49 protein-coding genes and 7 tRNA genes (1 of these 56 only partly in view) are annotated in these 55348 nt (G+C 71.0%); 17 read left to right on the top strand and 39 right to left on the bottom strand.

Going from position 1 to position 55348, the window contains the following annotated elements:
• A protein-coding gene (pgsA, locus tag ACWBNA_RS15550; RefSeq protein WP_482704922.1) for a phosphatidylinositol phosphate synthase crosses the window boundary here: on the bottom strand, window positions 1-613 show its 5' portion. Its footprint begins 116 nt before the window's first position; 613 of the gene's 729 nt are visible here — the first part of the coding sequence; it begins with the start codon at window positions 611-613; its stop codon lies beyond the left edge, outside the window.
• Window positions 614-833: 220 nt separating this feature from the next.
• On the opposite strand from pgsA, the gene ACWBNA_RS15555 reads away from it, so the two are divergent.
• Window positions 834-3032: an elongation factor G-like protein EF-G2 gene (locus ACWBNA_RS15555; RefSeq protein WP_482704924.1), complete on the top strand. Its 2199-nt coding sequence runs from the start codon at window positions 834-836 to the stop codon at window positions 3030-3032.
• Window positions 3033-3284: 252 nt separating this feature from the next.
• Window positions 3285-4946 (top strand): hypothetical protein, encoded by a 1662-nt coding sequence (locus ACWBNA_RS15560; protein ID WP_482704925.1) that lies wholly within the window; start codon window positions 3285-3287, stop codon window positions 4944-4946.
• A 43-nt stretch (window positions 4947-4989) separates the two neighbouring features.
• Here the strand turns inward: ACWBNA_RS15560 and ACWBNA_RS15565 are convergent, their stop codons facing one another.
• Window positions 4990-5550 carry an HIT family protein gene (locus tag ACWBNA_RS15565; protein ID WP_482704926.1) on the bottom strand — a complete coding sequence of 187 codons (561 nt, stop codon included), beginning with the start codon at window positions 5548-5550 and terminating at the stop codon, window positions 4990-4992.
• Here ACWBNA_RS15565 and ACWBNA_RS15570 point away from each other — a divergent pair, their 5' ends adjacent.
• On the top strand, window positions 5551-6291 hold the full coding sequence (locus ACWBNA_RS15570) for a potassium channel family protein (protein WP_482704927.1): 741 nt from the start codon (window positions 5551-5553) through the stop codon (window positions 6289-6291).
• Between the two features lie 28 nt (window positions 6292-6319).
• Here the strand turns inward: ACWBNA_RS15570 and thrS are convergent, their stop codons facing one another.
• The 3 genes from thrS to ACWBNA_RS15585 form a co-directional block, all read right to left on the bottom strand.
• The gene (gene thrS / locus ACWBNA_RS15575) at window positions 6320-8296 is read right to left on the bottom strand and encodes a threonine--tRNA ligase (RefSeq protein WP_482704928.1); all 1977 of its coding nucleotides are present in this window, start codon (window positions 8294-8296) and stop codon (window positions 6320-6322) included.
• A gap of 90 nt (window positions 8297-8386) precedes the next feature.
• Window positions 8387-9619 (bottom strand): hypothetical protein, encoded by a 1233-nt coding sequence (locus tag ACWBNA_RS15580; RefSeq protein ID WP_482704929.1) that lies wholly within the window; start codon window positions 9617-9619, stop codon window positions 8387-8389.
• Complete coding sequence (locus ACWBNA_RS15585; protein WP_482704930.1) at window positions 9616-10182, bottom strand: DUF4365 domain-containing protein; 567 nt, start codon at window positions 10180-10182, stop codon at window positions 9616-9618. The genes ACWBNA_RS15580 and ACWBNA_RS15585 overlap by 4 nt, the downstream gene beginning before the upstream one ends.
• A 192-nt stretch (window positions 10183-10374) precedes the next feature.
• Between ACWBNA_RS15585 and ACWBNA_RS15590 the strand changes: the two genes are divergently transcribed.
• On the top strand, window positions 10375-11103 hold the full coding sequence (locus ACWBNA_RS15590; RefSeq protein WP_482704931.1) for an exonuclease domain-containing protein: 729 nt from the start codon (window positions 10375-10377) through the stop codon (window positions 11101-11103).
• A 48-nt stretch (window positions 11104-11151) separates the two neighbouring features.
• Here ACWBNA_RS15590 and ACWBNA_RS15595 read toward each other — a convergent pair.
• Both ACWBNA_RS15595 and ACWBNA_RS15600 read right to left on the bottom strand, forming a co-directional pair.
• Window positions 11152-11223 (bottom strand) — tRNA-Val (locus tag ACWBNA_RS15595).
• 39 nt (window positions 11224-11262) lie between these two features.
• Window positions 11263-11709 (bottom strand): SRPBCC family protein, encoded by a 447-nt coding sequence (locus ACWBNA_RS15600; protein ID WP_482704933.1) that lies wholly within the window; start codon window positions 11707-11709, stop codon window positions 11263-11265.
• Window positions 11710-11775: 66 nt separating this feature from the next.
• Between ACWBNA_RS15600 and ACWBNA_RS15605 the strand changes: the two genes are divergently transcribed.
• Complete coding sequence (locus tag ACWBNA_RS15605; RefSeq protein ID WP_482704934.1) at window positions 11776-14208, top strand: SCO7613 C-terminal domain-containing membrane protein; 2433 nt, start codon at window positions 11776-11778, stop codon at window positions 14206-14208.
• Between the two features lie 7 nt (window positions 14209-14215).
• Here the strand turns inward: ACWBNA_RS15605 and ACWBNA_RS15610 are convergent, their stop codons facing one another.
• From ACWBNA_RS15610 to ACWBNA_RS15640, 7 genes are all read right to left on the bottom strand, one after another.
• The gene (locus ACWBNA_RS15610; protein ID WP_482704935.1) at window positions 14216-16951 is read right to left on the bottom strand and encodes an exo-rhamnogalacturonan lyase family protein; all 2736 of its coding nucleotides are present in this window, start codon (window positions 16949-16951) and stop codon (window positions 14216-14218) included.
• A gap of 98 nt (window positions 16952-17049) precedes the next feature.
• Window positions 17050-17649 carry a hypothetical protein gene (locus tag ACWBNA_RS15615; RefSeq protein ID WP_482704936.1) on the bottom strand — a complete coding sequence of 200 codons (600 nt, stop codon included), beginning with the start codon at window positions 17647-17649 and terminating at the stop codon, window positions 17050-17052.
• A gap of 24 nt (window positions 17650-17673) precedes the next feature.
• Complete coding sequence (locus tag ACWBNA_RS15620) at window positions 17674-18546, bottom strand: carbohydrate ABC transporter permease (protein WP_482704937.1); 873 nt, start codon at window positions 18544-18546, stop codon at window positions 17674-17676.
• Window positions 18543-19499, bottom strand: a complete 957-nt coding sequence (locus ACWBNA_RS15625) for a carbohydrate ABC transporter permease (RefSeq protein WP_482704938.1) — start codon at window positions 19497-19499, stop codon at window positions 18543-18545. The genes ACWBNA_RS15620 and ACWBNA_RS15625 overlap by 4 nt, the downstream gene beginning before the upstream one ends.
• 14 nt (window positions 19500-19513) lie before the next feature.
• Window positions 19514-20803: an ABC transporter substrate-binding protein gene (locus tag ACWBNA_RS15630; RefSeq protein WP_482704939.1), complete on the bottom strand. Its 1290-nt coding sequence runs from the start codon at window positions 20801-20803 to the stop codon at window positions 19514-19516.
• 357 nt (window positions 20804-21160) lie between these two features.
• Window positions 21161-21232, bottom strand: a tRNA-Val gene (locus tag ACWBNA_RS15635).
• A gap of 78 nt (window positions 21233-21310) precedes the next feature.
• Window positions 21311-21763: a TIGR02611 family protein gene (locus ACWBNA_RS15640; protein WP_482704940.1), complete on the bottom strand. Its 453-nt coding sequence runs from the start codon at window positions 21761-21763 to the stop codon at window positions 21311-21313.
• A gap of 191 nt (window positions 21764-21954) precedes the next feature.
• On the opposite strand from ACWBNA_RS15640, the gene ACWBNA_RS15645 reads away from it, so the two are divergent.
• Both ACWBNA_RS15645 and ACWBNA_RS15650 read left to right on the top strand, forming a co-directional pair.
• Window positions 21955-22368: an SsgA family sporulation/cell division regulator gene (locus tag ACWBNA_RS15645; RefSeq protein WP_004002642.1), complete on the top strand. Its 414-nt coding sequence runs from the start codon at window positions 21955-21957 to the stop codon at window positions 22366-22368.
• A 218-nt stretch (window positions 22369-22586) separates the two neighbouring features.
• Window positions 22587-23147, top strand: a complete 561-nt coding sequence (locus ACWBNA_RS15650; protein WP_482704941.1) for a CGNR zinc finger domain-containing protein — start codon at window positions 22587-22589, stop codon at window positions 23145-23147.
• Window positions 23148-23212: 65 nt separating this feature from the next.
• Here the strand turns inward: ACWBNA_RS15650 and ACWBNA_RS15655 are convergent, their stop codons facing one another.
• Window positions 23213-23365, bottom strand: a complete 153-nt coding sequence (locus ACWBNA_RS15655) for a hypothetical protein (protein ID WP_482704942.1) — start codon at window positions 23363-23365, stop codon at window positions 23213-23215.
• Between the two features lie 199 nt (window positions 23366-23564).
• Complete coding sequence (locus ACWBNA_RS15660) at window positions 23565-24014, bottom strand: hypothetical protein (protein ID WP_482704943.1); 450 nt, start codon at window positions 24012-24014, stop codon at window positions 23565-23567.
• A 239-nt stretch (window positions 24015-24253) separates the two neighbouring features.
• On the opposite strand from ACWBNA_RS15660, the gene ACWBNA_RS15665 reads away from it, so the two are divergent.
• A complete protein-coding gene (locus ACWBNA_RS15665) occupies window positions 24254-24775 on the top strand; it encodes a DsbA family protein (protein WP_482704944.1) in 522 nt (173 codons plus the stop codon).
• A 20-nt stretch (window positions 24776-24795) separates the two neighbouring features.
• On the opposite strand, the gene ACWBNA_RS15670 is transcribed toward ACWBNA_RS15665, so the two are convergent.
• From ACWBNA_RS15670 to ACWBNA_RS15680, 3 genes are read right to left on the bottom strand one after another with little or no spacing between them, the layout of a single operon-like run.
• The gene (locus ACWBNA_RS15670) at window positions 24796-25620 is read right to left on the bottom strand and encodes a GNAT family N-acetyltransferase (protein ID WP_482704945.1); all 825 of its coding nucleotides are present in this window, start codon (window positions 25618-25620) and stop codon (window positions 24796-24798) included.
• A gap of 53 nt (window positions 25621-25673) precedes the next feature.
• On the bottom strand, window positions 25674-26495 hold the full coding sequence (locus ACWBNA_RS15675) for an aminotransferase class IV (protein WP_482704946.1): 822 nt from the start codon (window positions 26493-26495) through the stop codon (window positions 25674-25676).
• A complete protein-coding gene (locus ACWBNA_RS15680) occupies window positions 26492-27535 on the bottom strand; it encodes a chorismate-binding protein (RefSeq protein ID WP_482704947.1) in 1044 nt (347 codons plus the stop codon). The genes ACWBNA_RS15675 and ACWBNA_RS15680 overlap by 4 nt, the downstream gene beginning before the upstream one ends.
• A gap of 178 nt (window positions 27536-27713) precedes the next feature.
• On the opposite strand from ACWBNA_RS15680, the gene ACWBNA_RS15685 reads away from it, so the two are divergent.
• From ACWBNA_RS15685 to ACWBNA_RS15705, 5 genes are all read left to right on the top strand, one after another.
• Window positions 27714-27786, top strand: a tRNA-Gly gene (locus ACWBNA_RS15685).
• A 37-nt stretch (window positions 27787-27823) separates the two neighbouring features.
• Window positions 27824-27897 (top strand) — tRNA-Cys (locus ACWBNA_RS15690).
• A 1-nt stretch (window position 27898) separates the two neighbouring features.
• Window positions 27899-27970 (top strand) — tRNA-Val (locus ACWBNA_RS15695).
• Window positions 27971-27994: 24 nt separating this feature from the next.
• Window positions 27995-28066: transfer RNA gene (locus ACWBNA_RS15700), tRNA-Val, on the top strand.
• A gap of 140 nt (window positions 28067-28206) precedes the next feature.
• Window positions 28207-28278 (top strand) — tRNA-Val (locus ACWBNA_RS15705).
• Window positions 28279-28333: 55 nt separating this feature from the next.
• Here ACWBNA_RS15705 and ACWBNA_RS15710 read toward each other — a convergent pair.
• The 4 genes from ACWBNA_RS15710 to ACWBNA_RS15725 all read right to left on the bottom strand — a co-directional run bounded on the left by ACWBNA_RS15710 (window position 28334) and on the right by ACWBNA_RS15725 (window position 31013).
• The gene (locus tag ACWBNA_RS15710; RefSeq protein WP_482704948.1) at window positions 28334-28639 is read right to left on the bottom strand and encodes a TFIIB-type zinc ribbon-containing protein; all 306 of its coding nucleotides are present in this window, start codon (window positions 28637-28639) and stop codon (window positions 28334-28336) included.
• A 79-nt stretch (window positions 28640-28718) separates the two neighbouring features.
• Window positions 28719-29654: a phosphotransferase gene (locus tag ACWBNA_RS15715; RefSeq protein WP_482704949.1), complete on the bottom strand. Its 936-nt coding sequence runs from the start codon at window positions 29652-29654 to the stop codon at window positions 28719-28721.
• A gap of 513 nt (window positions 29655-30167) precedes the next feature.
• Window positions 30168-30365, bottom strand: a complete 198-nt coding sequence (locus ACWBNA_RS15720; protein ID WP_053748661.1) for a hypothetical protein — start codon at window positions 30363-30365, stop codon at window positions 30168-30170.
• Window positions 30366-30737: 372 nt separating this feature from the next.
• On the bottom strand, window positions 30738-31013 hold the full coding sequence (locus ACWBNA_RS15725) for a hypothetical protein (RefSeq protein ID WP_383864750.1): 276 nt from the start codon (window positions 31011-31013) through the stop codon (window positions 30738-30740).
• A gap of 196 nt (window positions 31014-31209) precedes the next feature.
• On the opposite strand from ACWBNA_RS15725, the gene ACWBNA_RS15730 reads away from it, so the two are divergent.
• Window positions 31210-32646 (top strand): serine/threonine-protein kinase, encoded by a 1437-nt coding sequence (locus tag ACWBNA_RS15730; RefSeq protein ID WP_482704975.1) that lies wholly within the window; start codon window positions 31210-31212, stop codon window positions 32644-32646.
• A 261-nt stretch (window positions 32647-32907) separates the two neighbouring features.
• Here the strand turns inward: ACWBNA_RS15730 and ACWBNA_RS15735 are convergent, their stop codons facing one another.
• The 9 genes from ACWBNA_RS15735 to ACWBNA_RS15775 form a co-directional block, all read right to left on the bottom strand.
• Window positions 32908-33726: a TrmH family RNA methyltransferase gene (locus tag ACWBNA_RS15735; protein WP_482704950.1), complete on the bottom strand. Its 819-nt coding sequence runs from the start codon at window positions 33724-33726 to the stop codon at window positions 32908-32910.
• A 63-nt stretch (window positions 33727-33789) separates the two neighbouring features.
• The gene (gene cobA / locus ACWBNA_RS15740; RefSeq protein WP_482704951.1) at window positions 33790-35022 is read right to left on the bottom strand and encodes a uroporphyrinogen-III C-methyltransferase; all 1233 of its coding nucleotides are present in this window, start codon (window positions 35020-35022) and stop codon (window positions 33790-33792) included.
• A gap of 167 nt (window positions 35023-35189) precedes the next feature.
• The gene (gene cobT, locus ACWBNA_RS15745) at window positions 35190-39566 is read right to left on the bottom strand and encodes a nicotinate-nucleotide--dimethylbenzimidazole phosphoribosyltransferase (RefSeq protein WP_482704952.1); all 4377 of its coding nucleotides are present in this window, start codon (window positions 39564-39566) and stop codon (window positions 35190-35192) included.
• A gap of 378 nt (window positions 39567-39944) precedes the next feature.
• Entirely contained in the window at window positions 39945-41165 is a 1221-nt protein-coding gene (cbiE, locus tag ACWBNA_RS15750; RefSeq protein ID WP_482704953.1) for a precorrin-6y C5,15-methyltransferase (decarboxylating) subunit CbiE, read from the bottom strand.
• A 98-nt stretch (window positions 41166-41263) separates the two neighbouring features.
• On the bottom strand, window positions 41264-41902 hold the full coding sequence (locus tag ACWBNA_RS15755) for a GNAT family N-acetyltransferase (RefSeq protein WP_482704954.1): 639 nt from the start codon (window positions 41900-41902) through the stop codon (window positions 41264-41266).
• Window positions 41903-42066: 164 nt separating this feature from the next.
• Window positions 42067-42894: a MetQ/NlpA family ABC transporter substrate-binding protein gene (locus ACWBNA_RS15760; protein WP_482704955.1), complete on the bottom strand. Its 828-nt coding sequence runs from the start codon at window positions 42892-42894 to the stop codon at window positions 42067-42069.
• Between the two features lie 66 nt (window positions 42895-42960).
• Entirely contained in the window at window positions 42961-43698 is a 738-nt protein-coding gene (locus ACWBNA_RS15765; RefSeq protein WP_482704956.1) for a methionine ABC transporter permease, read from the bottom strand.
• Complete coding sequence (locus tag ACWBNA_RS15770) at window positions 43695-44795, bottom strand: methionine ABC transporter ATP-binding protein (RefSeq protein ID WP_482704957.1); 1101 nt, start codon at window positions 44793-44795, stop codon at window positions 43695-43697. The genes ACWBNA_RS15765 and ACWBNA_RS15770 overlap by 4 nt, the downstream gene beginning before the upstream one ends.
• Before the next feature lie 344 nt (window positions 44796-45139).
• Window positions 45140-45790, bottom strand: a complete 651-nt coding sequence (locus ACWBNA_RS15775) for an HAD family hydrolase (RefSeq protein ID WP_482704958.1) — start codon at window positions 45788-45790, stop codon at window positions 45140-45142.
• 69 nt (window positions 45791-45859) lie between these two features.
• On the opposite strand from ACWBNA_RS15775, the gene ACWBNA_RS15780 reads away from it, so the two are divergent.
• Both ACWBNA_RS15780 and ACWBNA_RS15785 read left to right on the top strand, forming a co-directional pair.
• Window positions 45860-46219, top strand: coding sequence for a hypothetical protein (locus ACWBNA_RS15780; protein WP_482704959.1), 360 nt, complete (start codon window positions 45860-45862; stop codon window positions 46217-46219).
• Complete coding sequence (locus tag ACWBNA_RS15785) at window positions 46200-46637, top strand: hypothetical protein (protein ID WP_482704960.1); 438 nt, start codon at window positions 46200-46202, stop codon at window positions 46635-46637. The genes ACWBNA_RS15780 and ACWBNA_RS15785 overlap by 20 nt, the downstream gene beginning before the upstream one ends.
• Window positions 46638-46651: 14 nt before the next feature.
• Here the strand turns inward: ACWBNA_RS15785 and ACWBNA_RS15790 are convergent, their stop codons facing one another.
• The 3 genes from ACWBNA_RS15790 to ACWBNA_RS15800 all read right to left on the bottom strand — a co-directional run bounded on the left by ACWBNA_RS15790 (window position 46652) and on the right by ACWBNA_RS15800 (window position 48966).
• Window positions 46652-47149 (bottom strand): GNAT family N-acetyltransferase, encoded by a 498-nt coding sequence (locus tag ACWBNA_RS15790; protein ID WP_482704961.1) that lies wholly within the window; start codon window positions 47147-47149, stop codon window positions 46652-46654.
• Window positions 47150-47194: 45 nt separating this feature from the next.
• The gene (locus tag ACWBNA_RS15795) at window positions 47195-47701 is read right to left on the bottom strand and encodes a sigma-70 family RNA polymerase sigma factor (RefSeq protein WP_482704962.1); all 507 of its coding nucleotides are present in this window, start codon (window positions 47699-47701) and stop codon (window positions 47195-47197) included.
• 74 nt (window positions 47702-47775) lie between these two features.
• Window positions 47776-48966 carry a glycerophosphodiester phosphodiesterase gene (locus tag ACWBNA_RS15800; RefSeq protein WP_482704963.1) on the bottom strand — a complete coding sequence of 397 codons (1191 nt, stop codon included), beginning with the start codon at window positions 48964-48966 and terminating at the stop codon, window positions 47776-47778.
• Window positions 48967-49386: 420 nt separating this feature from the next.
• Here ACWBNA_RS15800 and ACWBNA_RS15805 point away from each other — a divergent pair, with 420 nt between their 5' ends.
• Window positions 49387-50007, top strand: a complete 621-nt coding sequence (locus ACWBNA_RS15805; RefSeq protein ID WP_482704964.1) for a lysophospholipid acyltransferase family protein — start codon at window positions 49387-49389, stop codon at window positions 50005-50007.
• 589 nt (window positions 50008-50596) lie between these two features.
• Here the strand turns inward: ACWBNA_RS15805 and ACWBNA_RS15810 are convergent.
• From ACWBNA_RS15810 to argH, 4 genes are all read right to left on the bottom strand, one after another.
• A complete protein-coding gene (locus ACWBNA_RS15810; protein ID WP_482704965.1) occupies window positions 50597-52120 on the bottom strand; it encodes an MFS transporter in 1524 nt (507 codons plus the stop codon).
• Window positions 52117-52668, bottom strand: coding sequence for a TetR/AcrR family transcriptional regulator (locus ACWBNA_RS15815; RefSeq protein ID WP_482704967.1), 552 nt, complete (start codon window positions 52666-52668; stop codon window positions 52117-52119). The genes ACWBNA_RS15810 and ACWBNA_RS15815 overlap by 4 nt, the downstream gene beginning before the upstream one ends.
• 83 nt (window positions 52669-52751) lie before the next feature.
• Complete coding sequence (locus ACWBNA_RS15820; protein ID WP_482704968.1) at window positions 52752-53723, bottom strand: aldo/keto reductase; 972 nt, start codon at window positions 53721-53723, stop codon at window positions 52752-52754.
• Window positions 53724-53887: 164 nt separating this feature from the next.
• Window positions 53888-55321: an argininosuccinate lyase gene (gene argH / locus ACWBNA_RS15825; protein ID WP_482704969.1), complete on the bottom strand. Its 1434-nt coding sequence runs from the start codon at window positions 55319-55321 to the stop codon at window positions 53888-53890.
• Window positions 55322-55348 lie beyond the last annotated feature (27 nt).

Consider the following 55348-nt stretch of genomic DNA (forward strand, 5'->3'; position numbering starts at 1 on the left):
CGACCCACAGGGCGATCGGCAGCAGGTACTGGATACCGGGTACCCCGAACTTGTGCAGGCCCGCGAGCCCGGCCAGGACCAGGGCGATCACCAGGCGCTCGGCACGCTCGACGAGTCCGTTGACGGCGACCGGCAGGCCGATCGACTCGCCACGGGCCTTCGTGTACGACACCACCTGGCCGCTCGCCAGGCAGAAGATGGAGACGGCGCACAGGGCGTTGTCGTCGCCGTGCCCGGCGTACCAGAGGGCGAAGCCGCCGAAGATCGCGCCGTCGGCGACCCGGTCCAGCGTGGAGTCCAGGAAGGCGCCCCAGCGGCTGGAGCGGCCGAGCTGGCGGGCCATGTTTCCGTCGACGAGGTCGGAGAACACGAACAGTGTGATCACGATCGTGCCCCAGAAGAACTCGCCCATGGGGTAGAAGACCAGCGCGCCCGCGACCACACCGGCGGTGCCGATGAGCGTCACCGTGTCCGGGCTGACGCCCAGCCGGATGAGAAACGCGGCGAACGGTGTGAGGACACGCGTGAAGAATGCACGCGCGTACTTGTTCAGCATGGCCTTCCCGAGGGTCGGTGTGGCCGAGCGGCCCCTGCTGGCCACCGGCTGGCCCATCGTAGCCACGCGCGCGCGTGGCCGACGGCCGGGCACCACGTCCTGTGATCCGGCGTACCGCCCGCGACCGACGGTGGACCGCGGGATCGCGTCCGTCGTATGGACGCACCGTGACGGGAGTGGAAAGCTCGAAGAACACCGCGGGCGTCGCCGGAGCCGCCATCACGCGGGCCGCATGTCCGCGCCCACAGTGACCTCACCGTGCACGGGAGGCAAGGCCATGGGTGACAAGGCGAACGCACACCCCGGAGCCGCCGGCAGGGCAACAGCGGCCGACCAACCCGCGTCCGTACGGAATGTGGTGCTGGTCGGCCACTCCGGATCGGGCAAGACGACATTGGTGGAAGCTCTCGCACTCACGACGGGAGCGGTGAACCGGGCGGGCCGCGTGGAGGACGGCGGCACCGTCTCCGACTACGACGAGATCGAACACCGGCAGCAGCGCTCGGTGCAGCTCTCCCTGGTCCCCGTCGAATGGGACGGGTACAAGATCAATCTTCTGGACACCCCCGGATACGCCGACTTCGTCGGGGAACTCAGGGCCGGTCTGCGAGCGGCGGACGCGGCCCTTTTCGTCGTCTCGGCCTCCGACGGGGTGGACGGCTCGACCCGCATGGTGTGGGAGGAGTGCGCGGCCGTCGGCATGCCGCGGGCGATCGTCGTCACGCACCTGGAGTCCGCCCGGGCGGACTTCGAGGACATGACGCGGATCTGCGCGGAGACCTTCGGCGGCGACGACCCCGACGCCGTACTGCCCCTGTACCTGCCGCTGCGCGGGCCGCAGGCCCCGGACGGGCACGCGCCCGTGACCGGGCTGATCGGGCTGCTGTCGCAGAAGCTGTTCGACTACTCGTCCGGGGAGCGCGAGGAGTCCGAGCCGGGCGAGGACCAGCTGCCGCTGATCGAGGAGGCCCGCAACCGGCTGATCGAGGGGATCATCGCGGAGAGCGAGGACGAGACCCTCATGGACCGCTATCTCGGCGGCGAGGAGGTCGACGTCAAGACGTTGATCGAGGACCTGGAGCGGGCCGTCGCACGCGGGGTCTTCTTCCCGGTCCTGGCCGCCGCTCCCGCGGCCGAGGGCGCCCGGCAGGGGCTCGGCACGGTCGAACTCCTGGAACTGGTCACCCGCGGCTTCCCGACGCCGCTGGAGCGCGAGGCACCGAGGGTCACCACCGTCGACGGCAAGCCGCGCGAGCTGAAGCTGTGCGACCCGGACGGGCCGCTGGTCGCGGAGGTCGTGAAGACGTCGTCCGACCCGTATGTGGGCCGGGTCTCGCTGGTGCGGGTCTTCTCGGGGACCCTGCACCCGGACGAGACCGTGCACGTCTCCGGCCACGGCCTGGCCGACCGGGGGCATGAGGACCACGACGTCGACGAGCGGATCGGCGCGCTGTCCGCCCCCTTCGGCAAACAGCAGCGGGTGCTCACCCACTGCATCGCCGGCGATCTCGCGTGCGTGGCCAAACTCGGCCGCGCCGAGACCGGGGACACCCTCTCGGCCAAGACCGACCCGCTGCTCATGGAGCCGTGGGAGATGCCCGACCCGCTGTTGCCGCTGGCCATCCAGGCGCACAGCAAGGCGGACGAGGACAAGCTCTCCCAGGGGCTGTCCCGGCTGGTCGCCGAGGACCCGACGATGCGCCTGGAGCAGAACCAGGACACCCACCAGGTGGTGCTGTGGTGTCTGGGCGAGGCACACGCCGACGTCGCGCTGGAACGGCTGCGCAACCGGTACGGCGTCCAGGTCGACGTCGTCCCGCACAAGGTCTCCCTGCGCGAGACGTTCGCGACCAGGTCGGCGGGCCGTGGCCGTCATGTGAAGCAGTCCGGCGGCCATGGGCAGTACGCCATCTGCGAGATCGAGGTGGAGCCGCTGCCCGGCGGCTCGGGCATCGAGTTCGTGGACAAGGTGGTCGGCGGGGCGGTGCCGCGCCAGTTCATCCCGTCCGTCGAGAAGGGCGTAAGGGCCCAGGCGGCCAAGGGAGTTGCGGCCGGCCATCCGCTCCTCGACATCCGGATCACCCTGCTGGACGGCAAGGCGCACTCCGTGGACTCCTCCGACGCCGCCTTCCAGACGGCCGGCGCGCTGGCGCTGCGGGAGGCCGCGGCCGACGCGAAGATCCATCTGCTGGAGCCGGTGGCCGAGGTGACCGTCCTGGTCGGCGACGACTACGTGGGCGCGGTGATGAGCGACCTGTCCGGCCGGCGCGGCCGGGTGCTCGGCACGGAACAGATCAGCGGCGGACGGACCTTGGTGCGGGCGGAGGTGCCCGAGATCGAGATCGGCCGGTACGCCGTCGACCTGCGCTCCCTGTCCCACGGCACGGCACGCTTCAGCCGCTCCTACGCGCGGCACGAGCCGATGCCGCCGCAGATCGCGGAAAGGGTACGTGAAGAGGTGGGCAGCACTTCCTAGTTGGCGTCCAGCGCCCCTCAAGTGGCGTTCACGGAACGCTCCCCTCCCAGTCGGCGGGCGGCTTCGGCCGTCCGCCGACTGGGATGTTGTCCGTCCGCCGACCGGATGTCGTACGTCCCTCGACGCGATGTTGGTACGTCCGCCGACGGATGTCCGTGCCTGCGGATACGCTGATCACCTGATCAACAGGTGTGCGAAGCAAGGAAGTCGGGAAGGCCGCATGAGCAGGAGTCGCGGCGATCGGGGGCGGGAATGACCGTTGACAGCGGTTACGCGGACATCTTTGGTCCGCAGGTGCCGCGCACGGGCGACGAGGGACAGACGGCGACGTTCGCGCTGGCCTCGGCGGCCTATCGGGACAATCCGGTCAGGGACATCCTCGCGGCCAACAGCGAGTGGCACCAGTCGACCGTCTCGGACGGGCGCAAGTGGGCGCGGATCTTCCGGCCCAACCTGGGCGAGGCCTTCTCCGCGGCCGTGGTCGCCCGCATGCTGGGGGCCGGCCGCAAGCCGCTCATCCAGTCCTTCGGTGCCGAGCCACAGGCCGTGGTCGAGCACTGCCTCGCGGCGAACAACATCCGCAGGGACCGCGACAACCTGCTGACCATCGTCATGGTGCTGTGCGGTGTGCTGTTCCTGCCCGGACTCCTCATCTGGCTGCTGGTCTTCCAGATCCGCACCACCGTGGCGAAGACGGAGAACAGGCAGGCCGGAGCGCTCGCCACCGCCCTGCTCGTCGGGGTCGGCGCCCTCGCCGTGATCTTCCTGGTGCGCACGCCGTTCGGCGGGTTCTGGGCGTGGTACGCACGAGCGGCGATCGTGATGCCGGTGGTCGGCTGGTTCTGGGCCAAGCAGATCTGCGAGCGCACGGCCAGGGACCTCAGGGAGCGCTGGGACAGCCTGCTCTCCGGCAGCAGCGTCGGGGCGAAGGTGCCCGAGGCCGTGCCGAGCAGCCCCCGCGAGACCGCGGCCGAGCAGTTGCGCCAGTCCCTCGCCCAGCTGAGCGCCGAGCAGCAGTCCAACTCCGTGTTCTACGCCGGGCCCAAGGGCATACTCGGCATGGGCACCCGCTGGGGCAGCTGGCAGCTCGCCGAGGACCTCGTCTCACGCCATCCGGACCGGGAGATCCACCCATTCCGCAGCTGGGACGTCATACGGTCCATCCACGACAAGCTGCGCATGCTGGAGCGGAACACGCTGAACACCGGCGGCTTCCCGAAGGCGTCCGTACGGCACTGGGTCGTCACCCCGGTCGGGGAGAACGCGAAGGCGGTCGCCCGGCCCGAGGGCACGGACGTGAGCGCGTACCAGGTGAAGCCGCACGCCATACAGGACATCTGCAACAAGCAGCAGTTCGGCGCGGGCGACCGGCACTACCTGGGCGTGCAGTGGACGCTGTGGGACGGGCAGCTGGTCATCACCATGATGATCACCGTGACCGTGCTGCACGAGACGCTGCGCATCGAGGTGACCGGGCACGCCCTGGGCCCGGTGCACTCCCTGTTCACCTCGAAGCCGGAGGCCAAGGAGAAGGAAGTCGCCAAGCAGGTCAAGTTCTGGGAGACCCGGAAGGTGAAGCTCCCGCTGGTCGACGCGGACGAGGTGGTACGCCTGGCCGCCCGGGCGCCCCTGACCTGGTATCCGCCGCTGCTGAACTGGCTCGGCGGCACGCTGACGCTCCCCGAGCCCTTCGGGCTGCGGCACGCCTGGGCGGACAAGCCGTGGCGGCACCGCTTCATGGCCGACGACGCGCTGCGCGCGGCCACGCCGGTGCTGCGGGTCGTGCACGCCGCGGCGATCCGGGTCCTGGAGGAGAACGGCGTGGACACGGAGAAGTTCGGCAACCGGTCGGCGTTCCTCAGCACGGCGGTGCAGGACGCGTCGCCGCGCAAGGCGGACGTGTACGACGCGTAGGTGGGGTGGGGGCCGCACCACGAACCCCCACTCCGCCCAAGGATCAGGCCGTCGGCCAGGACTCCGCCAGCATCTTCCGGGTGTCCGCGAGCAGCTGCGGCAGCACCCTGGTGTGGCCGACGACCGGCATGAAGTTCGTGTCGCCGCCCCAGCGCGGGACGATGTGCTGGTGCAGGTGGGCCGCGATACCGGCGCCGGCCACCGAGCCTTGGTTCATGCCGATGTTGAAGCCCTGCGCGCCGGACGCGGTGCGCAGCGCCGTCATGGCCTGCTTGGTCAGCGCACCCAGTTCGGCCGTCTCCGCGTCGGTGAGTTCCGTGTAGTCGGCGACGTGGCGGTAGGGCACGACCATCAGGTGCCCACCGTTGTACGGGTACAGGTTCAGCACCGCGTAGACCTGCTCACCGCGCCTGACGATCAGCCCGTCCTCGTCGGACTTGGCCGGGATCGAGCAGAAGGGACAGCCGTCGTCGGCGCCCGGGCCGGTCGGCTTGTTCTCACCCTGGATGTAGGCCATCCGATGGGGTGTCCACAGACGCTGGAACGCGTCCTGGGTCCCCACGCCCCACTGCTGCTCCGGCTCACTCGTCATGCAGTGCAGCATATGACTTCGCCCGTTCGCGCCGTGTCGCCGGGTTGTGGGAAAAGCGTCCCGGGCCAAGCTGGGCCGGTGGACGACGCGCATGCACGGGACGACGACAGCCGCACGGCTCGCTGGGAGCAGCACACCGAGATTCCGCTCGCCGTGGCGTCGCTGGTCTTCCTGGCCTCGTACGCCATCCGCGTGCTCGCCCACGGACTGCCCGACGGCCTGCTGGACCTCTGCCTCGCGCTGACCCTGGCCGCCTGGGGGCTGTTCGCCGTCGACTACGCGGTGCGCTGGCGGCTGAGCGGGCAGCGACTGCGCTTCGTACGGACGCACCTGTTGGACACCGTGGTGCTGGTCCTGCCGCTGCTGCGGCCGCTGCGCGTCGTCAAGGCGTACGAGGCGGTGCAGCGCCGGCACGGACGGCCCCGGCTGGCGCTGCACGCGCGCGTGATCGCCTACGCAGGGCTGTCGACCGTCCTCCTCGGCTTCACCGGCGCCCTCGGCGTCTACCAGCAGGAGCACGGAGCCCCGGACGCGACCATCCTGACCTTCGGGGACTCCGTGTGGTGGACCTGCTCCACCCTCGCCACCGTCGGCTACGGCGACGTCGTCCCCGTCACGCCGGTCGGACGCCTGATCGCGGTCGGGATCATGGCCATCGGTCTGGCCCTGCTCGGCGCCGTGACCGGGACCTTCGCCTCCTGGTTGCTCCAGACATTCTCCTATGAGGACGACGAGAGGCCCCCGACGCGATGAACTCGCCGGGGGCCTCACCTGCGCAGGATCAGACCTGCGCCCGCTCCTCGACGACCTTCCCGATCTTCGCGATGGCCTCGTCGAACGGGATGCCGTTCTCCTGCGAGCCGTCGCGGTAGCGGAAGGACACCGAGCCGGCCGACATGTCCTCGTCGCCCGCGATGACCATGAAGGGCACCTTCTGCTTCTGGGCGTTGCGGATCTTCTTCTGCATACGGTCGGAGGAGGAGTCGACCTCGACCCGCAGCCCCTTCTTCTTCGCCGCCGCGGCGAACTTCTCCAGGTACTCGACATGCGCGTCGCCGATCGGGATGCCGACCGCCTGGACCGGGGCCAGCCACGCCGGGAAGGCGCCCGCGTAGTGCTCCAGGAGCACCGCGAAGAACCGCTCGATGGAGCCGAAGAGCGCACGGTGGATCATGACCGGGCGCTGCTTGGAGCCGTCGGGGGACGTGTACTCCAGCTCGAACCGCTCCGGCAGGTTGAAGTCGAGCTGGATCGTCGACATCTGCCAGGTGCGGCCGATGGCGTCCTTGGTCTGGACGGAGATCTTCGGGCCGTAGAACGCGGCGCCACCCGGGTCCGGGACCAGGGGCAGCCCCTGCTTCTCGGCGACCTGGCGCAGCGTCTCCGTGGCCTCGTCCCAGGCCTCGTCGGAGCCGACGAACTTCTCCGGGTCCTTGGTCGACAGCTCCAGGTAGAAGTCGGTCAGGCCGTAGTCCCGCAGCAGGCCGAGGACGAAGGTGAGCGTCTTGTCGAGCTCCTCGGACATCTGCTCGCGGGTGCAGTAGATGTGCGCGTCGTCCTGGGTGAAGCCGCGGGCGCGGGTCAGGCCGTGCACGACGCCCGACTTCTCGTACCGGTACACGGTCCCGAACTCGAAGAGGCGCAGCGGCAGTTCACGGTAGGAGCGGCCGCGCGCGTCGAAGATCAGGTTGTGCATCGGGCAGTTCATGGGCTTGAGGTAGTAGTCCACGCCCTCGTCGAGCTGCATGGGCGGGTACATGCCGTCGGCGTACCAGTCCAGGTGGCCCGAGGTCTCGAAGAGCTTCCCCTTCGTCGCGTGCGGGGTGTAGACGAACTCGTAGCCCTCCTCCTCGTGGCGGCGGCGCGAGTAGTCCTCCATGACCCGGCGGATGATGCCGCCCTTGGGGTGAAAGACGGCGAGGCCGGAACCGATCTGCTCGGGGATGGAGAACAGGTCGAGCTCGGAGCCCAGCTTGCGGTGGTCGCGCTTCTCCGCCTCGGCGAGGAAGTCGAGGTGCGCCTTCAGCTCGTCCTTGGTGGGCCAGGCGGTGCCGTAGATGCGCTGGAGCATCGGGTTCTTCTCGCTGCCGCGCCAGTAGGCGGCCGCGTTGCGCATCAGCTTGAACGCCGGGATGTTCCGGGTGGTGGGCAGGTGCGGGCCGCGGCAGAGGTCCTTCCAGCACAGGTCGCCGGACTTGGCGTCCAGGTTGTCGTAGATCGTCAGCTCGCCGGCGCCGACCTCGACGTCCGCGCCGTCGTCCGTGGAGGCGGAGCCCTTGATGCCGATCAGCTCCAGCTTGTACGGCTCGGACGCCAGCTCCTCGCGAGCCGCCTCGTCGGTCACCACACGGCGGGAGAAACGCTGGCCGCGCTTCTGGATCTCCTGCATCTTCTTCTCGATGGCCTTGAGATCCTCGGGTGTGAACGGCTTCTCGACATCGAAGTCGTAGTAGAAGCCGTCCTTGACCGGCGGGCCGATGCCCAGCTTGGCCTCGGGGAAGAGCTCCTGCACGGCCTGCGCCATCACGTGCGCGGTGGAGTGGCGCAGGATGTTCAGGCCGTCCTCGGAGGAGATCTCGACGCCCTCGACCTCCTCGCCCTCGGACAGGACGTACGACAGGTCCTTCAGCTCGCCGCCCACGCGCGCGGCGATGATCGAACGCTCGCCGGGGAAGAGTTCGGCGGCCGTGGTGCCCGTCGTCACCACGCGCTCTTCCCGCTCGGAATCGCGTTGGATGATCACACGGACGTCTGACACCGGTCTCTCCTGACTGAAGGCGGATGCGGCGCCATACCGAGAGCGCGCGCAATAGGGGATCGTACCGACCCGGGACCGCCCTCCGCGAAATCAGTCCCCGCCGCAGGCCTCCTCGAAGAAGGCCGTGATCTCCGCGGTCTCCTGGAGCGACTTCATCAGCCGGTCCCGCTCGGCCTCGTCCACCTGCACCGGTTCGACCCCGGAGGCGTCCGTGAGGCGCCGGAAGCCGCCCCTGCTCTCCAGCCGCCCGTGCACCCGCACCGGCAGTCCGACCAGGTGCGCGTGCCCGGCGATCCGGTACGACTCCTCGTCCAGCGTCAGTCGTATGTGCGGGATCTCGGCGCCCGCGATCACCCGCAGCCGTACCGATCCCTCCCCGCGCGGCCCCGACCTGCGCATCCGGACCACCGCCCCGGTGATCCGGACCGGCATGGAGGGCTCCTCGCGCAGATAGCGGGCGCCGGCCTCCCGCAGCACGGGCAGGTCACCGGGCGAGAACTCGACGGCCTCGGCGGGCGCCGCGCATCCTTCGGGCACACCGGCGGCCGGTGCCCACTCCACGCCGATGCGCGCCCCCTCCGTACCGCGTACGAGCGCGATCAGAGCTTCGGTGAGCTCGCGGCTGACGCCCGCCGCGACGGCGCCGTCGAAGGCGTCCATGCCGCCGGTGGCCCGCTGGTAGTCGATGGCCTCGCGGGCGGCGTACAGGGCCTGGTGCAGGCGGACGGCGAGCGGGCGGCCGGTGCCGGCGGGCACGAAGGCGGTCAGGCGGCGGCCGCCTGCCGCGGAGCCGACGAGGACGTTCTCCAGGACCGCGGCGGCGGAGCGGCGGTAGCGGGCACCGTAATAGCCCGCACGCGCGCGGGTGGCGAGTGCTCCGGCGAGCAGGGTCTGGCGGGCGGCCGAACGCAGCTGTTCCTCGACCGTCCAGGGGACGGTTCCGGCCGGACCGGTCGGGACGTCGCGCCACCAGCGGATCTCGTCACTGGGCACGGCGAGGGAGACCAGCACCTCGCGTGCGGAGGGTGTGCCGCTGCGGGACAGCGCGAGCAGCGCCTCGGCGAGCAGGTCCTCGCTGTCGGGGAAGGCCCGGCTCTCGGGCACGAGCAGGCTGGTTCCGCCGGCGCCCGGCCCGGGCGGGGTCCAGCGGCCGTAGCGCCCCGCCGCTCCCCCGCGCCGCTGCCAGCCGTGCCGGCGCAGCAGGGCGCCGAGGACGACGGGGTCGACCTCGCCGGGCTCGGGGGGACGGTTCCAGGCAGCGGTCTGGTCGACGGGGTGGGGTCGTACGAGCCGCAGTGACTCTTCCGTCGGGCGGTGCGTCATGGTCTGCCTCCCGTCCCGACGCGCGTCATGATCTCGCAGAGCGCCCGGTCGTCGAAGATGCGCGAGGTCGGTATCCGCACGGTGGTCCGGTTCCGGCCGGTGATGGCGTGACCGGCGAGGTTGACCCAGTAGCAGCAGTGCCGGAGGTCCAGCCGGTCGTGGCTGGCGCGCAGCCAGTCGTCCGGGGATCTCGGCACGAGCATCACGACCAGGATCTTGTGGACCGAGACCGGGGTGCGGGCGAGCTTGCGCAGGTGGTCGTTGTCGAGCGTGAAGGAGAAGGTGCGGCCGGGGGGATTCGGCGGGATCTGGTAGGTGCATTTCAGCTGCACCTTGATGGTCACCTCGTCGTCGACGGTGTGCCCGGGTGAGCCGTGACTGACGTGCCAGTCGATGCCGTTGTCCGGAAAGGGCTGGGACAGTGAGCAGCCGGCGGCCGCCGCGACCGCGTGCAGGTAGCCCACCTGCAAGGTCTCCATGCAGGCGGTGGTGGCGAGTGTGCCGCGATGGGGGCTGGTGCGTTCGGGCAGCAGCCCGCCCCGCTCGGGCTGGGCTATCGCCATGACGAACAGCCTTCCAAGCCAAGTGATATGCCCAGACCTGGGCCGAGTGAATCCCGCGCCGGGTCGCTGAACTGCAAAGACCCGTACTCCTGTTGTGTCCTTCCGGCGTACGGCGCAAACAGCCCGGGTATCACCAAACGGGGCAGACGACGGGGCGTCAGCTGCCGTGGGTGAACGAGGGGTTGAGTAGGTATGACGTGCTGGTACGAAGGGCCCCTGGCCGCTTTCGACACGGAGACCACGGGTGTCGACGTCGAGACCGATCGGATCGTGTCGGCCGCCGTCGCCGTCCAGGACGCCCCGGGCACCCGGCCGCGGGTGACCCGGTGGCTGGTGAACCCGGGCGTGCCGGTGCCCGCCGGGGCGACGGAGGTGCATGGACTGACGCAGGAGCATCTGCAGCTCAACGGCCGCTGGCCGGCTCCGGTGATGTACGAGATAGCCGAGGCGCTCGCCGAGCAGGCCGCGGCGGGCCGGCCGCTGGTGGTGATGAACGCGCCGTTCGATCTGACGTTGCTGGACCGGGAATTGCGCCGTCATCGCGCCTCGTCCCTGGACCGCTGGTTCGAGTCCTCGCCCATGCTGGTGCTCGATCCGCGGGTCCTCGACAAGCATCTGGACCGCTACCGCAAGGGCCGCCGCACCCTCACCGACCTGTGCGCGCACTACGGCGTCGAGCTGGAGGGCGCGCACGACGCGGGCGCCGACGCACTGGCCGCGCTGGACGTCGTACGAGCGGTGGGGCGCCGGTTCGCGGTCCGGCTGGAGCGGCTGAGCCCCGCCGAACTGCACACCCTGCAGGCGGTGTGGCACGCGGCGCAGGCGCGGGGCCTGCAGGCGTGGTTCGCGCGCAGCGGCACGGAGGAAGCGGTGGACCCGGCGTGGCCGCTGCGTCCGGACTTGCCGGCGGCGGCCGCGTAGGGGCAGCAAAAAAAGCCGGTCCGTCTGGGACGGACCGGCTTTTCCCGGTGGGCGATACTGGGTTCGAACCAGTGACCTCTTCGGTGTGAACGAAGCGCTCTCCCACTGAGCTAATCGCCCGGGAACGCACTGAACCATACAGGTCCGCGCGCCCTTCCTTCAAACCGCTTCCAGCTGGCCGGCGAGACCTTGACGCCCGGCCCGCATCATCAGCCGGTGGTTGGCGCGGAACACCGGCCGTCCCGGTACGGCCAGCCGCCGCAGCAGCGGTTTGTTCACGTGGACCTCCTGCTCGTAGCGGGCGAGGCTGCCCGTGCCGTCCGCGGTGACCGTCCAGCGCGCCCAGCCGTCGATGTCCCCGGACACGGCGGTCTCCAGGACTTTGGCCGCCGGGTCGCGCCGCAGCTCGCGGGCGGTGAAGGTCATGCCGTACGGGAGGAGGGAGCGGATGCGGACGACGGCGGTCGTGTCGTCGATCCGGTCCACCTCGCGCACCTGGCGCCACCAGTGCGGATACTCCTCGACGCGTTCGAGTGCGTGGTACACGACGTCGGGCGCCGCGGGCAGGTGCCAGCGGCTGTGGAAGCGGTAGTGGGTCCAGTCCATGAGCGGAGTCTGCCCGTACACAGGCGGGATGAGGCGTAGGTGAGTACCTCCTGAGTACCCGCACTCATGGCGTTCGGCGTGATGCGGACCACACTCGACGGCATGACGCACATTCCGCCCCCGGCCGAGGAGTTGCGGCTCCTCGATGCCGAGCTGTGGCACCTGGACGCCCGCCGGGCCCAGCTGCTGACCCGTCGTGCGTGGCTGGTCGCGGCCCTGCACCACGCGCCGCCGTCCGCGCCTGCCACACCGCCCGCGCCTGTTTTCGCGCCGCCCCGCCCGGAGGCCGCCGCACCGCGTGTCCAGAACGTGCTGCTGCTGCTCGGCGGCATCCTGCTCACCATCGCGGCGATGGTGTTCACGCTGGTCAGCTGGGGGCATCTGGGCATCGCCGGGCGGGCCGTGGTGCTCGGCGCGGTCACGCTGGCCGCGCTCGCCGGGCCGGCGGTGCTGTTGCAGCGGGGGCTGCGCTCGACGGCCGAGTCGGTGGCGGGTCTCGGGCTCGCGCTGACGGTTCTCGACGCGTACGCACTGCACGAGGTGATCCTCGCGGACGTGGACGGCACGGGGTTCGCGGCGGTCGCGTCGGCCGTGCTCGCGGTGCTGTGGGCCGCGTACGGTCTGCTGCCGGCCACGGCCGCCCTGCGTCTGCCCCTTCCGGCCGCTCTGGCCGCGGCCCAACTCCCGCTGCTCCTCTGGTCGGTGGCTGCCGACGCCGACCCCTACGGGATCACGGCCGCGCTGTTGCTGACTGCCGCGTTCGACACGGTTGTGGCACTCCGGGTGCCTTCCGGATCCGTACGGATCGCCGCCACCGTCGGCGCGTACGGCACGGGCGCCTGGGGCGTGCTGGTCGCCGGCGTGCTGTCCTTGACGGCCACCGGCCCGGGCGCCGCCGCCCGTGCGGCGGCGCTCCTCCTCCTCGCGGCGACGATCGCGCTGGTCGCGGCGTGGCGGAGCCAGGGCGAGAGGCGAGCCCTCGGCCTCGCCGTCACCGCCGGACTGCTCACGGTCGGCGCGCTCGGCGGTGCGGTGCGCCCCGCGCTCGCGGGGGTGTGGACGGTCCCGGCCCATCTGGCTTTGGGGATCGCCCTGTTGGCCGCTCTGCGGGCCGGACGACTGCCCCAGGCGGTGCGGAGCGGCTTCGTGTGGGCCTCCGGCACCGTGCAGGCGCTGGCCGTGCTGTGGGCGCTGCCGGTCCTCGTGGTCACGCTGCTGGGTCCGGCCGGGTGGTCGGCGCACGCGTGGACCGGTGCCCCGTCGGACGCCCGTGCGGCGGTGACGGTCGACGCGCCCTGGCCGCCGCACGCGGCGACGGTCCCGCTCGTGCTGGCGGCCGTCGCGGCCGTGCTCGCCCTGGCGGTCCGTGACGCGGCCTGGCGCCCGCGGGCCCTGACCGGTGCGGTGGGTCTGGCGTGGGCCACCGTGCTCACCCTGGCGCCGGCCCTCGAACTGCCCTACGCCGTCGGCCTGTCGGCGGCGGGGGTCACGACCGCCGGAGCACTCGCGGTGGCGGCGTACGCCCTCCGGGCCACGCCCGAGCACCGGCTCACGCATCCCACTGCCCTCGTTCTCGCGTCGGCCGCCTCCCTCAGTCTCGCCTGCCTCTCCCTCGCCACGCAGACCGCGACCCTGACCGTGCTCTCCGCCCTGACGGCACTGTTCGCGGCGGTCTCGTGGCGCTCACGCCTCGCCCCCGTGACGGCCCCGGCCGCACTCGCGTACGCCGCCGCACTCGCCTGCGCGATCGGTGCCGCCGCCGACTGGACGCCCTCGCACACCGCCCTGCTCGTGCTCGCGGTGCCCGCTGTCGCGGCCCTGCTCGCGGCACGGCTCGGCGGTTCCCCGGCGACCGTGCCGGTCGAGGCGGCAGGCGCCGCCGCCGGTCTGCTCGCCGTGGCACTGGCCGTCACCGACCCGCCCCTGCTGGCCCTGGTCCTGGCCCTGTGCGCGGTGATCACCGCCGGCACGGCCGTACGCCCGGACCGCCGCGCCCTCGGCTACGCGGCCACCGCCCTGTTCGTGCTGGCGACCTGGGTCCGGCTGGCTTCCTGGGACGTCGGAACCCCGGAGGCGTACACCCTCCCGGTCACCGTCCCGGCGTTGCTGGTCGGCGCCCTGCGCCGGCGCCGCGATCCGCGGGCGTCCTCCTGGACGGCGTACGGCCCGGGCCTCGCCGCCACTCTCGTGCCGAGCCTCGTCGCGGCCTGGGGCGACGCCCACTGGACGCGCCCCCTGCTGCTGGGCCTCGCGGCACTGCTGGTCACCCTGCTGGGCGCCCGGCACCACCTCCAGGCCCCGCTCCTGCTCGGCGGCTGGGTACTGACTCTGGACGCGCTGCACGAACTCGCGCCCTTCCTCGTCCAGGTCACCGACGCCCTCCCCCGCTGGGCGCCTCCCGCCCTCGCCGGACTGCTGCTGCTCGCACTCGGGGCGACGTACGAGCAGCGACTGCGCGATATCCGGCGGGTGCGGGAGGTCCTGGGGAAGATGAACTAGCCGACGGCTACGGCATCTTGTCCCCCAGCAGTGCCAGGTTCTCGATGGCGGCGAGGCCGTAGAGCGCGGTGTCGTTCGTGGCCACCCAGGTGGCCTCGCTGCCCGGGACCAGCGCGGCCGGGCCGCTCAGCTTCTCGGTCTTCCAGGGCGCCGACTCCTTGTAGCCGTCGGAGTTGTAGAACTTGTCCCACGCCCGCTTGGCGAGCTTCTCGTCGCCGGTCTTGACGGCGGCGTACGCGTCGAGGCGCGAGTGGCCCTGGAACAGCAGCAGGGAGCCGAAGTTGGAGCCGTAGCGGGCCGCCTGCTCGGCCTTCGTCGCGTTGAAGTAGCGGCAGTAGTCGAAGTAGGCCTCGTTGAACTTCGGCATGTCGACGAGGTCGATGAGCTCGGCGCACAGCTCGTTGAGGCCGAAGACGGCGGAGAGGTGCGACACGCCGACCACCGGCTTGTCGGCGACGGCGAACCTGCCCGTGTCGAGGTCGTACAGACCGGTCCCCTGCACGAAGCCGTTGGGCTGGGCGGCGATCGTCTCCATCGTCGACAGGACGCGCGCCTTGGCCTTCTCCCACTTGGGGCCCTTGCGCTCCCACTCCGTGAGCCAGGCGGACACCAGACCGCTCCAGTCCGTGCCGAAGCCGATCGACAGGGCGTGCCGGTCGGGCGTGTACGGCTCGGTGCGGATCTTGCGGATCGGGTCGAGGACGAGGAACGTCTCGTCGGAGTCGACGTTGGCGTGCATGAGGTCGCCGACCCGCTCGTCGGCCGTGAGGAAGTAGTAGTAGCGGCGGTACGTCGTGTTGGCGATGCGCTGCTGCTTGGCGCTGTCGGCGTAGTGCTGCACACCGTGCCGGGTGCCGAGACCGGCCCACTTGCCCAGGTGGTAGACGTCCACCTCACCGGTGTGCCGGGTCATCGCCTCGGCGAAGCGGAAGATGTCCGCCCGACCGGAGCGCAGGTACGCGAACCACAGCCACAGGTCCGGCGACAGTTCGGAGTTGTCCCAGGCGTATCCGCCGATGTCGTACCGCCACTGGTGCCGGACCGTGTCGTACGTGTGCATGATGTCGCCGTAGTCCCAGAAGCCGTACCAACGGCGCTGCTCCACCTGGTCCTTGTAGTAGGTGAAGAGGAAGTCGAGGTGGTCCTCGATCTTGGCCTTGGCGGGCGTGGAGCGGTCCGGCTCGGAGTACAGACCCGGGCCGAAGACCCCGGCCTTGATGAGCTGCTTGGGCGGGGCGGCCAGCTGGGGCAGCACCCGTACGGCCTCGACCTGTTCGGCGAGTGTCTCGGCGCTCGGCGTCGACTCGTTGGCCCAGAAGAGGAGTTCGGAGGTACGGGCGATGCCGTAGGGGGTGCCGAACTCGGGCTCGTAGTCCTCGTAGGTGATGTTGAGGCCTTCGAGCTGCTCGGCGAAGGTGTCCTGGCCCATGCCGTCGTGGTAGAAGCGCAGGTCCATGGGCTGCGCCTCGGGCGACCAGAGCCAGAGGGTGACCTCGGCCTCGTCGGTCTGGGCGTCGCGGATGTCGAGCTGGGCCGGGAACTTCTCCCAGAAGTCCCGCAGGCCGAAGGAGAACCCGCCGCTCGCCCCGCCGACGTATCCGAACCCGGAGGCGCGCCTGCCGCCGCCGGCGCCGATCCAGCCGTGGCCCTTCTTGGTGCGCTTGCGCAGGCCGAAGCCGTCGGCGGAGAGCTGGGAGAGGGTGTAGTCGCCCCATTCCGGGATGTACTGGAGCCGGGTGGTGACCCGCTGGTCCCAGGTGGAGGGGTCAGGCAGCTTCTTCCCCTCGTACTGCGCCGCCTGCACGGCCGCGCCCGGGTCGCGGCGCAGTCCGGTGATGCCCTTGACGGCCTCGCGCAGCAGACCGGTGCCGTCGCCGCCGATGCGGATGTGGCGGTCGTACGACTGGTCGCGCATCGGCACGGTGAAGCGGACGCCGAGGCCGCGGATGAAGTCGCCGCTGGCCTTGCCGGGCTCCTGCGTGCCGTCGAAGGTGATGGTGTGCACCATCCGGAAGGAGTCGGCGCCCGCGTAGAAGTACAGCCGGATGGAGAACGGCAGCCAGCTGCGGCTGCCCTTGCGGTGCTTGCCGTCGATGCGGACGACCGCCCTGACCGGGCCCTCCTGCTCGACCTCGACCTTCGAGATGGCACCCTCGAAGCGCTCGGTCTTGACCGCGCCCCGGTCCTCGTCCTCGATCTCGGGCTGGCGGATGAGGACGAGCCGGCCGTTCTTGGCGATCTCGGTCGAGCCGCGGGTGACCGACTTGATCAGCGTGGCGCCGGACTTGCCGATCTTCGCGGTGATCACGCCGGTCGAGATGTCGATGGTGCCGCCGCTCTTGTCGACCGTGACCTTCTTGGCGGGGGCGGCGGTCTCGCCCGCGGTCAGGGTGAGCTTGCCGGTACCCGAACTGACCGCGTGCGCGGTCCACTTGAGCGAGCCGTCGGGCCAGTACGCGATCGGCCACGACTGCGCGGGCACGGCCTTGCCGTCCGCGTCCGTGATCGCGAACTTCTGGTCCTTCTGGTACGTGCCCTTGGGCCAGGGGACGCCGACGGTGGAGCCGGGGGCGGCGCCCAGGCCGCCGTCCTCCAGCCAGTCCAGGGTCACCGGATCGGCGTCGGCCTCGGCGGCTCTCGGCGCGGCCTGCGCTTCGTTCGCTCCTAGGGCCCAGCTGAACTGCGCGGCGGCGCCGGCTACGGCGGCTGCCTTGAGGATGGACCTGCGGGGGATGGGAGACATGAGAATCCAGCCTTTCCTTTCCACATGCGGATGGTCAGGGGCATGACAGAGAGAGGTACGACGCCCAGGGCGCCGACCTTGTGCGAGGACACCGCGGGTCAGCGGTGCCGGTACCGCTCCTCCACGGCGACGGCCGCCGCCGCGACGGCCCCCAGGACGGGGACCGCCAGCGGTGCGACGAACATGGCGGACAGGGTGACGACAGCCAGCCCGCAGACGACCAGGAAGGACCCGGCGGGATCGAGCACGGTCCGCCGCCCCGCGTCCGCGAGCAGCGCCCGCCAGGTGGCACCCGGCGTCCAGACGGCGGCCGCCCGCAGCAGCGCCACGGCGAGTCCGATCAGCGCGAAGATGCCGACCGCCCCGACGAACGGCCCGCCGGGAATCCCGGCCCGTGCGGCCAGGACGTCCACCCAGACCGCGGCGGCCGCCACCCAGCCGACGAGCCCGACGATCCACCCGGCGCGCGCGGCCGTACCGAAGTCCGCGACGAACTCCCGCCAGCCACCGTTCTCGTGGGCCGTACGGCGCCGCAGGTGCCGCGCGCCGGCGGCGAAGGCCGCGGGGTAGGTGACGACCCCGAGACAGGCCACGGCGATCCACACGCCGGTGAGCAGGCACTCGGCGAAGAGCGCGAAGCGTTCGCCGAACATGGACCCCCTGCGCCGGGAACGGGCCTTCACACGTGCTTCCGCCATGGTGACCGCCTCAGCCCTTTCTGCTCACTTCAGTCCGGACGTCGCCATACCGTCGATGAGGTACCGCTGGAAGGCCATGAAGAAGGCGATGACCGGCACCAGCGCCACCAGCGACATCGCGATCATGCTGCCGTAGTTGGAGATGCCCTCCTGATCGCGGAACATCATCAGGCCGAGCGAGACGGTGTAGTTGTCAGGGGTGTTGAGATAGATCAACGGACCCATGAAGTCGTTCCACGCGTTGATGAAGGTGAAGATCGCGCTGGTGATGAGGGCGGGCCGGCACAACGGCAGCACGATGGACCAGTAGGTCCTCAGGTGCCCGCAGCCGTCGAGCTTGGCGGCCTCGTCCAGCTCGCGCGGCAGCCCGCGCATGAACTGCACCATCAGGAAGACGAAGAACGCCTCCGTGGCCAGGAACTTGCCCGCCACGAGCGGGACCAGGGTGTCCGTGAGCTCAAGCTTGCGGAACATCACGTACTGCGGGATGAGCAGGACGTGGTACGGCAGCAGCAGCGTGCCGATCATCAGCGTGAACAGCAGGTTCCGGCCGGCGAACCGGATCTTGGCGAAGGCGTACGCGGTCAGCGAGCTGGACAGCACGACACCGACCACGGCGAGACCCGCGTACATCAGCGAGTTCGTGAAGAACGTGCCGATGGAGATGCCGGAGATGCCGTCGGCGAGCCCGGAGAAGTTCTCCCAGACCGGCTTGGTGGGCAGCAGGTCGATGCTGGCGATGATGTCCTTGCTCGGCTTGAACGAGGCGCCGACCACCCAGATCACGGGGTACAGGACGACCGCGAGGACGGCGAGCGCGCTCACATGCCAGGCGAGGGATCCGGTGCGCCGCCGCTCACCCGCGGTGCGCACGGCGGGGGTGCTGACAGTGGTCACTTGGCGGCCTCCTCGTAGTGCACCCACTTCTTCTGCGACCAGAACAGGACCGCCGTGACGAGCGCCACCGCGACCACCAGCGTCCAGGCCATCGCGGAGGCGAAGCCCATCTGAGCCTCCTTGAAGCCCTTCTGGTAGAGGTAACAGGTGTAGACGAGGGTGGCGTCGGCCGGCCCGCACTGGGTGTTGGAGACCACGTACGCGGACCCGAAGACCTGGAACGCGTGGATGGACTCCAGCAGCACGTTGAAGAACAGCACCGGGGAGATCATCGGCAGTGTGATGTTCCAGAACCGCCGGAGGGGGCCGGCCCCGTCCATCTCGGCGGCCTCGTACAGCTCCTGCGGAACCTGCTTGAGACCGGCGAGGAAGATGACCATCGGCGCGCCGAACTGCCAGATGCTCAGCGCCACCAGCGCGTAGATGACGTAGTCCGGGTTGCCGATCCAGCCGCCCACGTCCAGCCCGAAGACCTTCTGTGTGCGATCCACGATCGCGTCGTCCGAGAACAGCGCCCGCCACACGAAACCGACGGAGACGCTGGCGCCGATGAGCGAGGGCATGTAGAACGCGGCCCGGTACAGGCCCTGCCCGCTCCGCTTCTGCGCGAGCAGCAGCGCGACCCCGAGCGCGAGCAGCAGCTTCAGCGGTGTGGCCACGACGACGTACTTCAGCGTGACCTCGACCGACTTCTGCCAGCGCGGGTCCTGGAACATGGTCGTGAAGTTGTCGAAGCCCACCCACTGCGGCGGAGTGAAGAGGTTGTAGCGGGTGAACGCGTAGTACAGCGACGCGATCATCGGCCCCGCGGTGAGCACCAGGAATCCCGCGATCCACGGCGACATGAAGAGATAGCCGGAGATGTTCTCGCGGCGCCGCCCGCGCCGCCCGGCGGCAGGAGCGGCGGACCGCTTCTTCACCGGGCGCGCGGGCGCTTCCTTGACGAGCGTCATGGTGGTACGTCCCCTCAGCCCGCGAACGCGGCCTTGGCCTCGCTGAACAGCGCCTTGGCGGCGTCGGCCGGCTTGGTCTTGCCCTGGGAGACCTCGCCGCCGATACGCAGGAACGCCGCCTCGATGACATCGGCGCCCGACGGGTGCGGGGTGATCTTCCCGAGCACGCCGGCCTTGGCGACCTCTTCCTCGTACGCCTTGACGCCCTTGTTGTTGGCGTCGGTGGGCTGGAACGCGTCGTACTGCTCGGTCGTGGCGAGGATGCCGCGGTCGTAGCCCATGATCTTGCCGACCTCGGGGTCGTGGACCATGAAGGAGATGAACTGGGCGACTTCCTTGGGGTGCTTGGTCCCGGAGAAGCCGCTGAGCATCAGCGAGCCGAGGTACTGGCCGGTCTGCTTGCCGTCCGTGGTGGGGATCGGCGCGAGTCCGTAGTCCGACTCGCCCTCACCCTCGTAGCGGATGGAGAAGTTGTCCCAGGTGAACTCGGACGCGGCGAGCCCGGCCGACAGACCCGACTTCGGATAGACCTGCTCGATCTTCTTGGGGTCGGCGACGAGCCCGGACTTCACGCGCTTGTACGCGTCCGTCCACCACTGCGTCAGATCGTCCTCGGTGAAGCCGAGATCGGAGTCGGTGAAGAAGGCCTTGCCGTTCTGCCGCAGGTACAGGTCGTACAGGTACATGATGCCGTGGTAGCCGGTGTCACCGGCGATCTTCAGCTTGTCCTGGATCGTCTGGAGCGTGTCGAAGTACTCGTCCCAGGTCCAGCCCATCTTCGCCTCGACGCCGGCCTTCTTGAAGGCCTTGAGGTCGATGACGAGCGCCATGGTGTTGGCGCCGACGGGGATGCCGAGCTGCTTGCCCTCGACCTGACCGTTCGCCAGAACGCCGTTGCGGAAGTTGTCCAGGCTCAGGTTCCCGGCGTCCGCCTGCGCCTTGAGATCGAGGAGAACACCGCGCTTGTCGTACTTGCGCAGGAAACCGACCGCATTCTGGAATACGTCCGGCGGATTCCCGCCGGAGGCCTGTGTCTGGAACTTCTCCCAGAACGCCTGGTAGTCGGTGAATTCAGGCTTGATCTTGATCTTCGGGTACTTCTTCTCGAAGACCGCGATCGCCTTCTTCATGGCGATGGTGCGCGGCTCGCCACCCCACCACGCATAACGGAGCGTCACCGTCCCGTCCGAGGAGGTACCGCCGTCTCCCCCGCACCCCGTGGTCGCGGCCAGGCCCAGTGTGGCCGCCGTCGCTCCCGCGGCCTTCAGGATCGTACGCCTCTCAACACTCCTGCTGGTTCCCACAGTCGGACCCTCCCCGCAGCGTCGTTGCCGCCTGCATGAATCGTTTCAAGTAAGCGCTTGCTGGCACAAGCTACGGAGGGCCTCGGAGTGCGTCAATGATTCGGACAGGATTTTCTTCCGGGCCCGTGTGGCGAGTTGGCGGTCCGTCGGGGGCGAAGTCGGCGACAGGCAGGGCGACGCCGCAGGTGAGGCGCCCGGGATCGACCGGTCGAACGTGAACTGGCCCTCGGCACGCGGATGTTGATCGGCCAAAACTCGCCGGAGGATGCGCGGCCTTTCCGACCGCGCCGGGACTCGCCGTGCGCGCACACGACGACGGCCCGCCTGCTCTCTCGCAGACGGGCCGTCGTGTCCGGGTGGGCGATACTGGGTTCGAACCAGTGACCTCTTCGGTGTGAACGAAGCGCTCTCCCACTGAGCTAATCGCCCGGACGCAGGGAGAACATTACCCCATGTCAGGGGATACGGATGACCGGCACCGGCCGGCCCGCGCACCCCCGGCGCGGCTCACTGGTTCTTGATCTTCCAGGGCATCACGACGCCGAACTTCCAGAGGTAGATCCCGACGATGACGCCCACGATCACCAGGCCGACCGACGTCAGGATGATGTTGCGCTGCCGGACCTTGGGATCGAGGGCGCGCTGGGCCGCCTCGGTGACCTTGCGCTTGGTCCAGCGGAGCACCAGCTGGGCCCAGACGAACTCGGTCGCCCAGATCGCCATGCCACCGAAGATCACGACCCAGCCCGGTCCGGGCAACGGCAGCATGACGATGCCCAGGGCCACGACCGCGAGTCCGATGACGAAGATCCCGACCTGCCAGCTCAGGTGCAGCATGCGGCGTGCCTGGACGAACGCGGGCGCTTTGGAACCGAGCCCCTGCTCACCCTGCACCTCGTCGGTGCGCGTCTTTTCCACCGCCGCAGCCACCTCGCCCGACCCGTCACTCCCCGTATTCATACGGCCAAACCCTACCGGACGGAAACCGGTCACCGAAATGGGCGTACCGTGCGAACGCTCTCTCGGCCGGAAGAGTTACGTAAAGGCACGCAAAACACTCAGAGGGGTTTACAACGGCACCGTAGGTGGCATGTCGATTTCGCCGACGTGCGAATCCCCGAGCGCACACTGAGCGAAAGGCCCTGGCGCTTATGAACACCACGGTCAGCTGCGAGCTGCACCTGCGCCTCGTTGTGTCGAGCGAGTCCTCCCTGCCTGTCCCCGCAGGCCTGCGGTACGACACGGCCGACCCCTACGCCGTGCACGCCACCTTCCACACCGGAGCCGAGGAGACCGTCGAGTGGGTGTTCGCCCGCGACCTTCTCGCGGAGGGCCTCCACCGGCCCACCGGCACCGGCGACGTCCGTGTATGGCCGTCGCGCAGCCATGGTCAGGGCGTCGTCTGCATCGCCCTGAGTTCGCCGGAGGGCGAGGCCCTGCTGGAGGCCCCGGCGCGGGCCCTGGAGTCCTTCCTGAAGCGGACTGATGCCGCCGTGCCTCCCGGCACGGAGCACCGCCACTTCGATCTCGATCAGGAGCTCTCGCACATCCTGGCGGAAAGCTAGGGGCGAGGCTGCACAGAGCCGCCCGGCGCCGTCCACTCGGGGAGACGGCTCGGGCCCAGACAACCGCATAGGGCACGCGCCGGCGTCGTCATCGTGGATCCCCACGAGGACGGCGCCGGTGCGCGTCGTGCGATCGTCGGCTCCCCGGCGGGCGCGACCCATTACCATCGGCCAGCATCGGCGGGCGCCCGCCCGACCCCCAGGCCAGGGAGCGAAACGTGCTGATCACCCACGACACCCGGTGCGCCCTCGACACCGTGGTGGATCTGGTGAACACCGCCCCGGAGGACGACACGGCTCAGGACGCGCTGGCGGATGTCGCGGGCCTTGAGAATTTCGTACGAAACAACGACATCAGCGATGTCGGAGTGCTCTCGGAGTTCGACCTCTCGGCGGTGCGCAAGATCCGAGGACGGTTCGCGGCGGTCTTCGCCGCACCGGACGCCCGAGCGGCCGCCGCGCTGATCAACGAGCTGGTCGCCGCCGCGGGCACCACTCCCCGGCTCACCAACCACGACGGCTACGACTGGCACGTGCACTACTTCGCGCCCGGCGCCTCCGTCGCCGATCACCTGGCCGCCGACTGCGGGATGGCGCTGGCCTTCTTCGTGGTGGCCGGCGAGCAGGAGCGGCTGCGCCGCTGCGAGGCACCCGACTGCCGCCGAGCCTTCGTGGACCTCTCCCGCAACCGCTCGCGGCGCTACTGCGACAGCCGTACCTGCGGCAATCGCCTGCATGTGGCCGCGTACCGGGCGCGGCGCAAGGAGGCGGCGGGCTGAGCCCGGACGAGGTGCCGGCGTCCTCGCGGTCCCCGGCGGGTGGCGCCGGGGACCGCGGGTATGGCTCACAGGAACAGCAGGTCGTGCAGCGCAGCCGTGAGCAGCAGACACCCGATCACCGCAAGGAAGATCATCAGCGGTGGCTGGGAAAGGGCGAAGAGGCATCCGCGCGGCTCGTCCTGAGGTGGCGCGGCGTCGCTCTGTGTCGTGTCCAGCATCTCGCGGTGATGATGACGCAGTCCGGACGTGTGGCGCGATCAACACGCCCGTAATGCGCGGGAGTTCGCCGAATTCCGTGATGTCCGGTTCGAGTCGTGATCATTTTCGGACGCGCAGAGACTCGCTGTGTCGTTTCAGGCCGTTTCAGTGCTTCACGCGGACGTCAGATGCCGTCGGCCGTCACGTCAGCCGTGCACGTCAGATGCCGTGCTTCTTCAGGATGGCCTCGATGTCGCTGAAGTCCTCCGTGGCGGTCTCGCCGCGGGGCCGGGCCGCGGGTTTGGCCGCCGGGCGGGTGCCCGGTCCCAGGGAGGGCGCCGAGGCCGCCGGCGCCACCGCCTCGCTCTGGGCGGCACTCTTGGCCGCCGCCCTGCGCTCCTTGCGGGTACCGCCCCGGCGGCGCTCCACGGCGCGCGTGCCCGCGAACATCAGCCACGAGACGCCGAGCACCCCGAAGCCCGCCCAGGCCGTCGGGCTGAACGCGGTGTCCGCCAGCCACTCCACGACGCCGGTCATGACCAGGCCGAGCGGCACGAGCGCGTACGCGGCGATGCGCGCGGCGGAGAGGAAACGCTTGCGGTATGCCGTGACCGCCGCGATGCCCAGACCGGCTGCGGCGACGGCGGAACAGACGGTCTCGGCAATCATCCGGTCCTCCAGGGCAGGGCGCGGTCGGGCAGGGGCCTTCGTCCCTTCCATCCTGCACCCCCGGCACCCCGCCGGGCCATGCTCCGACCGGACATCAGGGACATCTCCGGGTCGGCTCCTCCGCAGGTGCCGGTCGGGTCGTACACCCCAGGGGCCGTCGGGGTCGCCGTCGCAGGTGGCGGCCGTGCCGGACCGAGGTCCGGTGGGGCCCTCCCGGTCGCGGCTGGGAGAATGGGGGCATGAGTGACTCCTCCCCCGCCCGTGCCGCCGCCCCCGTTCTCGACGTCTGGTGCGAACTCCAGTGCCCGGACTGCCGTGGCGCCCTGGACGACCTCCGGGCCCTGCGCGCCCGCTACGGCGACCGGCTGGAACTGCGGCTGCGGCACTTCCCGCTGGAGAAGCACAAGCACGCCTTCGCCGCCGCGCAGGCCGCCGAGGAGGCGGCGGAGCAGGGGCAGGGGTGGCCGTACGTCGAGGCGGTGCTGGCCCGGGTGACCGAGCTGGACCGTGAGGGGGAACCCCTCCTGGTCGCGGTGGCCCGGGAACTGGGCCTGGACGCGGAGGAGTTCGACACCGCGCTGATCGACGGCCGGCACATCCTGATCGTGGACGCCGACCAGGCCGAGGGCAAGGCGATCGGCGTGACCGGCACACCCACCTATGTCATCGACGGCGAGCGCCTCGACGGCGGCAAGAGCCAGGAAGGGCTGCGCGAGCGCATCGAGGAGATCGTGGACCGGCTGCTGGCCGAGGGTGCCTGAATCCCGCAGGGCTCCTCGCGTCAGAGCAGTTCCTTGTACAGGTGGTGGGTCCGGGTTCGGTAGCCGAGTGACTCGTAGAGCCGCTCGGCCGGGGTGTTGCCCGCGAACACGTTCAGCCGGATACCGGGCCACCCGGCCGCGACGGCCTGCGCCTCCGCGAGCAGCATGAGCGTCCGGCCGTGGCCGTGGCCCCGGTGACGGGCGTCGGTCTCGACGTCGTAGACGAAGGCACGCTCGTCACGCGATCCCAGCCACAGCGTGCCGACCCGGACCCCGTCGTGCTCCAGCACGCTGAACCGCATGCCCTCGGTGGCCGGGCCGTCGGGCAGCAAGGTGGCGTGGTCCTTCTCGGCCTTGGCCCGTGCCTCGGGCTCGGGCACGCCGCGGGAGATCCAGCTCTGCGCGTAGGCCTTCTTCTCGTGCTCCTGCCAGGCGGCGAACTCCGCCTCGGTCATGGCACGGCTCCGGCTGCCGGCGGGCAGTTCCGGCGGCGTGTCACCGAGGCCCTTCTCCATCAGCCGGTTGCGCAGGACGTACCCGAGGGCGGTCGCCGCCCTCAGTGCCGCCTCGGCCTCGGCCGGCACCGCCGCCTCGATCCGCTTGCAGCCCCAGCCGCGTGCCACCTCCTCCGCGGCGAGCGCGGCCACCGTGCCCCGGCCGCGCCGGCGGTCCGGCTCCTCGATGTGCAGATGCAGGATCCGGGCCACCGTGTCGCCGAGGACGGGGGACGTGCCGAGATGTATCTCGCCGACGGGACGGCTGTTCACGCATACCTGATAGCGGCGTGAGCGCGTCCCGTCGGCCGTGCGCTGGAGCGGCTCGGTCGGCCGCAGGGTCGTGGTCATCACGGGTGTTCTACCCGGTGCCGGGCCCCGGAGCAGCCGAATATGCGGCGGTTTTACGGATCGAGGTCGTGGCCCGACCGCTCCTCGAAGATCCGCATGGCCTTGGCGGTCACCGGGCCCGGTGCGCGGGCCGGTACGCGGTCGTCGACCCGGTGCACGGCCTGTACGTCCCGCAGGGTGGAGGTCAGGAACACCTCGTCGGCCCGTTCCAGGACGTCCAGGGGCAGGTCCGTCTCCTTGGCGCCGGTCCACTCGACTGCCAGGGCGCGGGTGATGCCGGCGAGGCAGCCGGACGTGAGGGGCGGGGTGTGGATCTCGCCGTCGAGGACGACGAAGACGTTCGACCCGGTGCCCTCGCAGAGCTGTCCGACCGTGTTGCCGAAGAGGGCCTCGGTGGCGCCCTGTTCGCGGGCGCGGGCGAGGGCGACGACGTTCTCCGCGTACGAGGTCGTCTTGAGGCCGGTGAGCGCGCCGCGCTCGTTGCGCGTCCAGGGGACCGTGATCACGGCCGTGGAGTCGGGGCGGCGGGCGGACTCGCCGATGGCGACCACCAGCGTCGGGCCGCGCTCGCCGCGGTCGGAGCCGAGCGGGCCGTGACCGCCGGTGTACGTGATGCGCAGCCGGCCGAGCGGCATCGGGTTGGCGGCGATGACGGCGGCGCAGGCGCGGCGGACCTCGTCGAGGTCGGGGGCGGGCAGCCCGAGGCCGCGCGCGGAGCGGGTCAGCCGGTCGAGGTGCCGGGTGAGTGCGAACGGCCTGCCGTCCACCACCTTCAGCGTCTCGAAGATGCCGTCGCCCACGGTCAGCCCGTGGTCGAAGACGGAGACACGGGCGGACTCGATGTCCTGCAGCCCACCGTCGAGCCAGATCGTCACTTCGGGATCCCTCCAGTCACCTCGTACGTTCCCGACGCTACCGCGAGCAGCCGGGACGCCTTCAGTTCGGTCTCCCGCCACTCCGCCTCGGGGTCGGACCCCCAGGTGATGCCGGCACCGGTCCCGAAGCGCAGGACGCCCTGCGCACGGTCGATCCAGAAGGTGCGGATGCCGACGGCCAGCTCACCGACGCCCCGGTCGGCGTCGACCCAGCCGATGCCACCGCAGTACGGGCCCCTGGGTGCCGTCTCCAGCTCCTCGATGATCCGCAGCGCGCTCGACTTGGGCGCCCCCGTGACCGAACCGGGCGGGAAGGTGGCGGCGAGCAGGTCGGGCCACCCGGCGTCCTCGCACAGCTCGCCGCGGACGGTGGACACGAGGTGGACCAGGCCGGGGTGCTTCTCCGTGACGCACAGGTCGGGAACGGTCACACTGCCGGTCGCGCAGACCCGCCCGATGTCGTTGCGGACGAGGTCCACGATCATCACGTTCTCGGCGTAGTCCTTCGCCAGGAGGTCCGCCTCGGTGCGTCCGGTGCCCTTGATCGGGCCGGACTCGACGGTCCGGCCGTCGCGGCGCAGGAACAGCTCCGGGGAGGCGGTGGCGATCTCCACTCCGTGGCCGGGCAGGCGGATCGTTCCTGCGTACGGCGCCGGGTTGCCGCGCGCCAGCAGGGCCGTGAGGGCGTCCACGTCCGCGTCCGGCGCGACGGGCGCGGACAGCACCCGGCAGAGGTTGGCCTGGTAGACCTCGCCGGCGGCGATGTACTCACGGATGCGCCGCACCCCCGCCGTGTACGCGCCGCGGTCGAGAGATGACGTCCAGTCACCGGCGGCCGGTCCGCGCCACTGCCCCGACACCGGGGCGGGCACCCGCTCCTCCCGTACGTCCGCGAAGCGGGCACAGGTCAGACGGCCCTCGAAGTCCGCGCTGACCGCCCAGAAGCCGGTGGAGTCGAGCGCGGCGGGATCGCTGGTGACGTCGAGGAGACCGGTGGCCGCACGGTCGCCGAAGCGGGCGAGGGCAGGGAGGTCGGGCACGCAGTCGAGTCTAGGGTGGGTACCCGGCGCGTGACCTGGCCGTGTCCCCGCGCAGACCTCGGGGCACGTCCCTGAGCAGGCGCAGCGCAGCACGCTGCGCAAACGCGTTTTTGTGCTGGCCCGGGAATCCGCTAGAGTTCAGACGTCGCCGGGACGCGGGAGCGGACCGAAACGACAGGCGGACGTAGCTCAGTTGGTAGAGCGCAACCTTGCCAAGGTTGAGGTCGCGAGTTCGAACCTCGTCGTCCGCTCGAAGGAACAGGGGTCTTCCCAGGCTCCTACACTCCTGGTGGAGTGGCCGAGAGGCGAGGCAACGGCCTGCAAAGCCGTCTACACGGGTTCAAATCCCGTCTCCACCTCCAAGGACGATTAGCTCAGCGGGAGAGCGCTTCCCTGACACGGAAGAGGTCACTGGTTCAATCCCAGTATCGTCCACTGGATCTTCGAAGATCCGGACCCGCGCGATTAGCTCAGCGGGAGAGCGCTTCCCTGACACGGAAGAGGTCACTGGTTCAATCCCAGTATCGCGCACGCAGTTTCCACGGCCCTTGGGTTGTGGCCCCGAGGACGATTAGCTCAGCGGGAGAGCGCTTCCCTGACACGGAAGAGGTCACTGGTTCAATCCCAGTATCGCGCACGCAGTTTCCACGGCCCGTGGGTTGTGGCCCCGAGGACGATTAGCTCAGCGGGAGAGCGCTTCCCTGACACGGAAGAGGTCACTGGTTCAATCCCAGTATCGTCCACACACCGAAGCCCCCGGCCCTGCGGCCGGGGGCTTCCTCGTCCGCCGGTCGGCGGTCAGCTGGAGAACAGCATGCGGCCGAAGCCCTTGTTGTGGTGGTGGCCCTGGTGCCCCTGGTGGCCGTAGTGGCCGCCCTGCGGGGCGCCCCAGGCGGGGGCGGAGTGAGCGCCGGGAGCTGCCGGGTACTGGGGGGCAGCCGGGGGCGGCGGGACCGCGGGCTGGCCCCACTGGGACTCCAGGCGGGTCAGCGCCTCCAGCTCGCCGTAGTCGAGAAAGATGCCGCGGCAGCCGCTGCACTGCTCGATCTGGACGCCGTTGCGGTTGTACGTGTGCATCGGGGCGTGACACTTCGGACACTGCATGGTCGATCAACTCCTCGCCGGTTGGTCCTGCTTGGTGTTTCGCCAGGACAGACTCTGTCCGGCTGCGGTCGGTTGCACCCTACTTCGCCAAACCCCGCGCCAACTGCGGCGGGGCGGAACCCATGCGGTCGCAGGCGTCGACGAGCGCCTGCTCCACCTCGTCCAGGGGGCGGTCCGCCGCGACGGCCTTGGTGATCGACCGGGCGGCGGTCTGCACGGTGAGCGCGCGGGCCGGTACCTCCAGCGCGGGCCAGGGATCGCCGGCCGCCGGGACGGCCGGGCCGCCCGCCGCTCGGTAGGCGGTCAGGAAACGGATCCACGAGTCGGGCGGGAGCAGTCCGCAGGCGTACCAGGCGGCCGGGCGGGCCAGGTCCCAGGCCGGGACGCCGACACCGAGGTCGTCGACGTCGATGAGCAGCCACGGGCCGTCGGAGGCGGGGTGCCGGACCAGTTGGCCGAGGTGGAGGTCGCCGTGGCAGAGGGTGGTGGTGTCCGGCATGAGGGTCTCGGCGCGGGCCCACGGCGGGAGGGTGGACCAGGCCTGCAGAACGGGGGTGGTGGCCCGGTGGTCGACCGCCTCGGTACGGAGGCGCGCGATCGCGAGGGCGGCCTTGGCGGGGCCGCGCATGGGAGGCAGAGCGAGGGTGGCCGGGGGGTGGTGCGAGGCGGTGAGTGGCGAGGGGGCGGGCGTGGGTGTGGACAGGACCGCGACGGGGGTTCGGTGGAGACGGGCCAGGAGGATGGCGGCGTCCTCCCAGGGAACCGCGTCCGGGTCTTCCGGGTCCACGGGGGCGCCGTAGGGCCAGAACGTCACGAGCCTGCCGTGCAGGTCGACCGGGGTCGGACCGAGCGGGGGCAGGAGGATGCCGGGGAGGTGGGCGGCAGCGGTGAGACGGAGGGCCAGGTCGGTGCGGGTGGTGCCCGGGGCGTGCGCCTTGGCGACGGTGCCGGCGTGCCGGACGACTGTGGCGTCGGGGCGGTCGACGAGGGTGGCGGTTGCTCCACCGCGTGCCATACCGCTTGCTCCGCCAAGTGCTCCGCAGGGGCAGGCGGATGGTGCCGAGTGGGCCTTGGCCCGGGCTCGGATGGTGAGGTCGGAAAGCAGGGGGTGGGTCACTGGGCTCCTGGCGCGGGACGCGGGTCGTTCGCGAGGGTACGCATGTGGTCCCGGATCAGTCACCCTGCGTCGGTGCGGGTGTCGGCTGGGGGCTCCGTCTCCGCCTCCGGACCCCCGGGGCAGCGCCCGCCCTGTCGCCCGTCTCGGTCGGTCGAAAGAGGACCTCGCCCTGGGGACCGCTGCTTGGGGACCCTGCCTGGGGACCGCTGTTCTGGGGGCTTGTCGCCCCGCACCCCGCATCCGCTCAGCCCTCGCTCACGCACGGGCCCGTTCCGTTTCAGGGCAAAGCAATGCCGGCGCAGCTCCCCAGCTGCGCCGGCATTTTTTGCCGTCCGCCGCACCCCCGTCCCCACGGGGTTTCATGGGTGGATGTTCCCGCCCGGACCGCTCTTCCGGGCCTGGGGTCGCCGCTCAGCGCCCCAGCATCACTCCCACGGACGACGCTTGTGTGGCCACTGTCTCCCAGCCGTCGAAGACGAGGAGGAGCAGTGCCGCCAGGGGAAGGGCCATGAGTGTCGCCACCAAAGGGTGGCGGCGGCCTGTCCGGCGGGGGCGGAGCGCGATGCGCTCCTGGGTACGGACCAGTGTCCGCGGTGCCGTGTAGGCCATGGTCCCTCTCCTGACCGTCTCTGTTTCGTTGGCAGCGGCGGGTGTCTGACCTCGGGGGACGAGTGCTGCACCCGCCGCTTGACCTCAAATCTAGGCGTCCGGCGGTCGGCGCACGTCATGCCCTCGTACCGATTGCCGGGCCTCCCGGAGGATGAGCCATGACCTGCGGTGTACTCCCGTGGGTGGAGACGGGGACCTAGGTCTCGGGGTCTTCCCGGAGGGGGCGTCCGCTGTGCCCCGGTTTCTCCGAGCTGTCCTCCCTCGGGATGGGCTGCTCGACCAGTGCAAGGACCCGGTTCGCCATGAAGCGGGCCGTGCGCACGACCGAGCCGTTACGGGTNGCGGTGTACTCCCGTGGGTGGAGACGGGGACCTAGGTCTCGGGGTCTTCCCGGAGGGGGCGTCCGCTGTGCCCCGGTTTCTCCGAGCTGTCCTCCCTCGGGATGGGCTGCTCGACCAGTGCAAGGACCCGGTTCGCCATGAAGCGGGCCGTGCGCACGACCGAGCCGTTACGGGTGACTTCGCTCACTTCCACCACACCTCGGCGCACCGCTGTCTCCACCCGGCGGCCCGCCCTGCTCGCCACCACCTCGTACGTACGCGTCGTGTCCCCGGCGTCCACGACTATCTCCACGCGATCACCCTTCACGGGTTCAATCCCCCTTCTGTGACGGATGGTTGGGGTCACAGACCGACCCAAGTCGCCCTGCCCGCGAGCTCCCTGACCACTCTTCAATTCTCCCACCCGGCACTGACAATCGATCGGGCCGAGAGGGCGCGGCCTCTGCGCGCAGCGGGCCGTGGAAACGTAAGCTGTGGCACGTCACACGGACCGGGCAGCGGGGATGAACATGGCGATGATGCGCCTGAGGCGCGAGGACCCGCGCGTCGTCGGCTCGTTCAGGCTTCACAGACGGCTCGGCGCGGGCGGGATGGGCGTTGTCTATCTCGGCTCCGACCGCAAGGGTCAGCGGGTCGCGCTCAAGGTGATCCGGCCGGATCTGGCGGAGGACCAGGAGTTCCGCTCGCGGTTCGCGCGCGAGGTGTCGGCGGCACGGCGCATTCGCGGCGGGTGCACGGCACGGCTGGTCGCCGCGGACCTCGACGCCGACCGGCCGTGGTTCGCCACGCAGTACGTGCCCGGCCCCTCCCTGCACGACAAGGTCGCCGACGAGGGGCCGATGGGCGCCGCCGACGTGGCCGCCGTCGGGGCCGCCCTGTCGGAGGGACTGGTGGCCGTGCACGAGGCCGGTGTGGTGCACCGGGACCTCAAGCCGTCCAACATCCTGCTGTCCCCGAAGGGACCGCGGATCATCGACTTCGGCATCGCCTGGGCGACGGGTGCCTCGACACTCACCCACGTCGGTACGGCCGTCGGCTCCCCCGGCTTCCTCGCCCCGGAGCAGGTGCGCGGTGCCGCGGTGACCCCCGCCACGGACGTGTTCTCCCTCGGCGCGACCCTGGCCTACGCGTCGATGGGCGACTCGCCCTTCGGGCACGGCAGTTCCGAGGTGATGCTGTACCGCGTGGTGCACGAGGAGGCGCAGCTGCACGGCGTGCCGGACGCGCTGGCGCCACTGGTCCGGGCCTGTCTGGCAAAGGACCCGGAGGAGCGGCCCAGCACGCTCCAGCTGTCGCTGCGGCTGAAGGAGATCGCCGCCCGGGAGACGCAGGGTCTCGCGGATGTACGGCCGCCCGCGCCGCGCGGCGGTGAGGCGGACCGGCCCACCGGACGGCTCGCCGACACCTATCCGGAGCGGGCACCGCAGCGGCGTCCGCAGGGGCAGCAGGGTGCCCCTGGTTCGCAGGGCACTCCCCCGCCGCGCGGCGGTCCCGCGTCACGGGATCAGGCTCCGGGGCGGGGCGGTGCTCCGTCGCGGGGTGGCAGCGCTTCGCGGGGCGGCGGTCCGTCGTCGCGGTCCGGAGCGGGCGCGCGGAACACGACGCGGTCCGGCGGCGGGAGTCGTCCGTCGTCGCGCAGTGGTGCCGGCCGGCCCGCGACCCGAGGGACGGGCACGGGGCGGCGGCCCGCCAATCCGCGGCTGCTGCGCCAACGCCTGTTCGTGTTCGTCGTGGTCACGCTGCTGGTGGCACTCGGCATCGCCGCGGCGCAGGGCTGCCAGGGGCCCTCGCGAGGGCTCGGCGGCAAGGGGAACGTCGTACGGAACGAGCAGCGACAGCCGGTGCGGGCCGTGCGGCCGAGCGACACGCCGGTGGACGCGCCGGTGGATGCGCCGGTGACGTCCGAGAGGGACGAGTCGACGCCCACGACTTCCGGCTAGGCCCTGTCGTTTGGATCAGGTCGGCTGTGGGGCGGGGTGCGTTCTTCGGCCCACCCGAGCGGGGTCTGGGGCGTGCAGCTGCAAGGCGGAGGAGGGGGTCGACGCGATGAGGGCCCCCCGCTCGAGCGAAGTCGAGAGTCGGGGAGTCGGCGAGTGACGACAACGCCGCAGATGTGCGTGCCGGACCCCGCGACGCCGGGATGATCCACACGACAGGGCCTAGCTATGGCTAGGCGCTTCCCGCCGGCCCGCGGCGGCTGACTAGAGCTCGGGGCGGCCCGTCGCCACGGCGTAGAAGGCGACCGCGGCCGCCGCGCCCACGTTGAGGGAGTCAACTCCGTGGGCCATGGGGATGCGGACCCATTCGTCGGCGGCCACCAGCGCCTGCGTCGAGAGGCCGTCGCCCTCGGCGCCGAGCATCAGCGCCACCCGGTCCATCTTGTGGGGGGCGGCCTCGTCGAGGGTCCTGGCCTTGGGGTCCGGGGTGAGGGCGAGGAGGGTGAAGCCCGCCTCGCGGACCGACTCCAGGCCCTTGGGCCAGGTGTCGAGACGGGCGTACGGCACGGAGAAGACCGCACCCATGGAGACCTTCACGCTGCGGCGGTACAGGGGGTCGGCGCAGTCCGGGGAGAGCAGGACCGCGTCCATGCCGAGGGCGGCGGCCGAGCGGAAGATCGCGCCGATGTTGGTGTGGTCGTTGACCGACTCCATGACGACGACCCGGCGGGCGGTCTGGAGGAGATCGGCCGCGGTTGGCAGCGGCTTGCGCTGCATCGAGGCGAGCGCGCCGCGGTGCACGTGGTAGCCGGTGACCTGCTCGGCGAGTTCCGGGCTGACCGCGTACACCGGGGCCGGGAGTTCGTCTATGACGTCCCGCATGACGTCGACCCACTTCGCGGACAGCAGCATCGAACGCATCTCGTACCCGGCGTCCTTGGCCCGCCGGATGACCTTCTCGCCCTCGGCGATGAACAGGCCCTCGGCCGGCTCGCGCTTGCGGCGCAGTTCGACGTCGGTCAGGCCCGTGTAGTCGTTCAGGCGCGGGTCGTCGGGGTCTTCGACGGTGATGAGATCGGCCACAGGGTGATACTGCCTTGTCCTGGGTGCGGTGCCAACGGCTGGGGACGGGTTGGTTACCCGGGGTTACTCGGAGGTCCGCGGGCCCACCGTGACGACCTCTCCGACGACGATGACGGCCGGCGGCTTCACGTCCTCGGTCCGTACCGTCTCGGCGACCGTCGCGAGCGTGGCGTCGACCCTGCGCTGGGCGGCCGTGGTGCCCTCCTGGACGAGGGCGACCGGGGTGTCCGGGGACTTGCCGTGGGCGACCAGGGTCTCGGCGATCCTGCCGATCTTGTCGACGCCCATGAGGATCACGAGGGTGCCGGTCAGCTTGGCGAGAGACGCCCAGTCGACCAGGGAGCGCTCGTCGTCGGGGGCGACATGGCCGCTGACCACGGTGAACTCGTGGGCGACCCCGCGGTGGGTGACCGGGATGCCGGCCGCGCCGGGAACCGAGATCGAGCTGGAGATGCCGGGGACGACGGTGCAGGGGATGCCGGCCTCAGCGAGGGCCTGGAGTTCCTCCATGCCGCGGCCGAAGACGTACGGGTCGCCACCCTTCAGCCGTACGACCGACTTGCCCTGCTTCGCGTGCTCGATCAGCGCGTTGTTGATGGCCTCCTGGGCCATGAAACGGCCGTACGGGATCTTCGCGGCGTCGATGACCTCGACGTGCGGAGGAAGTTCGGCGAGGAGGTCGCGCGGGCCGAGGCGGTCGGCGATGACGACGTCCGCCTCCGCGAGCAGGCGGCGGCCGCGGACCGTGATCAGGTCCGGGTCGCCGGGGCCGCCGCCGACGAGCGCGACGCCGGTGGTGCGGGTGCGGTGGTGCGGGGCGACGAGGGTGCCGTCCCGCAGGCCCTCGACGACCGCGTCACGGATGGCGGCGGTGTGGCGGGGATCGCGGCCACGCGCACTGGTGGTGAGGACGGCCACCGTGACGCCTTCGCTCGTGCCGGTGGCCGGGGTCCAGGCGGTCGCCGCTTCGGCGTCGTCGGAGCGGACGCACCACACACGGTGCGTCTCCGCCTCGGCGGAGGCCCGGCTGTTCGCTTCCGGGTCGCTGGTGGCGATCAGGGCGTACCAGGCGTTCGCGAGGTCGCCGTCGGCGTACGGGCGTCGCTCCCAGGTGATCTCGCCCGCGTCCGCCATCGCCTCGACCGAGGGGGTCGCTCCGGGGGATACGAGGAGGATGTCCGCGCCGGCTGCGATGAGCGCCGGGAGGCGGCGCTGGGCGACCTGACCGCCGCCGAGGACGACGACCCTGCGGCCGGTGAGGCGGAGGCCTACGGGGTAGGCGGGGTGTTCGGCCATGAGGGTGCTGCTCCTCGGTGCGGTGCGGTGGCCCTGACGTGCGGATTTTAAAGGTCAGGTTGGTGTGACGGCACAGGTGGTCCAGGGGATGAGCACTGTCGCTGTCTGCGGGCGCGTGGTCCGTGCCCACCGTTCCGCTGCGGAACGACTGCCCACGGACCACGGGCCTACTTCTCAGTTACCCCTGCGGAATCGAACGTCGCCACCTCGTGCATCGCTCTCGCCGTGCTCTGCACCAGCGGGAGCGCGAGCAGCGCGCCCGTGCCCTCGCCCAGGCGGAGGTCGAGGTCGACCAGGGGGCGCAGGCCCAGCTTGTTGAGGGCGGCCACGTGGCCCGGCTCGGCGCTGCGGTGTCCGGCGATGCAGGCCGCGAGGACCTCGGGGGCGATCGCCCGGGCGACCAGCGCGGCGGCGCCGGCGCTGACGCCGTCCAGGATCACCGGCGTACGCAGGGAGGCGCCGCCGAGGAGGAGGCCGACGATGGCGGCGTGTTCGAAGCCGCCGATCGCGGCGAGGACGCCGATGGGGTCGGCCGGGTCCGGCTGGTGGAGTTCGATGGCCCGGCGGACGACCTCGGTCTTGCGGGCGAGGGTCTCGTCGTTGATGCCGGTGCCGCGGCCCGTCACCTCGGCCGGGTCCGTGTCCGTGTAGACCGAGATCAGGGCGGCGGACGCGGTGGTGTTGGCGATGCCCATCTCGCCGGTGAGCAGGGCCTTGTTGCCGGCCGCCACCAGGTCGCGGGCCGTCTCGATGCCCACCTCGATGGCCTGCTTGGCCTCCTCGCGGGTCATCGCGGGGCCGGTGGTCATGTCGGAGGTGCCCGCGCGGATCTTGCGGGGAAGGAGGCCAGGGGTCGCGGGGAGCTCGGCCGCCACGCCCACGTCGACGACGCAGACCTCGGCGCCCACCTGGGCCGCGAAGGCGTTGCAGACAGCGCCGCCGCCGAGGAAGTTGGCGACCATCTGGGCCGTCACCTCCTGCGGCCAGGGGGTGACGCCCTGCGCGTGGACGCCGTGGTCGCCGGCGAAGATCGCCACGGCCGCGGGCTCCGGAATCGGCGGCGGGCACTGGCGGGACAGGCCGGACAGCTGCGCGGAGATGATCTCCAGCATGCCGAGCGAGCCGGGCGGCTTCGTCATGCGCTTCTGCCGCTCCCACGCCTCGCCGAGCGCCTTGGCGTCCAGCGGGCGGATCTGCGCGACGGTCTCGCCGAGCAGGTCGTGCGGCTCCTCGCCGGGCAGCGCGCGACGGCCGTACGTCTCCTCGTGGACGACCCATGACAGCGGGCGGCGCTTGGACCAGCCGGCCTGCATCAGCTCGGGCTCGTCCGGGAACTCGTCGACGTAGCCCACGCAGAGGTAGGCGATGACTTCGAGGTGATCGGGCAGGCCGAGGGCACGGACCATCTCGCGCTCGTCGAAGAAGCTGACCCAGCCGACGCCGAGCCCCTCGGCGCGGGCCGCGAGCCAGAGGTTCTCGACCGCGAGCGCCGCGGAGTACGGGGCCATCTGGGGCTGGGTGTGACGGCCGAGGGTGTGCCGGCCGCCGCGGGTCGGGTCGGCGGTGACGACGATGTTCACCGGGGTGTCGAGGATCGCCTCGATCTTCAGTTCCTTGAACTGCTTCGCCCGGCCCTTGGGGAGGGATTTCGCGTAGGCGTCCCGCTGGCGCGTGGCCAGTTCGTGCATGCTGCTCCGGGTCTCCGCCGAGCGGATGACCACGAAGTCCCAGGGCTGCGAGTGGCCCACGGAGGGGGCGGTGTGGGCCGCCTCCAGCACGCGGAGCAGCACCTCGTGCGGGATCGGGTCGCTGCGGAACCCGTTGCGGATGTCACGGCGCTCGCGCATGACCTTGAGGACGGCCTCGCGCTCGGCGTCGTTGTAAGCGGGCGCGGCCGGGCCGGTGGACCGGCGTACGTCTTCCACTGGTTCCACTGGCGCCGTGCTCATTTCTTCCTGGTCCTGCTGGTCCTGCCGGTTCTGCTCGTCTTCCTGGTCGGCGGCCCTGGTGTGCAGGTCCTCCGCTCGCTGTACGGCTTCGGGGTGGCCCTCGCGGGGTGCGGGGACCGCGGCCGCGGGCTCCGGTTCCTGTGCGTCCTCCGGGGGGAGGGCCATGGCGTGCGGGGGTGTCGGCGCGAGGTGCGGAGTGGTGGGCACCGTGCCCTCGACCTGGACGAACTGTCCCAATGGTTGGTCGGTGTGGGACTCCGGTTCACCGGCCGGCGGCTGGGGGGCGGTCGCCTCCGCCGAGTCCTCGGGGGCGAACGGGACTGTCGCGTCCGGAGCGGGGGCCGCGGGGGTCGTCCCGATGTCCTCCTGCGCGAGGGGCGCTACCTGGACGAGTTGGGGACCCTGCGCTGCCTGGTCGGCTGCCGCGTGCTGGGGAGACGGCTCGGGAGTCACTGCTGAGGGGACCTCTTCGACGGGTGCCGTGGGGCCGTCCGCGACCGCGGGCTGCGGGACCGGTGCGGCGTCCGGGGTGGCCGGGAACGACACGGCTTCGGGGGCCGACGGCGCGGGCTCGGCGACGAGGGCCTCGGCGGGCAGTACGGCGTGCTGAGCTGCGGCTTCGGGAATCGGAGCGGCATGTTGAACTGCGGCTTCGGGAATCGGAGCGGCATGTTGAGCCGGGGCTTCGGGATGCCGGTCCGCGATCACCGAGGTGTCGGAGGCCGGAACCTGCGTGGCGTCCAAGGGCGTGTCGGCACCGGTGGTGCCGGGCTGCGCGGGGAGGGACTGTGCGGGGGCGGACGCGGCATCCGGCGCGGTTTCGGAGGCGGTGGCCTCGTGCACGGGCGGGATGTCGGAGGCGGCGGCTTCGGCGGGGGGTGCGGGCTCGTACACCGGGGCAGGCTCGGACGCGGGGGCGGCCTCGGGGTCCGCCTCGGCCGTGTGCGCGGCTTCCGGCTGCTGTACGGCCTCGAGGGCGGGAGCGGCTGCGAAGTCCGGTCCAACGTACACGGCAGGGTCGGCTGTCGGTACCTGACCGGCGTCGAGGCCAAGCTCCTGCCCGGCGTCGGCCATGGCGTCGAGGCCAAGCTCCTGCCCGGCATCGGCCATGGCATCGGTTGCTTCCGCAGGCCCGCCGTCGGGGGCGGGCGCTGCCGGCTCGTCGGCCTGTACTGCCTGCACGGCGTCAGCGGTCTGGTCCGGTACGACGCCCAGTTCCTGTCCCTCGTCCGGCGTCGGCGCGGTCACCGGAGCCTCAGCGGCGTCCGGGGCCGCTACGGCCTCCGGCATCGGCCCGGCATCCGGAAGAGGCGATTCCCCGGAGACCTGCGGGACGTCATCGCCCACCACGGTCTCGTCAGGCGCGATCTCGGCGCCCTGCGAAGCCTGAGCGGCGTACTCGCCCTCTTGGCCTTCCGCTGTGGGCGCGTCCTGTCCGTCGGCGTCCTGGGCGGGCGGAGCGAATCCGCCGTCGTGGCCCTCGGGAGCCTGCGGTGTCGGATCCTGGTGAGGCTCCGGAGCCTGCGCGGACCCGTCGCCGTGACTGTCCGGGGACTGCGGCGGGAGCTCGCCGCCCTGACCGTCCGGAAGCTGCGTGAACCCCTCCTGCGCGTCCGGGGACTGTGCGAACCCGGGGTCGTGACCCTCCGGAGCCTGAGCGGCCTCGCCGCCCTCGCCCTCAGGAGCCGCGGTGAACTCGCCGCCTTGACCGTCCGGGGACCGCGGGGTCTCTCCGGGGTGGCCCTCCGGGGACTGTGCGAACCCACCACCCTGGCCCTCCGGGGACGACGGGAACTCGGCGCCCTGGCTCTCCGCGGCCTCCACGGCCTCCGCGGCCTCCGCGACGAACGCGTCCTCCGCGACAAACGCGTCGCCCGGTGCTTCCGCCTCAGCGCCGGCCTCCGCGAGCTGGGGCTCATGAACGGCGGCCGTGGCCTGCGGAGCCGTCGGTGTCACGGTCTCCGTCGCGAGGCGGGTGAGCGTGGCCTGGGCCGCGCCCACCTGCTCGGACTCGGGGTCCGCGGCCGGGACAACCGTTTCGGCAGCCGTGGCCTCGGGGCTCACCGGCGCCTGGACCGCGCCGTGGACGGGGGCCGCGCCCCACGGCGTCGCGCCCTGGGGAGGCGTCTCGCGGAGCTGTTGCGGGACGTCGAGGTACTCGGGGCCGGTCGCGCCCGGGGCGGACTGCCGTACCGGCGCTCCGACGGCGCCGCGGTCGGCGAGGGAGCGGACCGGGCTCGCGGAGGTGTCGGGGATGGGCGGGCCGAGGTGCAAGGGGCGGCGGGGCGGCGTCTGCATCGACTGCGGCACGGGGTTGGGGAGGCGGAAGCCGTTGAGGTCGACCGAGCCGCTGTCGCGGCCGGACATCTCGTGCGGGCCCGGCTCGTGGACGGTCTCGACGACCGGCTCCGGCGCGGGCGGGGCGACCTCGTTGCCCCACGCGCCCTGGGCGCCCGGCAGCAGCAACAGGTCTTCGTCCTCGGCGGTGGTCTCGGAGAGGTAGGTGTACGCACCGTGCGCGGGGGCGCCCGGCTGCTCCACCATGCCTGCGCTCTCCGGCAGTCCCTCGCCCGGGACCTGGCCGGTGTCGGTCATGCGTAACCCCTCGCCCATCGGTTAGTGCTTCTTCGGCCGGCTCACCCGGAACGGCGCACCGACCGCCCCACAGTGAAGAACGAGCGTGCGTGCCCAGCGGCACGAACGACCGTCGCCAAAAGACGACAAAGCCATTAACTGGCATTGTCGCGGCCGTTGCGCCGTCGCGACAGCGTGATCCGCGACGGCCCGCTGTGGACTGCGCCACGTTGCGCGTCCACCGGTCCTGCCGTACCACACCCACTCCAAAAGGGGCGTGTTTTCCGGACATTGACCGACGAAGTGCCGGGCATCCGAGTGCGGTACAACGATCGGCCAGCCTACCGCGCGCAGTACGACAACAGGATCACGGGGACACGATGCGGGACGCGGCCGGAGTCAGGCCGTACGGTCCGGCAGCACGCCGCTGAGCAGGAACGCGACGCTCCGCTCGGTCTCCGTCCAGGCACGTGTGTCGAGTTCGACGGACTGAACGAGGGCGCACTCGACCCGGTAGCCGTGCTCGGTCAGGTCGCGGCCGACGAGTTCGGCCGCGTCACGGGTGGCCGCGTGCGTCACGATGCGCTGCGGACGGCGGTCGGCCACGGCCGAGACGACGGCCGCTCCCCCGCCGCCGACGCGGACGACGTCCGGTTCGGGGAGGTCCTCCAGGACGTGCGGCGCGGTGCCGCGCACGATCTGCAGCTGCACCCCGAAGCCGCGTGCGGCGGCCTCGGTGCGGGCGCACGCCGCCAGGTCCCGGTCGACGGCGATGACGGCCGCCCCGGCCCGTGCCGCCTCGGTGGCGAAGGCGCCGCTGCCGCAGCCGATGTCCCACACGAGGTCGCCGACGCGCGGTCCGAGCCGGGCGAGTTGGGCCGCGCGCAGCAGGTCCCCCTCGCCTTCGCCCAGGTCACCGCCGTACGCCTCGGCGGGCAGCGCCCAGCCGCGTGGTGCGGTGTCCGGGGCCCGGCCGGCGATCCAGCCGCCGTCCTCCCTCGCGACACCGGGTCCGGCGGTTCCGCCGATGACGATGACCACGTTCGGGTCGCGCCAGGTGTGGTCGGCGGCCTTGTCGGAGGTGACGACGGTGACCTGTTCGCGGTCGGTGCCGAGTTCCTCGCAGATGACGAAGGTGCGGTGGACGTTTTCCAGCAGCAGGCCGAGTTCGGCGGGGCCGGCGCCCGGTGAGGTGAGGACGGCGACCTTGGTGTGGGCGCGGCACACGTTCACCGCGCGGCGCAGGGTGCGGCGGTGTGCGACGACCACCTGTGCGTCGTCCCAGGGCATGCCGGCACGGGCGAAGGCGGTGGCGATGGGCGAGACCGCGGGGACGACCTCCACCTCGAGGCCGAACTCGGGCGCGCGCAGGGTTCGTACGACACCGAAGAAGCCGGGATCACCGTCGGCGAGCACGACCGCGGTGCCGCGGTGGCCGGCGACACGGCGGGCGGCGAGGGCGACGCTGCCGAGGCGGATGCGCTCGGCGCCGGGCGGCACTTCGGGGAGCGCCAGATGGTGGGCGGCGCCGGCCACCAGCGTGGCGGCGTTGAGGGCGGAGCGTGCCGCGGCGGTCAGCGGCGAGCCGTCCCAGCCGATCACCGTGACCCGGTCGGCCATCGTCTCTCAGTCTCCAGGGGGTTTGCGCAGGTTGTCAGGGGCAGCCCGGCGGGTTCTGAGGGTACCTGGTGGAGTGGGCCGGGGCGGCGGCCCCTCGGTCAGTTCCAGTCCGAGAACGACGTGAAACCGTCGGAGTCGGACAGCTGCTCGCCCGCGCCGTCGAGGTCCTCCGGGAGGAGACTCCACACGATGAAGTCGGTGCGGACGTCGGTCCAGGTGCCGTCCTCGGTGCGGACGTGCGCTATGCAGGCGTTGCGCAGGACGCCCTCGCTGATGCAGCCGATCTTCTGGGCGACCTGCTGGGAGGCGGTGTTGTCGGCCGCCGTGCGCAGCTCGATGCGCTCGAGTTTCTGGTCGCGCAGGAGCCACTGGGCGGTGGCGAGGGCGGCCTCCGAGGCGTAGCCCTCGCCGCGGGCCCAGGGGGCGATGACGTACGACAGCTCGGTGGACCTGATGTGCCAGTTCGTCTTGCCGAGTTGGATGATGCCGACCAGGCGCTGGGTGAGGAACTCGGTGACGGCGAGGGTGAGTCCGCGGCCCGCCTCGCGTTCGGCGGGCGCGTACTCGGTGATCCAGGTGCGGGCGGCGTCCTCCCCGAAGGGCTGGGGGACGTCGGTCCAGGCGGTGACCTGCTCGTCGTTCATCATCTCGGCCAGGGCAGGCACGTCGTCCTCGTCGAGGGGACGCAGCACCAACCGCTCCGTGCTGATGGAGATGTTGGGGAAGGTGCCAGTCATGCGCCGCTCCGTAACCGTCGGGAAACCTTCAGCCTGCTGAACTGCCCAGCATGCAGCATGAAAGCACCGAACCGCACGACGGGGTCCACCCCCGGTGAAGGAGCGGACCCCGTCCGTGGCGATACGCCGTATACGCCCCGACGGCCGAAGCCGGCCGGCAGATCTCAGAAGGACGCGAGCACGGATCCGGCGTATTCGTCCTCGATGAACTTCTTGACCTCGGCGGAGGTGAGGAGCCCGGCGAGCTTCTTGACGCGCGGGTCGTCCTCGTTGCCCTTCTTGACGGCGAGGAAGTTGCCGTACGGGTTGTTCGTCGCGGATTCCAGGACGAGGGCGTCCTCGGCGGGCTTGAGGTCGGCTTCGATGGCGAAGTTGCCGTTGATGACGGCCGCGTCCACGTCGTCCAGGGAGCGCGGGGTCTGGGCCGCCTCCAGTTCCTTGAACGTGAGGTTCTTGGGGTTCTCGCTGATGTCGGAGGGGGTCGCCTCGTTGCCCACGCCGTCCTTCAGCGTGATGATGCCGTGGGCGTCGAGCAGCTTGAGCGCCCGGGCCTCGTTGACCGTGTCGTTCGGGACGGCGACGGTGGCACCGCTCTTCAGTGAGCCGACGCTCTTGACCTTGTGGGAGTAGAGGCCGAGCGGTTCCAGGTGGACCGTGACGACGGGCACGATGTCGGTGCCGTTCTTCTTGTTGAAGTCGTCGAGATACGGCTTGTTCTGGAAGTAGTTGGCGTCCACCGAACCGTCTTCGGTCGCGGGGTTCTGCGTCGTGTAGTCGGTGAACTCCCTGACTTCCAGGTCGAGTCCCGCCTTCTTCGCCAGGTTGTCCTTGACGTAGTTGAGGATCTCGGCGTGCGGGGTCGGGCTCGCGGCGACGACCAGCGGTCCGCTGGCGTCGGAGGCGGAGCCCTGGTCCGAGCCGCATGCGGTGAGCCCGAGGGTGAGGGTTCCGGTGGCGAGGACGGCTGCGGTGATCTTGGTGGTGTTACGCACGAAAAGTGCCTTTCCTGATGGGTGGTGCGACCCCGCGATGGGTGTGCGGGGAGTCCGGGAGAGAGTTCAGGCGACCTTGCCGACGTCGGCCGTCTCCGGCTCCTTCGCCTTCAGCAGGCGCAGCCTGGGTGCCGGGCCGGCCTTGCCGCCCCGCCGGTGCAGGGAGCGGGCCGCGTAGTCGCCGGCGAACTGGATGACCGAGATGACCACGGCGAGGATCGCCACGGTGATCCACATCAGTTCGGTCTCGAAGCGCTGGTAGCCGTACCGGATGGCGATGTCGCCGAGGCCGCCGGCGCCGACCGTGCCGGCCATCGCGGAGTAGCCGATGAGGGCGACGATCGTGGTCGTGGTGCTGGAGATCAGCGACGGCAGGGACTCGGGGACGAGGACCTTGCGTACGATCGTCCAGGTGTTGCCGCCCATCGCCTGCACGGCCTCGACGAGTCCGCCGTCCACTTCCCGGACGGCCGTCTCGACCAGGCGGGCGAAGAAGGGGATCGCGCCGATGGCGAGCGGCACGATCGCGGCCTCGCGGCCGATGGTCGTCCCGGTGATCGAGCGGGTGAAGTTCATCAGCGCGACCATCAGGATGATGAACGGCATCGAGCGGGCGACGTTCACGACCTGCCCGATGACCTTGTTCGCCACGACGTTCTGGAGCAGTCCGCCCCGGTCGGTGAGGACGAGGAGGACGCCGAGCGGGAGGCCGCCGACGACGGCGATCAGGGTGGACCAGCCGACCATGTAGAGGGTGTCCCAACACGCCTGCTCCAGCAGGGGCTGCATCGCGGACCAGGTCACTGTGCACCTTCCTTCACCAGCAGGGGCTCCTCGCCCGCTTCGCCGACCACGTCGATCTGCAGCCCCTGTTCGCGCAGGAAGCCGATCGGCACGACGTTGTCCTCGTAGTGGCCGGGCAGTTCGATGCGCATCCGGCCGACCTGGAGGCCGCCGACGGTGTCGATGGCGGCGCCGAGGATCGATATGTCGATGTTGTAGGTGCGGGAGAGCTGGGAGATGACCGGCTGGGTCGCCGCCTCGCCCTGGAAGGTGACGTCGACGACCGTGCGGTCGGCGCCGGAGGCCTCGCCATTCACCGGGAACAACGCGGTGGCCAGCTCGGAGCCCGGGGTCGCCAGCAGTTCGCTCACGGTGCCGGACTCCACGATGCGGCCCTGGTCCATCAGGGCGGCCGAGTCGCAGATCGACTTCACGACGTCCATTTCGTGGGTGATGAGCAGGACGGTCAGTCCCAACTGCCGGTTCAGGTCGCGCAGCAACTGGAGGATCGAGCGGGTGGTCTCCGGGTCGAGGGCGCTGGTCGCCTCGTCGGACAGCAGGACCTTGGGGTCGCCGGCCAGGGCGCGGGCGATGCCGACACGCTGCTTCTGGCCGCCGGAGAGCTGGGCCGGGTAGGCCTTGGCCTTGTCGGAGAGACCGACGAGGTCGAGCAGCTCCAGGGCCTTGCGGGAGCGTTCCCGGCCCGACTTCCCGAGGATTTCGAGCGGCAGCTCGACGTTGTCCTGCACGGTCCGTGTCGACAGCAGGTTGAAGTGCTGGAAGACCATGCCTATACGGCTGCGGGCCCGGCGCAGTTCGCGGCCGGCCCGGGGTCCGCGCCCGGCGAGGGCGGTGAGGTCCTGCCCGGCGACGGTCACGGTCCCGGCGGTGGGGCGCTCCAGCAGGTTGACACAGCGGATGAGCGAGGACTTGCCGGCGCCTGACTGTCCGATGACGCCGTACACCTCGCCTTCGCGGACGTGGAGGTCGACGCCGTCCAGGGCGGTGACCTCGCGGCCGCGTGAGCGGTAGACCTTGGTGAGGCCCGATGTGGTGATCACGTGGGTTTCCGTCACTGTCGTGCGCAGGGCGTGGGTGTGCCCTGGCGCGGGGTGCATTCGGTGGGGAACGCGGCACGGTTCTCGTGCGGTGGCATGGCGAACCGGGGAGAACATGTGCGCGATGGGGGTCCCCCCGCGCCGTCAAGGCTGTGGGGGAGGCTCGGTCACGTACGCGCTACGGCGTACGGACATGCCACGGCGGCTCGCTTCGGGGCGCGAGGCTCAGGTGGTGCAGGGGCCCTCTAGAAGGCGCACATTCGACACGTACAACGAGCACCGGGCGTCGTGGTCGCCTCGGTCGCAAGGGTGCGGCTGCTCGTCGTGGTCATGCGATCAGTAAAGCAGACCTACGCTCCTGACAAAGTGCCGCTGTCCGGATGCTGGACAGCGGCGGACACCCGTCAGCCGGTGACCGAGATCTCGATTCCCCCGTCGGTGACCAGGGCGGACAAGGCCGACAGGTTCTTGACCACGAGGTCGGCGGTGAGCTCGTGGGCCTCGTGGGTTGTGGTCAACGCCACGGTGGTCATTCCGGCCGCGCGGCCCGACTGGAGACCGGCCGGGGCGTCCTCGAAGACGACGCACTGAGCCGGGTCGACGCCCAGTTGGCGGGCGGCGAGCAGGTAGGGCTCGGGGTCGGGCTTGCCGCGCGTGATGTCGTCGGCGGCGATCAACGTCTTGGGCAGGATGCCGACGGCGTCGAGCCGGGCCTCGGCCAGGCGCCGGGTGGCGGAGGTGACGACGGCCCAGCGGTCGGCGGGGAGCCCGTCGAGGAAGGCCCTGGTGCCGGGCAGCAGGTGCACGCCCCCGTTCGGTACGTCCTCCACCTCCAGCAGCTCGATCCGCGCGACGGCCTCCGGTACGACGTCCGCGGGCAGCAGGTCGGCGGCTATGTCCGCGGCCGGCCGGCCGTGCAGTTCGACTCGGGCGAACTCGTCGGCCGTGATCCCGTACTCCACGGCCCACCGTGTCCAGCAGTGGTTCACGGAGGCGAGGGAGGAGACGAGGGTTCCGTCGTTGTCGAACAGGAGGACTTGTGCGTGGATCTTCATGCCCTCGACCCTACGGTGCACGCCGGGGTCGGCCGCATCGGGCCTTTTGGCCCGTAATAGGGTCGCGGCATGCTTGTTGCCCTGACGCTCGTGACCGGCGTCGCCGCACTTCTGCTCGCCGCGTGGTGCGGCTGGGCCGCGTACCGTGATCAGCCGACCAAGGACTGGCACTTCATCGGGATGGCCGTGGTCTCCGTGCTGGCCCTGGTCCAGCTGGTCGTCGGGATCGTGCAGCTGGCGCGGGGCGAGAAGCCGGAGCAGGGCACGACCATCTTCGTGTCGTATCTGCTGGGCGCTGTCGCGTGCGTCCCGGCGGCGGGGTTCATGTCGCTGGCCGAGCGGACGCGGTGGGGCTCGGTGACGGTCGCCGCCGGCGGCGTGGTGCTGGCGGTCCTTGAGGTGCGTCTCTATGACATCTGGGGAGGCTGAGGTGGCCGTGACGGAGGACAAGCCGACGCGTCAGCGGTTGATCAGCGGGCCGGGCATGCTGCTGGTCTGGCTGTACGGCGTGATGGTCGTCGGGGCGGTGTCCCGCTCGGCCGTGCAGATCTCCACGGACTTCGACCGGGCCCCGCTCGCCTATTCGCTGTCCGCGGTCGCGGGCCTCGTCTACGGGTTCATCACGTACTCGCTGGTGCGGGGCGGGGAGAGGGCCCGCAAGGCGGCGCTGGTGTGCTGCGGGGCGGAGTTGGCGGGCGTGCTGGGCGTCGGCGCGTGGACGCTGGTCGAGCCGTCGGCGTTTCCCGAGGCGACGGTGTGGTCGGACTTCGGGATGGGGTACCTCTTCATCCCGGTGCTGTTGCCGTTGTCCGCGATGTACTGGCTGCGGAAGGCTGCGCGCCCCTGACGGGGCGCCTCACCTCACGCCGTGGCCGCGTAGGCCCCCGCCTGCTTTTCCAGGACGATCATCTCCACGCCGTCGGCGCCCCTCGACGTACCGACCGTCTCGTACCCCACCCGGCGGTACAGGCGCAGGTTGCCCTCGCTGCGGTGGCCGGTGTGGAGGCGGAACTTCTTGGCGCCGCGTTCCTCTGCCAGCGCCGACTCGGCCGCGCGCAACAGCCTCGCGCCGATGCCATGGCCCTGGAGGCGGGGGTGCACGCAGAGCTTGCCGATGGCGGCGGCGCCGTCCTCGGTCACCGCGCCGCGCACCGAGCCGACGACCTCCTCACCCAGCCTGGCCACGAAGACGCAGTCCCCGACGACCTCCTCGCGGACGGAGTCCAGGCTCTGGACCAGCGGGTCGATGCGGTAGTTGCCGTACAGAGCGGCCTCGCTCTGGAAGCACAGGTACTGCAGCCTGAAGATCTGCTCCGCGTCCTGCTCGGTCGCCGCAGAGATGGTCACGCTCATGCCCATGTGCGCACGCCTCCCGCTCACCTGATCGCCTGTTGTCCCTCACTCCTATCCCCGCGCTCCGCGGGCCGCAACCTCCGGTGTGAGCAATCGGCGCAGACATCCCAGGCATCTGGAACGTTCCGGACCAAGACTGCCCTGTGAGATACCCAACTCCCCCGCGATTTCCCGGTATGTGAGGTCCCTCGGCGACAGGAGGGCAGCCATCAGCCGCGGGCACCGGCCGGGCAGCCGGCGCACGGCGTCATGCAGGGCGCGGCGACGGGCCGAGGCGAGGGCGAGCTGCTCGGGGGTGCGGTCGCTCTCGTCGACCGGCTCAACTCCGTACGGTCGTTCGAGTCGGGTCGTACGGCGGGTGCGGCGGGACTCGGAGCGGACGGCGCGGCGGAGCCAGCCGGGCGGGTCCAGGGGCGGGCCCTGGGTGTCCAGGCGCTCCAGGAGACGGAGCCAGACCGCCTGTTCCAGGTCGCCCGGTTCCGTTCCGGTGGCATGTGCCTCGGCCAGGGCCTCGGCGGTGAGCAGCGGGCTCAGGGTGGTGACGAGGTCGTGCGTCATATGCAGGTCGACGCGGCCGCCCGGGCGGCGGGTTGCCCGGACGGCCGGCTGTCACCCCAACCGGGGCAGGTGGCTCAGCGGTTGACGAAGTCCTGGCGGGCCAGCACGCCGGTGTCCGGGTTGTCGGTGAAGACACCGTCGATGCCCGTCGCGAAGTACGTCCGGTAGGCGCCGAAGACGTCGCCGTAGGCGTCGGGGTCGGTCCCCTTGCGGAAGTTCGCGGGCAGGAAGGGGTTCTCGTTGCGCATGGTGTAGGGGTGCAGGATCAGGCCGGCCGCGTGGGCGTCCTTGACGAGGGTGGTCGGCGTGGTGAGGTTGCCGGCCGAGTCGCGCGGGATGACCAGGTCGAGGGTGGGGCCGATGCCCTGGGCGTAGGAGGCGATCTCCTTGAGGCCCTTGGGGGTGATGAGGTCGGCGACCGTGCGCGGGTCGCCGGTCTCCACGAAGTCCCAGGGGCGGCTGCCGGCGCCGGACAGGAGCACCACCAGCGGGTTGCCGACGAGCTTGGCCAGACGCCGGATGCTGGTCGGCTCGAAGGACTGGACGATGACCGGCGAGTTTCTGCGGTCCTTGCCGTGCTTGCGCAGCAGCCCGGCGATCCGCTCCTCCAGGCCGAGGCCCAGCTTGCGGAAGTAGGTGGGGTGCTTGGCCTCGGGGTAGATCCACACCTGCTTGCCGCGCTTGCGGGTCTGCTCGTCCTGCCACTTCAGGACCTCTTCGAAGGTGGGGATCTGCCAGCGGCCGTCGTAGAGGGTGTTGTGGGGGCGGTTGGCCGGGATGCGCTCGATCGCGCGGAGCGTCTTGAGTTCGGCGAGCGTGAAGTCCTCGGTGAACCAGCCGGTGGTGGAGACGCCGTCGAGGAGCTTGGTGGTTTTGCGGTCGGCGAACTCGGGGTGGCTCGCCACGTCGGTGGTGCCGCCGATCTCCGGCTCGTGGCGGCAGACGAGGTGACCGTCCCGGGTCGGCACCAGGTCGCCCGCCTCGACGATGTCGGCGCCCAGGTCGAGGGCGAGCTGGTAGGAGCCGAGGGTGTGCTCCGGGCGGTAACCGCTGGCGCCCCGGTGGCCGATGACCGTCGGCACGGGCAGGCTCCGCACGCCGCCGCCCCCTCCTCCGTACCCCTCGTCCGCCGCTCTCGCCGTGCCGGACAGTCCGAGGACCGCTCCGCCCGCGCCGAGCACCGCGGCGCCGAGAAGCGCCCGGCGTCCGGTGCCACCCGTCCGCCCGGTCGACTCCTGCTCGTGCTGCGACTCCTGCGTTCCCATGAACGCCCTCCTGTCATCGGCCCGACCATGCGCGCCGATCGTAGGTGCGGGTCCGTGGCGGGCGGGAGACCTGCGGCGGAACACGGGGGTGACACGGGATGTCGCATGGGAACAGATGTCTGATGCTCCGTCGGCTTCATGGCGCCGCCCCGGGGTACGCGGTCGGTACGCGACCTCCGTCACATCGTTCCGTTCGGGTTACCGGCGGGAAACGCCATGCCACCGCAGGTGAACGGGCGTCAACACTGCGTAAGACCTCAGTGAATCCGGCGTTCCCGATGTGCACGACCCCCCAGGCCGCGAGTAATGTCCTCACCTGCACAGACTCATACAGATTGCCTCGCCGTTCTCTTGACCCCGGAGGGCCCGTTGTCCCGCTTCGCGCTCATCAAGGCAGTGCTCGGACCGATCATGCGCCTGATGTTCCGCCCACAGGTGGAGGGCGCGGAGCACATCCCGGGCGACGGTCCGGTGATCCTGGCCGGGAACCACCTGACGTTCATCGACTCGATGATCATGCCGCTCTTCTGCGACCGGCAGGTCTTCTTCATCGGCAAGGACGAGTACGTCACCGGCAAGGGCCTCAAGGGCCGGCTGATGGCCTGGTTCTTCACGGGCTGCGGCATGATCCCGGTCGACCGGGACGGCGGCCGCGGCGGTGTCGCGGCGCTGATGACCGGCCGTCGGGTGCTGGAGGAGGGCAAGGTCTTCAGCATCTACCCGGAGGGCACGCGCTCCCCCGACGGCCGGCTCTACCGGGGCCGTACCGGCATCGCCCGGCTGGCCATGATGACCGGCGCGCCGGTCGTCCCGTTCGCCATCATCGGCACGGACAAGATCCAGCCCGGCGGCGCCGGCTTCCCGCGCCCCGGCCGGGTCACGGTCCGCTTCGGTGAGGCGATGGAGTTCTCCCGGTACGAGGGCATGGACCGCGACCGTTACGTCCTGCGGGCGGTGACCGACTCCGTGATGACCGAGGTCATGCGGCTGTCCGGTCAGGAGTACGTGGACATGTACGCCACCAAGGCGAAGGCCGCGTAGCGCTCCGCGGAGCGAGCCGGCCGCCGCGGCCGACAGCTGAGTGTCGACTGCCGGTCGGCCGTGACTGGTCGCGCAGGTCCCCGCGCCCCTGACGGGCACTGTCCAGCCGCCTGCGGTCCGTGCAGGAGTACGTGGACATGTACGCCACCCACGCGAAGGCCGCGTAGCGCTCCGCTGAGCGAGCCGGCCGCCGCGGCCGACAGCTGTGTGTCGACTGCCGGTCGGCCGTGACTGGTCGCGCAGTTCCCCGCGCCCCTGACGGGCACTGTCCAGCCGCCTGCTGTCCGTGCAGGAGTACGTGGACATGTACGCCACCCACGCGAAGGCCGCGTAGCGCTCCGCCGAGCGAGCCGGCCGCCGCGGCCGACAGCTGCGGGACGACTGCCGGTCGGCCGTGACTGGTCGCGCCGGTCCCCGCGCCCCTAACGGGCACTGTCCAGCCGCCTGCTGTCCGTGCAGGAGTACGTGGACATGGACGCCACCCACGCGAAGGCCGCGGAGCGCTCCGCCGAGCGAGCCGGCCGCCGCGGCCGACAGCTGCGTGTCGACTGCCGGTCGGCCGTGACTGGTCGCGCAGTTCCCCGCGCCCCTAACGGGCACTGTCCAGCCGTTGGCCGCGGAGAAGGAACCATGCCGCCACCGCCGCGGCGAGGAGCACCGCCGCCCCCACGCCCGCCGCCAGCGCGAGTCCGTCCACGAAGGAGCCCCGGGCCGCGTCGAGCAGCGCCTCGGACGTGTGGGCCGGCAGGCCGGCCGACGCCTCCACCGCCGCGCCCAGCGATTCGTGTGCCTCCGCCGGTGTGCCCGCCGGGCCCGTGAAGTCGCGGTAGACACCGGTCACGATCGAGCCGAGTACGGCGATGCCCAGGGCGGCGCCGAGTTCGTACGCCGTTTCGGAGACCGCGGACGCGGAGCCGGCCTGTTCCTTGGGTACGGAACCGAGGATCACGTCGGCGGTGACGGTGAACGAGAAGCCGGCGCCGATGCCGACGAAGAGCAGGGCGGTGCCCAGGAGCGGGTAGCCGGTGGACTGGTCGATCACGGTGAGGGCGGCCAGGGCGAGGCCGACGGCCGCGAGGCCCCCGGAGACGACGGACCGGACCGAGAAGCGCCGGGCCACCGAGCCGGCGATCAGACCGGCCGCCACCGCGCCGACGGCTGCGGGCAGTTCGGCCAGGCCCGCTTCCAACGGCGCTCTGCCCTGGACGAGTTGGAGGTACTGGGAGAGGAAGAAGACGAGGCCGGACAGACCGAGGATGGTCAGCAGGTCGGCCAGGACCGCACCGCTGAAGCCACGGTTGCGGAACAGCCGCATGTCGAGCAAGGGGGTCGGCAGGGTGAACTGGCGGCGCACGAAGCCGTACAGCGCGCCCGCGCCCAGCAGGGCCGCGGCGAGCGTCTCCCACGTGAGGCCGTGGGTGGCCGCCTCCTTGACGGCGTAGACGAGTCCGATCATGCCGACCAGTGACAGGGCGACGCTGGTCACGTCCCACGGGCCGGGACGCGGATTGCGCGACTCGGGCAGCAGCTTGACGCCGACGACGACCAGGACCGCCATCACCGGCAGGTTGATGAGGAAGACCGAACCCCACCAGAAGTGTTCGAGCAGGAAGCCGCCGACGATCGGCCCGATCGCCGTGCCCGCGGAGGCGGTGGCGCCCCAGATGCCGACGGCGAGGCTGCGTTCGCGCGCGTCGTGGAAGATGTTGCGGATCAGGGCGAGCGTGGCCGGCATCAGGGTCGCGCCGGCGACGCCGAGCAGCGCCCGGGCGATGATCATCATCTCGGGTGTCGTGGCGTAGGCGTTCAGGACGGAGATCGCGCCGAACGCGGTGGCGCCGACGAGCAGGATCCGCTTGCGGCCGATGCGGTCGCCGAGGCTGCCCATGGAGACGAGCAGACCGGCGATGACGAACGAGTAGACGTCACCGATCCACAGGAGCTGGGTGCCGGAGGGCTGCAGGTCCTCGCTGATGAAGGGGGTCGCGAGGCCGAGGACGGTCGCGTCCACGGCCACCAGCAGCACGGCGAGCACGAGGACGGACAGCGCGAGCCAACGGCCGGGGCGCTTCACCGCCTCGGTCGGGTTCGCCGGCTGCAGGGTGCTGGTCATGATTCCTCTCTCCGTAGTGCGCCGCCGAGCAGCAGCTCGGTGATCATGTGGGTGAAGTCCTTGGAGGCGACTCTGCCCTCCGACACCGCCCAGGCGCCGGAGGCCATCAGGCCGTAGAGCGCCTCGGTGAGCCAGGCCGGGGTCAGGTCGATGCGGAACTCGCCGGACGCCTGGCCGCGGCGGAACAGTGCCGCGATCCGGTCGTCCAGGCGGGCCCAGCCCGCGTTCCGCTCCTCGCCCTCGAACAGTTGGTTCTCGCTGTAGAGGAAGGCGAGCAGTCCGGCGGCGGGTTCGAGTTCCTTCACGAACCTGCGCAGCGCCTCCTGGGCCGGGCCGTCGTCGAGCCGTGCGGCGGCCGCCGCCGCCTCGCACTCCGCGATGCCGAGCGCCTCCAGCGCGCGGACCAGCGCGTCGCGCCCGGCGAACTGGCGGTGCAGGGTGGCGCGGCTGATCCCGGCCGCCTTCGCGACCTCGTCCATGGTGGCGGTGGATTTGCGGGTCAGCAGGGCCGCGGCGGCGCGCAGCACATGGTCACGGTCGACAGCCATGAGACAAGCATAGAGCATATGAGACAACATTGTCTCATCGCTGGCATGCGTGACTCATCCGAGGTGGCGCCCTCGGGGGTTGGTCAGTGCCAGGGCAGACCGGCGCGCTTCTCCCAGTACGTCCACGGCTCCTCGGTCAGTCCGGCCAGCCGGGCCAACTGGTCCTCGCTCAGGTCGACGACCGCCGCGTGCAGGTTGGAGGCGAGCTGGCCGACGGTGGCGGCGCCGGAGAGGACGACGCCGGCCCACGGCTGACGCAGGACGAGGGCGAGGGCCACGGCATCGCAGCCGAGAGACGTTTCCTCGGCCACCGCCTTCAGGGCCTCCGGTGCGTGCGGTGCGGCGAGGCGGCCGTTGGCCATGCCCTCCTTGACGATCACCGTGAGTCCGGCGTCGTGCGCCTCGGCGAGCGCGGGGGCCGCCGACGTCTCCAGGGCGTTGTACGTCGACTGGACGGTACGGAAGAGGGGCTCGCCGTCGACCGTCACGGCGAGCGCGGCCCGGATGGCGTCGGCCTGGGCGGGGCCGCTGGTGGAGAAGCCGACGGTGAGGCCCTGCGCGGCGGCTTCGGCCAGCTTCGCGTGCAGTTCCTTGTCGGTGAGGGCCGGGCTGTCCGGGGTCACCGAGTGGATCTGGTAGAGGTCGAGCCGGTCGCCGAGCAGTCCGTCGCTCTCGGCGCGCTGCCGCTCGTACGTGGCGAGTGTGTGGTCCTTGACCTCGTGCTCGGCCGCGTCGGTGCTCCAGGCCGCCGTGTAGGTGTAACCCCACTTGCTGCCGACGACGATGTCGTCGATGCCGGGGCGGGTGTTCAGCCAGTCGGCGAGGAACTCCTCCGAGCGGCCGTAGGAGCGGGCCGCGTCGAAGTAGCGGACGCCCTGGGCGTAGGCCGCGTCGAGGAGTTCGTGGGTGCGGGCGCGCAGCGTCTCGACACTGCGGTCCGCTCCGAGGTCGTGGTCTCGGCCGAGGTTGATGTAGCCGGGGCGGCCGACCGCGGCGAGACCCAAACCGATGTGGCAGGTGGGCGTCGTGGCGGTCGCGAGACGTGCGAAAGGCATCGCGGGCTCCGATCGGTCGGCTCCGGTACGGCATTCCGACCAACGTAACCCGCGACGGCCTTCGGCCCGGTTCGCCTCAGAGCTCGGGTCTTACGGTTCTTCGGCGGGTGCGGGATCGTTGTGGCTTGTCGCGCGGTTCCCCGCGCCCCTGAGGGGCGCTTCCCTCACCGCTGCTCTTTGGCGGTGGCCCACTCGTGCTGCGCCGCCACGTCCGCCTTGACCTCCGCCAGCTGCACGGCCACCGCGCTGGGCGCCGTACCGCCGCGGCCGTCGCGGGAGGCGAGGGCGCCGGCCACGTTGAGGACGGACCGGACCTCGGGGGTGAGGTGGGCGGAGATCTTCGCGAACTGCTCGTCGGTGAGCTCGTCGAGCTCCTTGCCCTCCGCCTCGGCGACCTTCACGCACTCGCCCGCGACCTCGTGCGCGACACGGAACGGCACGCCCTGCTTGACCAGCCACTCGGCGACGTCGGTGGCGAGCGAGAAGCCGGCCGGGGCCAGCTCCTCCATGCGCTCGCGGTGGACGGTGAGGGTGGCGATCATGCCGGTGAAGGCGGGGAGCAGGACCTCCAGCTGCTCGCAGGAGTCGAAGACGGGCTCCTTGTCCTCCTGGAGGTCGCGGTTGTACGCGAGCGGGAGCGCCTTGAGGGTCGCCATGAGGCCGGTCAGGTTGCCGATCATGCGGCCCGACTTGCCGCGCGCCAGCTCCGCGATGTCCGGGTTCTTCTTCTGCGGCATGATCGACGAACCGGTGGAGAACGCGTCGTGCAGGGTCACGAAGGAGAACTCCTTCGTGTTCCACAGGATGATCTCCTCCGAGATGCGGGAGAGGTTCACCCCGATCATCGCCGTGATGAAGGCGAACTCCGCGGCGAAGTCACGGGAGGCCGTGCCGTCGATGGAGTTGCCCACGCTGCCGTGCTCGAACCCGAGGTCCTTGGCGACCGCCTCCGGGTCCAGGCCCAGGGAGGAGCCCGCGAGGGCGCCCGAGCCGTACGGCGACACGGCCGTCCGCTCGTCCCACTGGCGCAGGCGTTCGGCGTCCCGGGCCAAGGGGTGGACGTGCGCGAGGACGTGGTGGGCGAAGAGCACCGGCTGGGCGTGCTGGAGGTGGGTGCGGCCGGGCATCGCCACGTCCGGGTGCGCCTGGGCCAGGCCGATCAGGGCGTCCTGGAGGTCGGCGATCAGACCGCCGATGATCCGGGCGTGGTCGCGCAGGTACATGCGGAAGAGGGTCGCGACCTGGTCGTTGCGGGAGCGGCCGGCGCGGAGCTTTCCGCCGAGGTCGGGGCCGACGCGCTCCAGGAGACCGCGCTCCAGCGCGGTGTGGATGTCCTCGTCGGCGACGGTGCCGACGAGCACGCCCGATGCCACGTCCGTCTCGAGCTGGTCGAGGCCCGCGAGCATCCGGGTCAGCTCGTCCGCCGTGAGCAGACCCGCCTTGTGGAGCACGCGCGCGTGGGCACGCGAACCGGCGATGTCGTAGGGCGCGAGCCGCCAGTCGAAGTGGACGGACGCGGACAACTTCGCCAAGGCCTCGGCGGGACCGTCGGCGAAACGGCCGCCCCAGAGCCGTACGTCACCGCTGTTGCTGCTCACTTGCGTTGCTCCTTGGATGCATGGTCG

Source organism: Streptomyces sp. Q2, from assembly GCF_056820935.1.

What these genes read in the sequence shown, in the direction of transcription:
- ACWBNA_RS15555 (WP_482704924.1), top strand. Translation starts at nt 834, where the DNA reads ATGGGTGACAAGGCGAACGCACACCCCGGAGCCGCCGGCAGGGCAACA.
- ACWBNA_RS15560 (WP_482704925.1), top strand. Translation starts at nt 3,285, where the DNA reads ATGACCGTTGACAGCGGTTACGCGGACATCTTTGGTCCGCAGGTGCCG.
- ACWBNA_RS15565 (WP_482704926.1), bottom strand. Translation starts at nt 5,550, where the DNA reads ATGCTGCACTGCATGACGAGTGAGCCGGAGCAGCAGTGGGGCGTGGGG.
- ACWBNA_RS15570 (WP_482704927.1), top strand. Translation starts at nt 5,551, where the DNA reads ATGACTTCGCCCGTTCGCGCCGTGTCGCCGGGTTGTGGGAAAAGCGTC.
- ACWBNA_RS15580 (WP_482704929.1), bottom strand. Translation starts at nt 9,619, where the DNA reads ATGACGCACCGCCCGACGGAAGAGTCACTGCGGCTCGTACGACCCCAC.
- ACWBNA_RS15585 (WP_482704930.1), bottom strand. Translation starts at nt 10,182, where the DNA reads ATGGCGATAGCCCAGCCCGAGCGGGGCGGGCTGCTGCCCGAACGCACC.
- ACWBNA_RS15590 (WP_482704931.1), top strand. Translation starts at nt 10,375, where the DNA reads ATGACGTGCTGGTACGAAGGGCCCCTGGCCGCTTTCGACACGGAGACC.
- ACWBNA_RS15600 (WP_482704933.1), bottom strand. Translation starts at nt 11,709, where the DNA reads ATGGACTGGACCCACTACCGCTTCCACAGCCGCTGGCACCTGCCCGCG.
- ACWBNA_RS15605 (WP_482704934.1), top strand. Translation starts at nt 11,776, where the DNA reads ATGGCGTTCGGCGTGATGCGGACCACACTCGACGGCATGACGCACATT.
- ACWBNA_RS15610 (WP_482704935.1), bottom strand. Translation starts at nt 16,951, where the DNA reads ATGTCTCCCATCCCCCGCAGGTCCATCCTCAAGGCAGCCGCCGTAGCC.
- ACWBNA_RS15615 (WP_482704936.1), bottom strand. Translation starts at nt 17,649, where the DNA reads ATGGCGGAAGCACGTGTGAAGGCCCGTTCCCGGCGCAGGGGGTCCATG.
- ACWBNA_RS15625 (WP_482704938.1), bottom strand. Translation starts at nt 19,499, where the DNA reads ATGACGCTCGTCAAGGAAGCGCCCGCGCGCCCGGTGAAGAAGCGGTCC.
- ACWBNA_RS15640 (WP_482704940.1), bottom strand. Translation starts at nt 21,763, where the DNA reads ATGAATACGGGGAGTGACGGGTCGGGCGAGGTGGCTGCGGCGGTGGAA.
- ACWBNA_RS15645 (WP_004002642.1), top strand. Translation starts at nt 21,955, where the DNA reads ATGAACACCACGGTCAGCTGCGAGCTGCACCTGCGCCTCGTTGTGTCG.
- ACWBNA_RS15655 (WP_482704942.1), bottom strand. Translation starts at nt 23,365, where the DNA reads ATGCTGGACACGACACAGAGCGACGCCGCGCCACCTCAGGACGAGCCG.
- ACWBNA_RS15660 (WP_482704943.1), bottom strand. Translation starts at nt 24,014, where the DNA reads ATGATTGCCGAGACCGTCTGTTCCGCCGTCGCCGCAGCCGGTCTGGGC.
- ACWBNA_RS15665 (WP_482704944.1), top strand. Translation starts at nt 24,254, where the DNA reads ATGAGTGACTCCTCCCCCGCCCGTGCCGCCGCCCCCGTTCTCGACGTC.
- ACWBNA_RS15670 (WP_482704945.1), bottom strand. Translation starts at nt 25,620, where the DNA reads ATGACCACGACCCTGCGGCCGACCGAGCCGCTCCAGCGCACGGCCGAC.
- ACWBNA_RS15710 (WP_482704948.1), bottom strand. Translation starts at nt 28,639, where the DNA reads ATGCAGTGTCCGAAGTGTCACGCCCCGATGCACACGTACAACCGCAAC.
- ACWBNA_RS15715 (WP_482704949.1), bottom strand. Translation starts at nt 29,654, where the DNA reads ATGGCACGCGGTGGAGCAACCGCCACCCTCGTCGACCGCCCCGACGCC.
- ACWBNA_RS15720 (WP_053748661.1), bottom strand. Translation starts at nt 30,365, where the DNA reads ATGGCCTACACGGCACCGCGGACACTGGTCCGTACCCAGGAGCGCATC.
- ACWBNA_RS15730 (WP_482704975.1), top strand. Translation starts at nt 31,210, where the DNA reads ATGAACATGGCGATGATGCGCCTGAGGCGCGAGGACCCGCGCGTCGTC.
- cobA (WP_482704951.1), bottom strand. Translation starts at nt 35,022, where the DNA reads ATGGCCGAACACCCCGCCTACCCCGTAGGCCTCCGCCTCACCGGCCGC.
- cobT (WP_482704952.1), bottom strand. Translation starts at nt 39,566, where the DNA reads ATGACCGACACCGGCCAGGTCCCGGGCGAGGGACTGCCGGAGAGCGCA.
- cbiE (WP_482704953.1), bottom strand. Translation starts at nt 41,165, where the DNA reads ATGGCCGACCGGGTCACGGTGATCGGCTGGGACGGCTCGCCGCTGACC.
- ACWBNA_RS15755 (WP_482704954.1), bottom strand. Translation starts at nt 41,902, where the DNA reads ATGACTGGCACCTTCCCCAACATCTCCATCAGCACGGAGCGGTTGGTG.
- ACWBNA_RS15770 (WP_482704957.1), bottom strand. Translation starts at nt 44,795, where the DNA reads ATGCACCCCGCGCCAGGGCACACCCACGCCCTGCGCACGACAGTGACG.
- ACWBNA_RS15775 (WP_482704958.1), bottom strand. Translation starts at nt 45,790, where the DNA reads ATGAAGATCCACGCACAAGTCCTCCTGTTCGACAACGACGGAACCCTC.
- ACWBNA_RS15780 (WP_482704959.1), top strand. Translation starts at nt 45,860, where the DNA reads ATGCTTGTTGCCCTGACGCTCGTGACCGGCGTCGCCGCACTTCTGCTC.
- ACWBNA_RS15785 (WP_482704960.1), top strand. Translation starts at nt 46,200, where the DNA reads ATGACATCTGGGGAGGCTGAGGTGGCCGTGACGGAGGACAAGCCGACG.
- ACWBNA_RS15790 (WP_482704961.1), bottom strand. Translation starts at nt 47,149, where the DNA reads ATGGGCATGAGCGTGACCATCTCTGCGGCGACCGAGCAGGACGCGGAG.
- ACWBNA_RS15795 (WP_482704962.1), bottom strand. Translation starts at nt 47,701, where the DNA reads ATGACGCACGACCTCGTCACCACCCTGAGCCCGCTGCTCACCGCCGAG.
- ACWBNA_RS15800 (WP_482704963.1), bottom strand. Translation starts at nt 48,966, where the DNA reads ATGGGAACGCAGGAGTCGCAGCACGAGCAGGAGTCGACCGGGCGGACG.
- ACWBNA_RS15805 (WP_482704964.1), top strand. Translation starts at nt 49,387, where the DNA reads ATGTTCCGCCCACAGGTGGAGGGCGCGGAGCACATCCCGGGCGACGGT.
- ACWBNA_RS15810 (WP_482704965.1), bottom strand. Translation starts at nt 52,120, where the DNA reads ATGACCAGCACCCTGCAGCCGGCGAACCCGACCGAGGCGGTGAAGCGC.
- ACWBNA_RS15815 (WP_482704967.1), bottom strand. Translation starts at nt 52,668, where the DNA reads ATGGCTGTCGACCGTGACCATGTGCTGCGCGCCGCCGCGGCCCTGCTG.
- ACWBNA_RS15820 (WP_482704968.1), bottom strand. Translation starts at nt 53,723, where the DNA reads ATGCCTTTCGCACGTCTCGCGACCGCCACGACGCCCACCTGCCACATC.